The organism is Rhodococcus sp. BL-253-APC-6A1W (assembly GCF_012843405.1).
Lineage (GTDB): Bacteria > Actinomycetota > Actinomycetes > Mycobacteriales > Mycobacteriaceae > Rhodococcus.
This window is the reverse complement of record NZ_JABAFB010000002.1, coordinates 1-57,671: the sequence shown is the minus strand read 5'-3', so window position 1 is coordinate 57,671 and position 57,671 is coordinate 1. Positions and strand designations below refer to the sequence as shown.

Below are 57,671 nucleotides of genomic sequence, written 5' to 3'. Positions count from 1 at the left end.
TGACTGCCGTAGCGCCCCAGCCAGTCCCAGAGTTAGCGGTAGCGAGGCCATACCCGCCGCGGCAGGGACCCAAGGGTTCGTTCATCTACAAGATGATCACGACAACAGACCCCAAGATGCTTGGGCTCATGTACCTGGTCACCTCGTTCGCGTACTTCCTCATCGGTGGCCTGATGGCCCTGCTGATGCGTACAGAGCTCGCGGTTCCCGGTCTTCAGTTCTTGTCGAACGAACAGTTCAACCAGCTGTTCACCATGCACGGCACGATCATGCTGCTGATGTATGCGACGCCCGTGGTGTTCGCCTTCGCGAACTACATCCTGCCGTTGCAGATCGGCGCGCCCGACGTGGCGTTCCCGCGTCTGAACGCGTTCAGCTACTGGCTGTACCTGTTCGGCGCGACGATCGTCATGCTCGGCTTCGTGACCCCCGGTGGTGCCGCCGACTTCGGCTGGACCGCGTACACCCCGCTCACCAGTGAGCTGCATTCCCCGGGTGTCGGCGCGGACTTCTGGATTCTCGGTCTCGGTGTCATGGGCCTGGGCACCATCCTCGGCGCGGTCAACTTCATCACCACCGTCGTGTGCATGCGCGCTCCCGGTATGACGATGTTCCGGATGCCGATCTTCACGTGGAACATCCTGATCACCGCCCTGCTGATCCTGCTCGTGTTCCCGCTGCTGACCGCTGCGTTCTTCGGGCTGTTCGTCGACCGTCATCTCGGTGGCCACATCTACGACCCGGCTACCGGCGGTGTGCTCCTCTGGCAGCACCTGTTCTGGTTCTTCGGTCACCCCGAGGTGTACGTCATCGCGCTGCCGTTCTTCGGCATCGTCTCGGAGATCTTCCCGGTCTTCAGCCGTAAGCCGATCTTCGGTTACACCGGCCTGGTCTACGCGACGATCGCCATCGCGGCGCTGTCGATCGCGGTGTGGGCGCACCACATGTACGCCACCGGCGCCGTGCTGCTTCCGTACTTCTCGTTCATGACGTTCCTGATCGCCGTCCCGACGGGCGTGAAGTTCTTCAACTGGATCGGCACGCTGTGGAAGGGGCAATTGACCTTCGAGACACCGATGTTGTTCTCGGTCGGCTTCATCATCACGTTCCTCTTCGGTGGCCTGACCGGCGTCATCCTCGCGAGCCCGCCGCTCGACTTCCACCTGCACGACTCGTACTTCGTCGTGGCGCACTTCCACTACGTGCTCTTCGGCACCATCGTGTTCGCCACGTACGCCGGCATCTACTTCTGGTTCCCGAAGATGACGGGCCGCATGCTCGACGAGGGTCTCGGCAAGTGGCACTTCTGGCTGACCTTCGTGGGCTTCCACACCACCTTCCTGGTGCAGCACTGGCTCGGTAACGAGGGCATGCCGCGTCGCTACGCGGACTACCTGCCGTCGGACGGGTTCACCACGCTCAACACGATCTCGACCATCGGTGCGTTCGTGCTCGGTGCTTCGACCCTGCCGTTCCTGTGGAACGTGTTCAAGAGCTACCGTTACGGCCAGGTCGTCACGGTCGACGACCCGTGGGGCTTCGGTAACTCGCTCGAGTGGGCCACCTCCTGCCCGCCGCCGCGGCACAACTTCACCGAGTTGCCGCGCATCCGGTCGGAGCGCCCCGCGTTCGAACTGCACTACCCGCACATGGTCGAGAAGATGCGCGCCGAGGCGCACGTCGGACCGGGTAGCCACAAGCACAGCGTGAACGTGCTCGAAGGCGCCGACCGTACCCCCGGCGACGTCCCGCGCTCCTGATCGACCCGCTCTACGCACCGAAGCCCCGCCCGTCTCCACGGGCGGGGCTTCGGCCGTTCCGGGCCCGTACCCCGACGCGGAGCCGACCGCTCGAACTGCGACAATGGATAGGCACGTGCTGCGTCCGCACGTGCCTCGACGACAATGATCGGAGACGTTGTGGCGTCTGACAGCACGGTGCTCGTGACCGTGACCGGACCGGACCATCCCGGCGTGACCTCGGAGCTGTTCGCAGCGCTGACGAGGTATGACGTCGACCTGCTCGACGTCGAGCAGGTCGTGATCCGCGGGCAGTTGACGCTCGGCGTCCTCGTGGTCTGCCCCCGCGATGTCGAGGCGTTGCAGGACGAGGTCTCGTCGGCCATGGCCGCCATCGGCATGCGCGCCGAAGTGCAGATCGGCGTGGCGCCCGGCAGCGGCCACCCGGTGTCCACCCACGCCGTCGTCGTGCTGGGCAGCCCGTTGAGTGCGCGCGCGTTGCGGTCGGTGGGACGCACGCTTGCCGCACAGGGCGCCAACATCGACTCCATCCGCGGCATCGCCGACTATCCCGTCACCGGACTGGAACTGATGGTCACCGCACCGGACACCGATTCGGATGCCGACTCCCGTTTGCGCAAGGCCCTCGCGGAACTCGCCGCCGGTATCGACGTGGACATCGCGGTGGAACGCGCCGGTCTCGCCCGTCGCGCGAAGCGTCTGATCGTCTTCGACGTGGACTCGACTCTGGTGCAGGGCGAGGTCATCGAGATGCTCGCTGCGCACGCGGGCGTCGAGGACAAGGTCCGCGAAGTCACCGAAGCCGCGATGCGGGGCGAGATCGATTTCGCGCAGTCGCTCGAACAACGCGTCGCCACACTCGCCGGCCTGCCCGCCAGTGTCATCGACGAAGTCGCCGATCAGATCGAACTCACCCCCGGCGCGCGCACCACCATCCGGACGCTGCGTCGGCTCGGGTTCCGCTGCGGCGTCGTCTCGGGCGGTTTCCGCCAGGTCATCGAAGGCCTCGCTCACGACCTCGAACTCGACTTCGTGCGCGCGAACACTCTCGAAATCGTCGACGGAAGGCTCACGGGCCGCGTTGTCGGCGACATCGTCGACCGTGCCGCAAAGGCGCACGCGCTCCGGGAATTCGCCGCCGAGGCGGGTGTGCCCATCGAGCAGACCGTGGCCGTCGGCGACGGTGCCAACGACATCGACATGCTCGGTGCCGCAGGGCTGGGTATCGCGTTCAACGCGAAGCCCGCGCTGCGCGAGGTCGCCGACACCGCGTTGTCCTACCCGTATCTGGACGCCGTGCTCTTCGTCCTCGGTGTCACGCGGGACGAGGTGGAAGCCGCCGACCGGGTCGACGGAACGTTGCGACGGGTACCGCTCGATCGTGGTGCCTGAACCCCATCCGATCTTCACCGACCCCGGGTTCGCGCAGCGGCACGCCGTGCTCGCCCGGGGTTACGGAGACCGGCCCGACCCGGACGACCCGGCGTCGGTGCTGGCGATGCCGATCGTTCTCCACATCCCGAAATCCGACCCGCCCGACCGGAGTTCGCTGCTCGAGGCCGCCGCAATCGCCACCGTCACACTGTGCCTGGATCCGCGGGTCGGGCCGGGCCCGGACGGAGAGCCCGGACCGTGGCAGGAACCGTTCCTCGCGTGGAACGACGCCCGGATCCGCAAGGTCAGCCGTCGTGCCCGCGGCGCGCAATGGCGTGCCGCGCAGGAGGTCCCCGGTGTCACCGTCGACCACGCCGGCGCCCAGGCGCGGGCACTGGTCCCCGGTCCGGTAGGAGCCCTCGACCCGAGGATCTCCCGGTTGCAGATCGGCGGCACCGATGTCCCGCCCGACAGTCCGCCCTCCCCGCCCGCCGGTGTTCCGGTGCTGTGGGTCGACGGAACTCTCGGTATGACGGTGGGCAAGGCCGCCGCACAGGTCGGTCACGCCTCGATGCTGCTCGCCGGCGCGATGCCGCTCGAGTCCGCGCGCCAGTGGGCGGCCGCGGGTTATCCCTGTGCCGTCCGTGAGGCGACCCCCGCGCGATGGCGCGAACTGCTCGCGCACGTCGAGAACGGATCTGCCGTCGCGGTGAAGGACGCCGGGTTCACCGAAGTCGCGCCCGGGTCGGTCACCGTCGTCGCACTGGCAGAGTGACCGTCGCGACGACAGCGACGCCGCACCGCGTCATCCCGGCGTGGACCCGTGGTGGTCGGAGCCGGAGTGCGTTGGGTCCGTGGGTATTTCGTCTCGCAGTGCGGTTCGGAACACCAGTACGGCCGGACCGGGCAGCGTAAACTCGGTGCCCACCGGGTGAGGCGCATCGTCGACGGGTGAGCCGTCGACAGTGCTCGAGTCGAAGACACACATGATGTCGCCGCGATACCACTCCGGCCCACCCAGCGTCAGGGTCGCGGCGCCCCCGGCGTGCAGGACGAACAGACCACTGCTGTCGGGGAGCCGTATCCCCGCGCGGGTGGTGGTGCCCAGCCCCGATCCGTCGACCCACCCTTGAAGGGTGCGGCGGCTCTCGTCGTGCCAGCCCGCGTAGTCGAGTTCGGTGCCGTCGATCCCGAACCACACCAGGTCGGGGTGGCCGTCGGTCCTCGCCCGCCCGTCGAAGAACCGTCGCCGCCGTAGCACCGGCACGACGTTCCGGAGCCGGAGAAGCCCGCGCACGTACGCGAGCCGGTCGAGGTCGGCGTCTTCCCAGTCCAACGGCCACGCGTCGGGTACCGGTACATCCTCCGGAACGCAGTACGCGTTGTTGTTGCCGTGCTGGGTGTGACCGAGTTCGTCCCCTGCGAGCAGCATCGGTGTCCCGGTCGAGAGCAGCAGCGTCGCGAGCAGCGCGCGGACGTGCCGGTCGCGCGCGGCGACGATCTCCACGTCGTCGGTGGGACCTTCCACCCCGTGGTCGACCGATTCGTTGTGGTCGGAGCCGTCGCGGCCGTCCTCACCGTTCGCCTCGTTGCGCTTGTGCCGGTACGACACGAGGTCGGTGAGCGTGAATCCGTCGTGCGCGGTGATGTAGTTGACCGACATCGCGGGCTGCCGCTGATCCCGCCGGAACAGATCCTCCGAGCCGGTGAGCCTCGAGGCGAGTTCGCGCACACCCGAGTGCCCCGCCCAGAAGCGGCGCGCCGTGTCGCGGTACTTGTCGTTCCATTCGGCCCACTGCACACCGAAGCGTCCCAACTGGTAACCGTGCCCGGTCGCGTCCCACGGCTCGGCGATGAGTTTGAGGTCGGTGAGCACCGGGTCGGTGGTGATCGCGGTGAGCAGAGCCCCGCGCGGGTCGAACGCACCACCGCGCGGCCGCGCCAGCGCGCTCGCGAGGTCGAACCGGAACCCGTCCACACCCATCTCCTGCGCCCAGTACCGCAGGCTGTCGCACACCATCCGGACGGCGATGGGGGAGGAACCGTCGATCGTGTTGCCGCAGCCGGTGAGGTCGATGTCGTGACCGTGGTGGTCGAGCAGGTAGTAACCGGGCGCGTCGAGGCCGCGCCACGACAGGTTCGGTCCCGCCACCGACCATTCGCACGTGTGGTTGTAGACGACATCGAGAACGACTTCGAGTCCGGCGCTGTGCAGCGCGCGGACCATCGTGCGGAACTCGGCGATCTCCTCACCCGGTGTCGCGGCGTAGGCGGGGTGCGGAGCGAAGTACGACGCGGTCGAATACCCCCAGTGATTGCGCATCCCGCGCGCCCGGACCGGGGGTTCGGTGAGAAAAGCCTGGACCGGCAGGAGTTCGACGGTGGTCACTCCGAGCTGCACGAGATGGTCGATCACCGCCGGGTGGCAGAGCCCGAGGTAGGTGCCGCGCAGATGCGGGGGTACCTGCGGATGGTGCGCGGTGTACGAACCCACGTGCAGTTCGTAGACGACGGTGTTCTCCCACGGTATGTCCGGCCGCTGCGGGGTGTCGGCGTCGGAGGCCGTCACCACCGACAGCGGCGTGTGCCCGAGTGAGTCCACAGTCGACATCGCGTCGAACGGTCCGCCGTCGTACGCCAGCAGCCTGGCTGCGTCACCCATCTCGCCCGTGATCTGTCGTCCCCACGGATCGAGAAGGATCTTGTGCGGATTGGTGCGCAGGCCGTGGCGCGGATCCCACCGCCCGTGCGCGCGATAGCCGTACCGTTGCCCCGCGCCGACACCGGGGACCACGCCGTGCCACACGCCGTAGGTGAAATCGGGGAGGTCGATGCGCTGTTCGTGCCCGTCCTCGCCGACGAGACACACCTGGACGCGGTCGCTGTGCGGGGCGTGCACGGCGAACCGGGTACCGGAACCGACAACCGTCGCGCCGAGGGGGAACGGCGACCGGTCGTGCAGGGCGGCGGACGGGACGGATTCCGAGGAGGGTGACGACACAGGGATGATCCTGCCGCGTGTCGCGCCCGGACGTAAGACAAGATGGACGCGTGGCACAACCTGATCCCGATTTGCTCATCGAATTCGAAGACGTTCTGGTGCGGCGTGGAGGCAACGTCCTCGTCGGACCCGTGACCTGGAAGGTGGAACTCGACGAACGCTGGGTGGTGCTCGGCCCCAACGGCGCAGGCAAGACGACGCTGCTGCGCATCGCGGCGGCCGAGACGTTCCCCACGTCCGGAACGGCACACGTGCTCGGCGAAACGTTCGGCCGGACCGACCTGTCCGAACTGCGGACCCGCATCGGCCTGTCGTCGGCGGCGCTCGCGAACCGCGTGCCGTTCGACGAGAAAGTCCTCGATCTGGTGATCTCCGCCGGATACGGCGTACTCGGCCGATGGCGCGAGCGCTACGACGACATGGACACCGAGCGCGCGATCGAGATGCTCGAGAGCCTCGGCGCCGAACACCTCGCCGACCGCTCGTACGGAACGCTGTCGGAGGGCGAGCGCAAACGCGTGCTCATCGCCCGCGCGCTCATGACCGATCCCGAACTGCTGCTGCTCGACGAACCCGCGGCCGGCCTGGACCTGGGTGGCCGCGAGGAACTCGTCGCGCGGCTCGGCGTGCTGGCCGCCGACCCGGATGCCCCGGCCACCGTCCTCATCACGCACCACGTCGAGGAGATCCCGCCCGGTTTCACCCACGCGCTGCTCCTCAAGGAGGGCACGGTCGTCGCGCAGGGTCTGCTCGACGACGTCATCACCGGGGAGAACCTCAGCGAAGCGTTCAGCCAGGCCATCACGCTGGAACAGGCGGACGGCCGGTTCTTCGCACGCCGAACCCGGGAGCCGGGACGCCACCGTCGCGGGTGACACGACGGGCGCCCGGCATGGCGTGCGTCACGTGATCCGATAGTTTGAGGCCATGTCCCACGATCGCTCGGTGAGCTCCTTCGACCCCGCCGCGGTGCCGATCCGCGGTGCGTCCACGGTGATGCTGGTACGCGACTCCGCACGGGGAGTGGAGGTGTTCCTCCAACAGCGCGTGGTCGGCATGGACTTCGCCGGAGGGATGACCGTGTTCCCCGGCGGCGGGGTCGATCCGTCCGATACCGACGCGTCGGTGCGGTGGTCCGGTCCGGACGTCGCATGGTGGGCGGAGCGGTTCGCCACCGACGAGGCGACAGCGCGCGCACTGGTACTGGCGGCCGTGCGGGAAACGTTCGAGGAATGCGGTGTCCTGCTGGCCGGACCGGACCCCGACACGCTCGTCGCCGACACTGCCGTCTACGCCGGTGCGCGCCGCAAGCTCGAGGCCCGCGACCTGTCCTTCGGCGATTTTCTCGCGCGGGAAGGACTCGTGCTGCGCGCCGACCTGCTGCGCCCCTGGGCCAACTGGATCACGCCCCTGGGCGAGCGACGCCGGTACGACACCCGCTTCTTCGTCGCCGCCGCACCCGACGGACAACGCGCGGACGGGGAGACGAGCGAGGCCGACGAGGTGCGCTGGCGGACCGCCGCGGAAGAACTCGAGTACTGGCGGTCGGGACGGTGCGTGCTGCTTCCCCCGACCTGGACTCAGTTGACGGACCTGGCGCGATACCGGACGGTCGCGGAGATCATAGCCGCGGAAGTGACCGTCGAACCGGTCCTTCCCGTCATGAGCAAGCGGGACGGAATGATCCACATCTCGTTCGACGGCGAGGACGGCTACTACGCGGTCGGGTCGCATCCGTGGGCCCAGCGCGCCGACCTCTAGGCTTCGTGCATGCCTGAATTCGTGACGCTCGAGGTTTCCGACGGTATCGGCACCATCCGACTCGACCGGCCGCCGATGAACGCGCTCAACCGGCAACTCCAGGAGGAGCTTCGGGAGGCCGCGCGGGAAGCGTCGGTGCGGGACGACGTGAAGTCGGTGATCGTGTACGGCGGGGAGAAGGTGTTCGCCGCCGGCGCCGACATCAAGGAACTCGCCGAGATCGACTTCGTCCGGATGAGCCGGATCGTGGGCGATCTGCAATCCGCGCTGGGCTCGATCGCCGACATTCCGAAGCCGACCGTCGCCGCGATCACCGGCTACGCGCTCGGCGGTGGCCTCGAACTCGCCCTCGGCGCCGACAGGCGCATCATCGGGGACAACGTGAAGCTGGGCACGCCCGAGGTCCTGCTCGGCGTGATCCCCGGTGGTGGCGGCACACAGCGCCTCGCCCGCCTGGTGGGGCCGTCGAAAGCCAAGGACATCGTGTACACCGGCCGGTTCGTCGGGGCGGACGAGGCTCTGGCGATGGGTCTCGTGGACGAGGTCGTGGCACCGGACGACGTGTACGAGGCGGCCCGCCGGTGGGCCGCGCAGTTCACCACGGCGGCGTCGCGTGCGCTTGCGGCAGCCAAGGCTGCGATCGACCAGGGCCTCGAGACCGATCTCGTGACCGGCCTCGCCATCGAACAGCACCTGTTCGCGTCGCTGTTCGCCACGAAGGATCGCACCATCGGCATGGAGTCGTTCCTCGCCGACGGACCCGGAAAAGCCGATTTCGTCGGCGAATAGTTCGCCCAACCGCAAAATTGCCCCCGACTTACCGATGGGTAGGATCACCGCCATGACTGCAAGCAGGCCCGACGGGGTCGACCCCGCGCCGAACCCGCACGCCACTGCCGAACAGGTCGCGGCAGCGATGGAAGACACCAAGCTCGCTCAGGTGCTCTACCACGACTGGGAAGCCGAGACGTACGACGACAAGTGGTCGATCTCGTACGACGAACGCTGCATCGACTACGCGAAGGGACGGTTCGTCGCCGCCGCCGGAGAGCAGCCCCTGCCCTACGAGCGGGCGCTCGAGTTGGGCTGCGGCACCGGCTTCTTCCTGCTCAACCTCATGCAGGGTGGGGTGGCGAAGAGCGGTTCGGTCACCGACCTGTCGCCGGGCATGGTCAAGGTGGCGCTGCGCAACGCCGAGCATCTCGGCCTCGACGTCGACGGCCGTGTCGCCGATGCCGAAACCATTCCGTACGAGGACGACACGTTCGACCTCGTCGTCGGACACGCAGTGCTGCACCACATTCCCGATGTCGAGCAGTCCCTGCGTGAGGTGCTGCGCATCCTCAAGCCGGGTGGCCGATTCGTGTTCGCCGGTGAGCCGAGCACAGTCGGCAACTTCTACGCGCGCTGGCTCGGGCGCATCACGTGGGAGGCCACGACCACCGTCACGAAGCTGCCGTTCCTCAGCGACTGGCGCCGCCCGCAGACCGAACTCGACGAGTCGTCGCGCGCCGCGGCACTCGAGGCCGTCGTCGATCTGCACACCTTCGACCCCTCCGATCTCGAGAAGATCGCCCGGTCGGCCGGCGCGGTGAACGTCAAGGCCTCGAGCGAGGAGTTCGCCGCCGCACTGCTCGGCTGGCCCGTTCGCACGTTCGAAGCCGCAGTTCCGCCCGAGAAGCTGGGCTGGAACTGGGCCAAGTTCGCCTTCGGCGGCTGGAAGTCGCTCAGCTGGGTCGACGAGAATGTGCTCAAGCACGTTGTCCCGCGCAGCTTCTTCTACAACGTGATGATCACCGGTGTGAAGCCGGGCAAGTAATTGGGATACGAGTTCACGCTCGACGACGTCCGGTACCTGACCTCCGATACCGGCGCGGCAGCGCTCGCACGTGTCGGCGAGCGTGAACTGTCGACGCGTACGCGCCTTGCCGATATCGGCTGGGTGCGTACGCACTTCGGCGACCGTACCGCGGTGCTCGTGGAGACGGTGTTGTTGCGCCGCAAGGCGGACGCGAAGATTCCCGGTGCCGCGCGCTGGATCCTCACCGACGATGCAGTGCAGCAGTCGACGCCCGCAACCGTGGCGGCGCATCGAGCGCGACGGCTTGCCGGCCGCCGGGTCCACGACGTCACCTGCTCGATCGGCACCGAACTCGCCGAACTCGTCGGTGTCGCGGAGACGGTGGTGGGCAGCGACCTCGACGAAGTGCGCCTCGCCATGGCCGCGCACAACGTCCCCGAGGCATATCTCCTCCGTGCGGACGCGCTGACGCCGGTGACACGCGGCACGACCGTCGTCGCGGACCCTGCGCGTCGCGCCGGCGGCCGCAGGACCCACGACCCGGCGGCGCTGCAACCGCCGTTGCCCGACCTTCTCGGGGTGTATGCAGGACGCGATCTGGCCGTGAAGTGCGCGCCGGGTCTGGACTTCGACTCCCTCGACTGGGACGGCGAGGTCGAGGTGGTGTCGCTGGACGGCGGCGTGCGTGAAGCATGCCTGTACTCCCCGGGACTCACCCACGGCGGTGTTCGACGCCGCGCGTCGGTACTCCGTTCGGACGGAACCGGTTTCGAGGTCACCGACACGATGCCGGACGAGATTCCCGAGCGTGCACCGGGGGAATGGATCGTCGATCCGGACGGTGCGATCGTGCGGTCCGGACTGGTGCGTCACTACGCGGCCGCACACGGGCTGTGGCAACTCGATCCACGTATCGCCTACCTCACCGGCGATACGTTGCCCGACGGGGTGCGTGGATTCCGCGTCCTCGAACAGTTCAAATACACGGAGAAGGCGCTGAAACAGGCACTGTCCCGGTTCGATTGCGGGATCGCCGAGATCCTGGTGCGCGGGCTCGACATCGATCCCGCGGTGCTGCGTCCCCGGCTCAAATTGAAGGGCTCACGCTCGCTGAGCGTGGTGCTGACCCGCATCGGCCGCACGCCCGAGGCCTTCGTGTGCGCAGCGTCCCGTTAGCCTGCACGGACCGTGTGGGGCAGCGCTCCGAGAATCGCCGCGGGGCTGCCCGCCGGCAGGAGGGGTAGCCGGACGTTCGGAGTCGAAATCCTGCCCTGGGCGTGGAGCACGGCCTTGATGACGGTGGGGTTCGGCCCTGCGGTCAGCGCGCACGCGGTCTCCACGAGTCGGTTCCCGAGGGCCCTCGCCTGCGACAGGAATCCGCCGTCCCACAACCGGAACAGTTCGACGAACTCGCGCGTGCAGACGTTCGCGGTCGCCAGGATCGCTCCCGCGGCACCCATCGCGAGGAGCGGGGAAACCAGCGCGTCGTCTCCTGCGAGGACCGAGAACGACGTGGGGGCCACTGCGACCAGTCGCGCGGTGTCGGTGTCCACCGAGCCGACTGCCTGTTTGATGCCGGCAATCTGCGGATGCTGCGACAGTCGCTCGACGGACTCCCAGCCCAGGTGCTGACCGGTGCGGTACGGAACGTTGTAGAGAATCAGGGGGAGCGGACTGCGTGCGGCGATGTATTCGAAGTGCGCCACCACCCCTGCCTCGGACGGGCGTGTGTAGTACGGGACCACCACCATTGCGGCTGTGGCGTCGCCCTCCGCATGCAGTTCCTCGAGGGTGCGCGCGGTGCCGGCCGTGTCGTTCGAACCTGCGCCGACGATCAGGGGCACGCCGTGCTCGCGGCACGCCGTGCTGCAGATCCGCACGACCTCTCGACGTTCCAGAGGGGTCAGGGTGGCCGCCTCCGCGGTTGTTCCCAACGCCACGATGCCGGCTGCGCCTTCTTCGATCACGCCGTGGGCGAGACGTTCGAGGTCGGTCGCGGCGATCTCGCCGGTGTCTGTGAACGGGGTGACGAGCGGGACGAAGATGCCCGACGGATGGAATGTCATGCACCCACTTTTACCGTCGCAATTCACAAGATCCAGTTACTCTTCGTGACGGAACTCGTAAGCTGAACCGATGCTCGACGTTCGCAAGCTCAGGCTTCTCCGTGAACTCGCCCATCGAGGCACGATCGCTGCCGTCGCCGAGGCGCTTTCGTACACGCCGTCGGCGGTGTCGCAACAGATCTCGGCGCTCGAACGCGAGGCCGGCCGCCCCCTCCTGGTGCGCACGGGTCGTCGGGTGAGGCTGACCCCGGCGGCTCTCATCCTCGTCGAGCACACCGAGGCGGTTCTGGCGGAACTGGAACGAGCAGAAACCGCGCTCGCGACGAGTGGGCCGGGGCCGTCGGGGTCGGTTCGCCTCGGGGCCTTTCCGACCGCGCTACGGACGGTTGTGCTCCCCGCCCTGTCGGAACTCCGCCGTGCGGAGCAGGGCCCGGAAGTGACGGTGACGGAGGTCGATCCCGCCGATGCGCCGGATCTGCTTCGGGGAGGTCACCTCGACATGGCGCTCGTCCACGAATACGACAACGTGCCGTCCTCCGTCGGGTCGGGCATCGAACTCGAACCGCTGCTCGACGAGGTCATCTATCTGGCCGCGTCCGCAGCGCCGGACGCGGAGGGTTTGGCGGTCGTCCGCAGTCACGCAGACAGCCCTTGGATTGTCGGGAACTCCGGCACGTTGTGTCACACCATGGCGGTGCGCACCTGTCGCTCCCAAGGGTTCGAACCGTGGGTCACCCATCGGGTCGACGACTTCGCCACGGTCCTGCGACTGGTTGCAGCGGGAGCCGGCGTGGCACTGGTGCCACAGCTCGGGGCGATCGATGTTCCGGCAGGGGTGGTGCTCACCGCGCTTCCGGTCGGGAGACGAACCCGAATTGCGTACCGCCGGGGCAGTGGGCACCGGCCGGCGCAGGCTGTCGTGAGCGCCGAATTACGCAGGGCAGCACGATCTTTCGACTGTACCTCGACTGTCGGCTGAGGGAACTGCTTCAGCGGAGTACGACGATGTCACCGTCGTGCGTCGTGGTGACGAACTCGCCGTCGGGGCCCACCGCGGTGCCGACCGGGAATCCTGTTGCCTCCGTGATCGGTTCCTCGTCGATCGAGTGGCCGTCCGAGGTGTCGAACACGAGTGCGGCAAGGCCGTCGGCGCCGCCCACGATCGAGTAACCCAGCCCGTTCGAGGTCACCGCCGGTACGGCGTGCTGCGTGACATCCGTTCGCTGCCACACCATTTCGGCGCCGTCGCCATTGTCCCGCAGTGCGGTCAGGGCGCCCTCGTCTCCGCCGGCGGCAAGCAGCAGCAATCCGTCACCGGTCACTGCCGGGCCGGTCGCGGGGGAGTAGTCGAGTCGATGGCTCCATCGGGGTGTCCCCGTCGTGGAGTCGACGGCCCAGAGGGTGCCGTCGCCGTCGTGGACGTAGACGGTCGCGCCGTCGGCGGACAGCACCGGACTCGTCACGGCGCCGCCCGGCAGGTCGTCGGTGGACCATTCTTCGACCACGGACGCGTTGTCGCCGCTGGTGTACCGCATGGCGACGAGAGACGCGCGGTCGGCACCGGGACGCCACAGGGTCACGAAGATCCGGTCCGTGGCCAGGTCGACTGCGGGAGTGGTGGCGACGGGGCAATCGGGTGATCCGCCGAAGCATGCGGGCAACCCGTGGTCGCTCGCGAGCCTCGGAACGTTCTGGCCGTCGCCGACGGCGGGAATGGGCACGAGGTCGAACAGCGGTGCGACGAGTTGGCCGGTCTGCGGGTTGATGATGTTGACCTGGCCGAAATGCGTGACGACGACCAGTTTTCCGTCGGACGCGAACTGGGCGCTGCGCGGTGTGCCGCTCACCGGGATGCGCCAGCGTCGCTGCCCGTGTTCGTTGAACGAGAACATGCCACCGTCCTCGCCGACGTAGATGTTCGCGTTGCCGTCGGACACGGGGGTCACGGTCGTGGCGCCCGGAGCGAGCCGCGTGCACCACCGTTTGCGGCCGTTGTCGATCTGGAAGGAGAAGAGGTTGCATCCCGCGTCCGTCGAGGCGGTGACTGCGATCTGGCCGTTGCGGGCAACCCCGGCGGGAGAGCCCACCCGGCCTCCCAGCGGGCGGGCCCACGCGGCCGAGAGGTCGTCGAGACCGTCTGCGGTGGCGGTGCTGCTGTTGCGGGCATCCGAATAACGGCCCGGCCAGCCTCCTTCGGAGAGCACATCGCTGGTACCGCCTCCGCCTGCGCACCCGCTCAGTGCGACCGCTGCCGTCGATGCCAGCACTGCGGCCCGCAGGACACCCCGCATCACCCAACTCCTCCCGGGACGAACGTTTCGAGCCGTCAGCGTATCGGGCCGGTGGTTGTACCCCGCGCAGGAGGCGGACCGTAGGCTGCCCCCTATGACGAGCATGTGGGGCGCACCGCTGCGCACGAGGTGGCGCGGTTCCCGTCGCCGGGATCAGGACCAGGCACGATTCCTGACACTGTCATCTCTGCGATGGGTGCTGGCAAACAAGGCATACACGCCGTGGTACCTGGTCCGGTACTACCGCCTGGCGAAGTTCAAGCTGGCGAATCCGCACGTCGTGCTGCGCGGAATGGTGTTTCTCGGGAAGAACGTCGAGATCCACGCGACGCCCGACCTGGCGCGGCTCGAGATCGGCAAGTGGGTGCATATCGGTGACGGCAACGCCATCCGCTGCCACGAAGGTTCGCTGCGAATCGGCGACAAGGTCGTGTTCGGCAAGGACAACGTCGTCAACACCTACCTCGACATCGAGATCGGCGCCTCGACCCTCGTTGCGGACTGGTGCTATATCTGCGATTTCGACCATCGCACGGAGGACATCACCTATCCGATCAAGGACCAGGGCATCATCAAGGGTCCGGTGCGCATCGGGCCGGACACCTGGATCGCCGCCAAGGTGACGGTGTTGCGCAATACCAAGGTGGGTCGCGGCTGTGTGCTCGGCGCGCACGCCGTGGTCAAGGGTGAGATCCCCGATTACAGCATTGCCGTCGGCTCGCCGGCGAAGGTCGTGAAGAATCGGAAGCTGTCGTGGGAGACCGCCGCCGCCGAACGTGCCGCACGGGCCGCAGCGCTCGAGGACATCGCGCGGAAGAAGGCGGGAGAAAAGCCGGCCGACGCACAACCCGGCGTCTGACGACAGCCACAGGAAGATCGGCAGGGGAGGGCTCGAGTGGATTTCGACGAATACCGGCGTCACGACGCCGTGGGGCTCGCAGAACTGGTGGCGGGCGGGCAGGTGACGCCGCACGAACTGCTCGAGACGGCGATCGCCAGGCTCGACGCCGTCGAGCCGACTCTCAATACGGTCGTCTACCGGCTCGACCGAGAGGCTCGTGTGCGGGCCGGCCACCCGTTGGACGGCCCGTTCGCGGGCGTGCCCTTCCTCGTGAAGGACCTCGGGCAGGACATCGCGGGGATCCCCACCGGCAGTGGGTCCCGCGCCCTCGCCCAAGTTCCCGCCGAACGCAACTCGGTGGTCGTCGACCGCTGGCTCGAGGCGGGTCTCGTCGTCTTCGGGAAGACCAACACCCCGGAATTCGGGCTCAAGGGCATCACCGAACCGGAAGCGAACGGTCCCACACGCAACCCGTGGAACCCGGCGTTGACCCCCGGGGGTTCGTCCGGTGGTTCCGCCGCGGCTGTCGCAGCGGGCGTGGTGCCCGTGGCGGGCGCGAGCGACGGCGGCGGCTCGATCCGGATCCCGGCCGCATGCTGCGGTCTCGTCGGTCTCAAGCCCGGGCGCGGAGTCGTGCCGACCGGCCCGCTCGGCAGCGAACCGCTGCACGGGGCGGCAACGAACGGGGCGATCACCCGGAGCATCCGTGACTCCGCGGCTCTCCTGAACGTCATGGCCGGTGCCTATGGGGCGGCGCCCTTCCTGAGCGCGGCTCCACCGCAGTCGTATTCGGCCGCCGCCCGCACCGCCCCCCGGCGCCTGCGGATCGGGTACGCGACCGCGTCCCCGCTCGGGACCGGGGTCGACCCCGAAGCGGTCGCAGCGGTCGACGCCACGGTTGCCCTGCTCGACGGCCTCGGTCACCACGTCGAGCCCGCGACGACCGGCGTCGACGAGCGGCAACTGGCCACGGATTTCCTCACGATGTGGTTCGCGTCGTTGACGGCGGAGGTCGACGAGGTACGGCAACGCACGGGGTCGGGCCCGGACGGATTCGAGTTCGACACCCGCATTCTCGCCGAACTGGGCCGCACCGTGCCCGCTCCGGAGTATCTCGCGGCGCTGGCGCGCTGGGGCGAACACACCACCCGGCTCGCCGCGTTCCACGAGCGTTACGACCTACTGCTCACGCCGACCCTGGCTTATCCTCCGGCGCGGATCGGGGAACTGGCGACTCCGCGCTGGATGAGCACCCTCGGGAACGTGCTCATCGCGACGCGAATGGGCAGGGTGGCCCGCTGGACCGGGCTGGTGGACCGGATGATCGACGAGAACCTCGGACGCACGCCGTACACCCAGCTGGCGAACATCACCGGGCGCCCGGCGATCTCGCTGCCGCTGCACTGGACCGCGGACGACGTACCCCTCGGCGTGCAGTTCGTCGCGCCGCTCGGCGGGGAAGGCCTGCTGCTCGCTCTCGGGGCCGAACTGGAACAGGCTCGCCCGTGGTTCGACCGCGTGCCGGCGCTCGGAGTCGGCTGACTCAGTCCCGGCCGGGCAGCGGGCGCTGCGGGATCACGGGCCGTCCGAGCGGATGCCGTACCCGCCGCTTCGCGCCGATGTAGACCTGGGCCGTCTCCTCGGCGACCTGTCCCCAGTCGAAGTCGTCGGTGAGCCGGGCCCTGGCGGCCCGGGCGCGTTCCTGCGCGGCGGCCGGATCGTCGAGCGTCCTGCGCACCGCCGACGTGAGCGCTGCGACGTCGCCGGGAGGAAACGACAACCCGGTCGTGCCGTCGACGACGGCCTCGCCGAGCCCGCCGGCGGTCGAGGTGACCAACGGTGTTCCCGCAGCGGCAGCTTCGAGCGCGATGATGCCGAACGGTTCGTACCGGCTGGGCAGGACGATGGCGTCGGCGGTGTGCAGTCGATCGAGCAGTTCGGTGTGGTCGAGGTTGCCGAGGAAGGTCACCGAGCGTGCGACACGATGGACGCGCGCCTGTTCGCGCAACCACTCGGACTGGGTGCCGTCGCCGGCGACCATGAGCGTGGTGCCGGGGTGGAAACGCCGAATCCGCGGGAGGGCGGCGATCGCGTCCTGCACGCCCTTTTCGTACTCGAGCCGTCCCACATAGAGAAGCCGGGCCGGCCCGGATCGGGGTGCGCGCTCGCGGTACGACCACGTCGTGATGTCGATACCGTTGCGGATCACCGAGATTCGCGGCAGATCGGGGCCGTACAGTGCTGTCACTTCGTCGTACATCGACGCCGAACACGTGATGAGCGCGTCGGATTCGTGGGCGAGCCACCACTCGACCGAGTGCACCTGGCGGTTGATTCTGCCCGAGAGCCACCCGCTGTGGCGGCCCGCTTCGGTTGCGTGGAGCGTGGAGACAAGCGGCACGTCGAAGTGCTCGGCAAGGGCGATGGCGGGATGCGCGACCAGCCAGTCGTGTGCATGCACGACATCGGGTTGCCACCCCTCGCCGATACCGCCGCGGCTCAGGCCGATCCCCGCGCGCACCATCGCGTGCCCCATCGCGAGTGTCCAGGCGAGCATGTCCTCGCCGAATACGAAGTGGGGGGCGTCCTCCGCGACCGCGACGACGAGCACGCCCTCGGCGATATGGCTGAGTGTGGGATGCGTCGAAGCATCGGTTCCCGTGGGGCGCCGGGACAGCACCACGACTTCGTTCCCCGCTGCGGCAAGTTCCGTGGCGAGATGGTGAACGTGCCGACCGAGCCCACCGACGACGACCGGCGGGTACTCCCACGACACGATCAGGATCTTCATCACTTGCCTCCGTGGCGTCCGGGCAGGCGCCGCGCGTCGAGCCCGGGGAACAGGTTGTCGGCTCGGTTCCAGCCGTCGGCCAACCGTACTGCCGTCGAGTCCCGACCGGAAGCGACCGCCTCGGCGATCTCCCGGAGGGCGTGCGCGTGGGTGTGCGCGCGATCGCGGGCGTACGCGGCCGCGGTGTCCTTGCTGACCATGAACGCCCAGTCGCTCGAGACGGTGAGCAGCGCTTCGCGCAACATCTGGTCGTGCACGCGGTTGCGCAGGACCGGTGCTCCGGGTGCGTGCCCGTCACGGGCCTTGTCGAGTGTGTCGAGCGTGGTCCGGACCACCTCGTCGTTGAGCTGGACGAGGTCGGAGACCTGGTCGCCGGCCCATACCCGCCAGTCCTTGCCCGATCCCCACGAGGAGTTCGCGAGATCGACGGGGCCACCGACGTATCCGCGATCACGGGCGTCGGTGAGCGTGCCCACCTCGATGCCCGCCTCCGGCAGCGCCCGCAGAAGCCGCTCGAGGAACAGCGGGCCCTCGAACCACCAGTGCCCGAACAGTTCGGTGTCGAATGCCGCGACGACGAGTGCGTCCCTGCCGATACGCGCGGACTCGCTCCGGAGGCGGCGGCGGATCGTGTCGACGAAGTCGGCCACGTGGCGGTCGACGGCGAGGGACGCGAGTTCGGGGTCGTAGGGCGCCTTGTCCTCCGACGGCACTGCGCGGCCGGTCACCCGTGAGGGCTTGAGACCCGTGTCGTGACAGTAGGTGTGGAAGTCGCGGTAGGCGGCGTGCCCGGGGTATCCGGACTTCGGCGACCACACGCGGTACGAGACCTGAAGGTCACGGCCGAAACACACGACGTCCGAGTCGAGCACGGTGCGGCCGAGAGTGGTCTCGCCGTGCAGCGCCGGCCCGTCGACCATGAAATGTTCGACACCTGCTGCCGCGTACCCGATTTCCATGCCCGGCGTGAATCCGCACTCGGGGCCCCAGATGCCACGGGGTCGGTGTTGCCACCGGGCGTGCGCGTCGTGCAGGCCTTCGGTGAGGGAGAACTCCCGCATCCGGGGGTCGAGCAGTGGCTGGAACGGGTGCGCGAGCGGACCACCGAGCAGTTCGATCGCGTCGGCGTCGACGAGGTTGCGGAGCACGGGGGAACCGCCGTGGCGCCATCGGGTTTCGAACATCTCGAGCGCGGCTGCTGCCGCACGGTGTTCGCGCGCCCCGAGTGCCTGGTAGGACTCCTCGGCCATGCCGGCGGCCTCGTGGGCGCGCAGTTGCCAGTTGCCGAGCCAGTGGTGCATTCCGGCAAGACAGTGCGGATCGTCGAGCTGGGCGGCCAGGACGGGCGTGATCCCGAGCGTGACCATCCGGCTGTGTCCTTCGTGGGCAAGGCGCGCAAGAACGTCGGTGACCGGGAGATATGTTGCGGCCCAGGACTGATAGAGCCATTCCTCACCGACCGGCCAGCGGCCGTGATGGGCGAGCCACGGCAGGTGGGAGTGCAGGACGAGGGAGAACATTCCCGGTTCTCCGGTCTTCTTCGTACTCACCGCGCGGGATCCTTTACTGCGACGGCAACCAGATCGAGGCTGCTGTCGATGTTTTCGGGGTCGAGGACGAAGTCGTCGACGGTGATGCCCGCGACGTCCTCGGTGAGTTCCGCCGGCCACGGTTCTCCGGCCAGTGCACGCTCGATCTGCGCGTCGATGAACGAGCCGCCGTGCTTGGCGTCGAGCGCGCGGAGCGTCGGGCCGTGGTGCACTCCGGTCATCAGTTCCACCCGGAAACCGGCGCTGTCGAGCAGTTCCGAGAGTTCGGCCGCATCGAGTTCGCGGGTGTGGAACGGATTGAGCGGGGTGTCGCGCCCGGGCGAGAAGGTGATGCGGTTCGGTGTGCTGATCAGCAGTGCGCCGCCCGGGGAGAGGACGCGGTGGCATTCGCGGAGGAACTGTCCCTGGTCCCACAGGTGTTCGATGACCTGGAAGTTCACGACGACGTCGACGGTCTCGTCCGCGAGGGGGAGTTCGGCGAGGTTGCCGTGCCGCATGTCGACGCGCGGGTAGCGGGCGCGGATGTGGGCAACTGCGCTCTCGTCGTAGTCGAGGCCGATGACCCGCGTCGCCACGTCGGCGATCATGTCCGCGCCGTAGCCTTCGCCCGCTCCCGCTTCGAGGACGGTCCGGCTTCGGCAGCGGTCGAGCAGTTGCCGGTAGACCACTTCGTGGCGCCGGAACCAGTAGTTCTCCTCGGCGATGCCGGGTACCGTCCGTTCGCCGGTGAGGGGGAGAGTCTGGGCGTCGTCGGCGCGGCTGTTGGTATCGCTCACCGAGCAGACATTAGTGCCACTGCACTCCGGCTCGGTTCCGGTGGTCCAGATCACAGGTTTGCGCGTCCTTTCGTGCGGCTATGGTGAACCAGGAATTCCGCTAAGTTACCCACGGGTAACTTAGCGTTTGATAATCTATCGCACACGCCGTGCGACAGACACGAGTGCTCGGTTCAGGCAGCGCCTTGCCGACCAAAGGCAGCTACACACAGGAGGTCGACGCAGACCCATGACGAACATCGTCGTTTTGATCAAGCAGGTCCCCGACACGTGGTCCGAGCGCAAGCTCACCGACGGCGACTACACGCTCGACCGTGAAGCCGCCGACGCGGTTCTCGACGAGATCAACGAGCGGGCGGTCGAAGAGGCCCTGCTCATCAAGGAGCGCGACGGCGGCGAGGTGACCGTGCTGACCGCAGGTCCCGACCGCGCGACCGACGCCATCCGCAAGGCGCTGTCGATGGGTGCCGACAAGGCCATCCACCTCAACGATCCCGCGCTGCACGGCTCGGACTCCATCCAGACCGCCTACGCGCTCGCCGCGGCGCTCGGCCAGATCGAGGGCGTCGAGCTCGTCATCGCCGGCAACGAGGCCACCGACGGTCGCGTCGGCGCCGTGCCCGCGATCATCGCGGAGTACCTGGGCCTGCCGCACCTCACGCACCTGCGCAAGCTGACCCTGGCCGACGGCAAGGCCACCGGCGAGCGTGAGACCGACGAGGGCGTCTTCGGCCTCGAGGCACCGCTCCCCGCGATCGTCTCGGTCACCGAGAAGATCAACGAGCCGCGCTTCCCGTCCTTCAAGGGCATCATGGCCGCGAAGAAGAAGGAAGTTCAGACCCTCACCCTGGCGGACATCGGTCTCGATCCCGAGATCTTCGGTGTCGCGAACGCCGCGTCCACCGTCACCGGCGTCACCCCGAAGCCTGCGCGTACCGCCGGCGAGCGTGTCGCCGACGAGGGCGACGGTGGCGACAAGGTCGCTCAGTACCTGGTCGGCAACAAGATCATCTGATCGCGCCCCCGCGACAACACCAGACCTATCTAGGGAGAGAAGCAAGCAATGGCAGAAGTACTCGTGCTCGTCGAGCATGCCGAGGGCGCGCTCAAGAAGATCAGCACCGAACTCATCACCGCCGCTCGCGCGCTGGGTGAGCCGTCGGCAGTCGTGACCGGTTCCGCCGGGACCGCCGACAAGCTCCAGGAGGCGCTCGCCGCCGCCGGTGCCGCGAAGGTCTACGCCGCCGAGTCGGACATCATCGACGGCTACCTCGTGACGCCGAAGGTCGACGTTCTCGCCGCGCTCGTCGAATCCACCAGCCCCGCAGCGGTTCTCACCGCAGCGTCGGTCGAGGGCAAGGAGGTGTCGGGCCGCCTCGCTGCGCGCCTGGGCTCCGGTCTGCTCGTCGACGTCGTCGACGTCAAGAGCGACGGCTCGGCCGTCCACTCGATCTTCGGTGGCGCGTTCACCGTCGATGCCAAGGCCAACGGCGACGTTCCGGTCATCTCGGTTCGCCCGGGTGCGATCGAGGCCAAGCCGGAGGCTGCCGCCGCCACTCGCGTCGACGTCGAGGTTCCGGCCCAGGAAGAGAACGCGGTCAAGATCACCTCGCGTGAGCCCGTCGCCGGTGGCGACCGTCCCGAGCTCACGGAGGCGTCGATCGTCGTCTCCGGTGGTCGTGGTGTCGGCTCGGCCGACAAGTTCTCCGTGGTCGAAGAACTCGCCGATTCGCTCGGCGCAGCGGTGGGCGCATCGCGCGCCGCTGTCGACTCGGGCTACTACCCGGGTCAGTTCCAGGTCGGCCAGACCGGTAAGACGGTCTCGCCGCAGCTGTACATCGCGCTCGGTATCTCCGGAGCGATCCAGCACCGCGCGGGTATGCAGACCTCGAAGACCATCGTCGCGGTCAACAAGGACGAAGAGGCACCGATCTTCGAGATCGCCGACTTCGGCGTCGTGGGCGACCTGTTCAACGTCGCTCCGCAGCTGACCGAGGCTGTCAAGAAGCACAAGGGCTGATTCTCACCCTCAGCAAGAGCGCGGCCCCGTTCCGGAATCCGGAGCGGGGCCGCGCTCGCGCGTGGGCAGTCCCGGTGGGCGAGATGTCCGGCTCGTCCGCACGCCGGAACGTGACCCTTGCCGCATGTGCTCCCGTGGAAGCGGTGAGCGCGACGGGCACCCCGAGCCACCCGCTATCCTGGATCGGTCATGACCTCGCCCGTCACCGGATCCTCCGGTACCCCGAAAACTGTCTACCTCGATCACGCCGCGACCACGCCGATGCTGACCGCGGCGATCGACGCGATGACCGGGGTGTTCGCAACCACCGGCAATGCCTCGTCCCTGCACGGTTCGGGACGCGCGGCACGCCGCAGGATAGAAGAAGCCCGCGAATCGATCGCCGCCGAACTCGGTGCGCGACCCTCCGAAGTGATCTTCGTCTCCGGCGGCACCGAAGGCGACAACCTCGCGGTCAAGGGCATCTACTGGGGCCGGCGCGCCCAGGACCCGCGGCGCCGCCGGATCATCGCGAGCGCCGTGGAACACCACGCCGTGCTCGACGCCGTCGAGTGGCTGGCCGACCACGAGGGTGCCGTGGTGACCTGGCTGCCGGTGGACGCGGTCGGGCGGGTCGAGCCGGCAGTTCTGCGCGAGGCGCTCGCCGCTCATCCGGACGAGGTCGCCCTCGTCACGATCATGTGGGCCAACAACGAAGTCGGCACCGTGATGCCGATCGCCGAACTCGCTGCCGTCGCGGCCGAGTTCGGTGTGCCGATGCACAGCGACGCGGTGCAAGCCGTCGCGCATCTGCCCGTCGATTTCGCGGCGAGCGGGCTGTCGGCGCTCACCCTCGCCGCTCACAAGTTCGGCGGCCCCCAGGGTGTCGGTGCGCTCCTGCTCGGACGCCAGGTGCCCTGCGTTCCGCTCGCGCACGGCGGAGGACACGAACGGGACATCCGGTCGGGGACCCAGGACACCGCGTCGATCGTCGGCATGGCCGCTGCGCTCCGGGAGGTCACCCGCGACCTTCCGGCCCGGACCGCCGAACTCGCCGTCCTGCGCGATCGTCTGGTCGACGGTGTCGAAGCGGTGATCCCCGATGTGATCCTCAACGGACCCCGCGGCGCGGGGCGGCTTCCCAACAATGCGCACATGACGTTCCCCGGCTGTGAGGGGGATTCGCTGCTGATGCTGCTCGATGCGGCCGGGATCGAATGCTCTACCGGGTCGGCGTGCACGGCAGGCGTGGCGCGGCCCAGCCACGTGCTGGTCGCGATGGGATCCGACCCCGCGACCGCCCGCGGGTCGTTGCGATTCTCGTTGGGGCACACCACGACCCGAGACGACATCGATGTACTGATCGACGCTCTGCCGCGCGTGGTGGAGCGGGCACGTGCCGCCGGTATGGCGAGCGCTGGTGGACGAGGAGGTGACCGGAGATGAGGATTCTTGCGGCTATGAGCGGCGGTGTGGACTCGGCGGTTGCCGCGGCCCGCGCTGTCGATGCCGGACACGACGTGGTGGGGGTGCATCTGGCGTTGTCGTCTGCTCCCGGCACCCTGCGCACCGGTTCGCGTGGTTGTTGTTCGAAAGAGGATGCCGGCGATGCCCGCCGCGCCGCCGATATGCTCGGAATCCCTTTCTACATATGGGATTTCGCCGACCGCTTCAAAGAAGACGTGATCGACGACTTCGTGGAGGCCTACGCGGCGGGTCAGACCCCCAATCCGTGCCTGCGGTGCAACGAGAAGATCAAGTTCTCCGCGCTGGCCGACCGCGCGGTGGCCCTGGGCTTCGACGCGGTCGCGACCGGCCACTACGCGCGCTTGCAGGACGGGGTGCTGCGGCGCGCGGTCGACGCCGACAAGGACCAGTCCTACGTATTGGCAGTGCTGACTGCGGAACAGTTGTCGCGGGCGATGTTCCCGATCGGGGACACACCCAAGGACCTGATCCGCGCCGAAGCCGCCGAGCGCGGTCTCGCGGTGGCGAACAAGCCGGACAGCCACGACATCTGCTTCATTCCCTCCGGTGACACCCGGGCCTTCCTCGGCGCGCGCATCGGGGTGCGGCCCGGTGCGGTCGTCGACGACGATTCGGGGGAGGTCCTCGCCGAGCACGAGGGCGTCCACGGCTTCACGATCGGTCAGCGCAAGGGACTCGGGATCTCCGGTCCGGGCGCCGACGGCGGTCCGCGGTACGTCACCGCGATCGAACCCGAGACGGGCACCGTCCGTGTCGGCAGCGCCGAACGCCTCAAGGTCGACTTCATCCATGCGGAGCGTGCGGTATGGACCTCGGGTAGCGCACCCGACGGCCCCGTCGAATGCGTCGTGCAGGTCCGCGCGCACGGCGGGATCGCCCCGGCGGTCGCCGAGGCGGCCGGTTCGGGCATCGAGATCTCTCTGCGGGAACCGCTCACGGGCGTCGCCGCCGGTCAGGCCGCGGTGCTGTACCGGCCGGACCCGGCCGGAGACATCGTTCTCGGCAGCGGCACGATCGCGGTCGCACGGCCCGTAGCCGAGGGCATGTGACGACCGGAGGGCCGGCTCGGGGGATCTGGTCCGGGATCGCCACCGGGGTGGGTTCGTGGCCGGGCACCGACGCGCGCGAAGCGGCGGCTGTGGTGGTCGGGGAACTCGCCGAGCTTCCGCATCTCGTGGAACTTCCGGACAGAGGTCTGGGTTCGGACACGATCGGGCGGGCGAGCGCGCTGCTCGTCGACCTCCATCTCGACGCATCGACCACCGGTTACCGATTGGTGTCCCGACGCGGCACGATCGCCGCGCGCGCCGAAGATCTGCTCCGGCAGGACCTCGACGCGCTCGAGGAAGCGTGGGAACGCGCCGGTGCGGGGCCGGATCGCACGGTCAAGGTGCAGTCGGCCGGTCCGCTGACGCTGGCTGCTCATCTGGAACTCGCCACGGGCCGTCGCGTCCTGCTCGACCGCGGGGCGGTGCGCGAACTGTCCGAGTCGCTGGCGGAGGGAATTGCGCGGCACGCCGCCGAACTGCACCGCAGACTCGGCGTGCAGGTCGTCGTGCAACTCGACGAACCCGCGCTTCCCGATGTCCTCGCCGGGACATTGGAGGGCAGAACGATCCTCGAGACGGTTCCGGCATGGCCCGAACCCGAGGCGCTCGACGTCCTGGATACGACGATCCGCGGCACCGGACTGTCCGTCGCGGTGCACTGCTGCGCCGGCAGCCTGCCTGCCGACCTGTTGCGCCGCAGCGCGGCAGAGGCCGTCGCGTTCGATCTCACGAGGGTGTCGCGGGCCGATCTGGACGGCATCGGTGAACTGTTCGATTCCGGTACCGCGCTCGTCCTCGGGCTGGTTCCGACCACCGCTCCCAACCCCGTGCCCAGCTGGCGGGAGCAGGCGGCACCTGCCGTGGAACTCTTCGACCGTCTCGGCTTCCCCCGTACCGCATTGCGGTCGGTGTCCGTGGCCCCGACGTGCGGGCTTGCCTCGGCGGACCCGCACTGGGCGCGGCAGGCACTGAAGTCGGCGCGCGACATCTCGGCAGCGCTCTCGGAGGACCCCGAGACGCTCTGACGGAAGGGGTCCGGCCGACACCGCCGGACCCGGTCCGGTGCGATCGGATCGCTGCGGAGTTGTCGGGGTACTCGACTAGTCTTGTGACCTGTGAGTGAACCGACGGACGCGCCTGCCACCGCTCCTCCCGAGGCGCGCGAGCGCTGGCAGGATCTTGCCGAGCAGGTACGGGAGCACCAGTTCCGCTACTACGTGCGCGACGCGCCGATCATCTCCGACGGTCAGTTCGACGCACTGCTCGGCGAACTCCAGGCGCTCGAGGAGCAGTACACGGAGCTGCGCACCCCGGACTCACCGACCCAGCTCGTCGGCGGAGGGTTCGCCACCGATTTCACCGCTGTCAGCCACCTCGAGCCGATGCTCAGCCTCGACAACGTTTTCGACGAGGACGAGCTGCGGGCATGGCTCGCGCGCGCGGAGACCGAGACCGGGACACACCCGGATTACCTGTGCGAGGTGAAGATCGACGGTGTGGCGCTGAGCCTGGTGTACGAGAACGGCCGACTCGTGCGCGCCGCGACCCGCGGCGACGGCCGTACCGGTGAAGACGTCACGCTCAACGCGCGCACGATCGACGAGGTGCCCGAAAAGCTCACCGCCACCGAGGAATACCCGATCCCGACGCTGCTCGAGGTACGGGGCGAGGTGTTCTTCCGTCTCGAAGACTTCCAGAACCTCAACGCCGGTCTCGTCGCCGCCGGAAAACCGCCGTTCGCGAATCCGCGGAACTCGGCGGCAGGGTCGCTGCGACAGAAGAATCCCGCGGTCACCGCGCAGCGCCGGCTGCGCATGTACTGCCACGGGTACGGCCGCATCGAGGGGTTCTCGCCGCGATCGCAGTCGCAGGCGTACGACGCGTTCGCCGCGTGGGGTCTGCCGGTCTCGCCGCACACCCTCCGCGTCCGGGGAGCGGACGCCGTCGTCGAGCGCATGCGGTACTGGGGCGAACACCGTCACGACATCGAGCACGAACTCGACGGCCTGGTCGTGAAGATCGACGACATGGGCCTGCACCGCCGGCTCGGTGCCACCTCGCGTGCCCCGCGCTGGGCGATCGCCTACAAGTACCCGCCCGAGGAAGTGACCACCAGACTGCTCGACATCCGGGTGAGTGTCGGACGCACCGGCCGGGTCACGCCGTTCGCGTACATGGAACCGGTCACCGTCGCCGGATCCACCGTCTCGCTCGCGACGCTGCACAACGCGTCCGAAGTGGTGCGTAAGGGCGTGCTCATCGGCGACACCGTGGTGATCCGGAAAGCCGGCGACGTCATCCCCGAGGTCCTCGGACCCGTCGTCGACCTGCGCGACGGCACGGAACGTGAATTCGTGATGCCGAACGTATGCCCCGAGTGCGGGACCCCACTCGCGCCCGCGAAGGAAGCCGACGTCGACCTGCGTTGCCCGAATTCGCGGAACTGCCCGGCACAGTTGCGCGAACGGGTCTTCCACGTCGCCGGACGCGGTGCGTTCGACATCGAGGCACTGGGATACGAGGCGGCGACGGCCCTGCTCGAAGCGAACGTGATCTCCGACGAGGGCGATCTGTTCTCGCTGACCGAGGACGACCTCCGGAAGGCGCCGTTCTTTCTCACGTCGAAAGGCGCGCTGTCGAAGAACAGCGAGCGTTTGCTGCAGAACCTGGACAATGCGAAAGAACAGCCGCTGTGGCGCGTCCTGGTCGCGCTGTCGATCCGGCACGTCGGTCCCACGGCGGCACGCGCTCTCGCGACGGAGTTCGGCAGCCTGGACCGGATCCGGGCGGCGTCCCTCGAGGAACTCGCCGCCGTCGAAGGCGTGGGTCCCACGATCGCCGCCGCCGTGGTCGAGTGGTTCACGGTGGACTGGCACGCCGCCATCGTCGACAAGTGGGCCGCTGCCGGGGTGCGTATGGAGGACGAACGCGACGAGTCGATCGCACGCACACTCGAGGGTCTGTCCATCGTGGTCACCGGCACGCTCGCGGGGTTCTCGCGCGATCAGGCGAAGGAAGCCATTCTGGCGCGAGGCGGCAAGGCCGCCGGTTCGGTATCGAAGAAGACCGCGTTCGTGGTGGTGGGCGACAACCCCGGCACCAAGGCCGACAAGGCGACCGATCTCGGCGTGCCCGTGATAGACGAGGACGCGTTCAGAATCCTGCTCGACCAGGGCCCCGACGCCGTGCGCGAGGTGGGGTAACGCCCCCGACGGGCATCCACCCGGCGGCGCGCCCGCGTTCGCCTCGTCGGTGCCGGGTGCTCGCTCCTATCTCCTGACACATCTCGGAAAGCGCCTCTCGGTCGCCGTGAACAACGGCATGATCGGAAGAACGTGCTGTTAACGTGTCCTTCGGTGGTCGTCCTGTTGCGAGTCGGATCGGTCCGCGCGACGGGCTCCGAGGCGAAGGCGTTGATGTTCCGACGCCGGAGACGTGGGGTGGAGATGGTCGAAATGTCTGTGACGGACCCCAGGGCGTCGTGGGCGCCGGTTCCGGGAACGCTCGTTTCGGCACGGAGCATCGAACTGGACGGGCCGTGGGGACACGTGTTCGGTCCGCTCGACCTCGATATCGACGAGGGCGGAGTCTCCGTGCTGGCGGCACCGGCCGGGGCGGCACGCACCGCGTTGATGATGGCGTTGTGCGGACGGATGCGCCTGACCGGCGGTTCGCTCACCGTCCTCGGATACGAGGACCAGCCGAGAAAGGTGTTCGCTCATTCCGCGATCGCGTGCATGAACGAACTCGACGAGGTGCCGCCCTCGGTCACCGTGCGCGATCTCGTCACCGAACAGAAGCGGTGGGATTCGCCCTGGTACCGGCTCGTGCCACGGGTCGACGAACGCGGAGTCGCGGACATGTGCGAGGAGGTGTTCGGCGACGTCGAACTCCCGCACCTGCGGGCTTTCATCGACGACCTGCCGGAACTTCAGCAGATGCTGTTGCGTATCGCGGTCGCGAACACCCGGCGCCCGCCGCTGCTGGTGGTCGGGCGGCTCGACCGGATCGCCGACGACGCCGAGCGCGCGGTTCTTCTCGAGAGGCTGATCGCACTGGGCGAGACGCAATCGGTGATCACCGCCGACGTGAATCCGATTCCTCCCGGGGCCGCGGTGCGGACCCTGGTGGACTTGCACGATCTTCTGGGGCCGGGCGACATCGGCGTCATGACCGAGACGGGGTAGCGATGCTGGCTGCGTTTTCGCTGGGGAGCGACATCACACGGTACTTTCGCGGCACGATGCCGCGTGTCGCGCTCGTCACCATCATTCTGATGCCGTTGCTCTACGGCGCGATGTACCTGTGGGCGTTCTGGAATCCGTTCGGTGCGGTCGACAAGATCCCCGCGGCGATCGTCAACAACGACACCGGACGTTCCTCGACCGGCCAACAGGTCGATGCCGGCGATCAAGTCGTCAAATCGCTGCTCGACTCGGGAAAGCTGGATCTGATCGAGGTGCCGGAGAGCGAGGCGACTGCCGGTCTCGCGAGCGGTAAGTACTACTACACCGTGACCATCCCCGAGAACTTCACGGAGGCAGTGGAATCCCCCAGCGGGGACAATCCGGAGAAGGCGAACCTGGTGTTCACCTTCAACGACGCCAACAACTATCTCGCCACGATCATCGCGCAGGACGCCTCCGAACAGGTGCTCAACCAGATCAACGCCACCATCGGCGCGGAGGGCGTCGGACAGATACTCACCGGGCTCGAAAGCGCGGGTTCGGGGCTGAAGAAGGCAGCGGACGGCGCCGGCACACTCGCGAACGGGATCGACACGGCCAAGAGCGGAGCAGACCAGCTCACCTCGGGGTCGCGCGAACTCGCCGACAACCTCGTCACCGCCCGTGACGGATCGGCCCGGCTGGCCACCGGCGCGAACGAACTCGCCACCGCCGTGGACGGCGTCGCCGATCCGCTGCTGGGCTTCCTCAACAGCGGCGCACCGACCGATATTGCCGACCGGGTGACGCAACTGAGGCAATCGCTCATCGCACTGGAAAGCCGGGTGCCCCAGCCGGTGGAGGCCGCGGCGGGGTCGGCGCTGCAAACGGTCGTCGACGTGCTGGGGCAGAGCAACGATCCGCTTGCCCAGCAGGCCCTTGCCGTGCTGGGCCCGCTCGCAGCGCAGCAGGTGCAGACAGACGCAGAGGCGTTGCGCGCGGAGATCGTGCGCTTGCAGGGCGAAGCCCAGGCCGTCGAGTACGAACTGCTCGACCCGAACAGTCCCCTCCAGAGCGGGCTGGCGTTGCTGCAGAGCGGCGATCTGGCGTCGGATGTGGAGCAGTTGCGCAACGGGGTGGACGAATTGAGTTCGGGCGCGGGGACGCTGAATTCCGGGCTGATCGAGCTGACGGACGGGAGTTTCCGGCTCGCCGACGGTGCCGGACAGTTGTCGTCGGGAATGGAGCAGTTGCAGTCGGGCTCGGACGAACTGGCCCAGCAGCTGTCACAGGGCGCTGGCGAGGTGCCGAGCTGGACGGATCAGCAGCGCACCGCGACTGCCGACACCCTGGCCTCGCCGGTGGCGTTGAAGCAGGACTACAACAACCTCGCGTCGACGTTCGGCACCGGGTTCGCTCCCTTCTTCCTCTCATTGGCACTGTTCGTCGGCGGCATCATCACGTGGATGCTCTTGACACCGTTGCAATCCCGTCCGACGGTCGGTGGAGTCGGGCTGTACCGCACCGTCTTCGCGTCGTACTGGCCGGCGCTGCTCGTCGGTATCCTGCAGGCGCTGGTCATGTACGCGGTGGTGCATTTCGGCGTGGGTCTCGACGTCAAGCACCTCGCCGGGACGATCTTGTTCCTGATGCTCATCGCGGCGACCTATCTCGCCATGATCCAAGCGTTCAATGCGGTCTTCGGGACGGCGGTCGGGCGGGTCGTCACCCTCGCATTCCTGATGCTGCAACTGGTCTCGGCAGGCGGCATCTATCCGGTACCCACGACTGCGAAACCGTTCCAGTACATCCATCCCTTCGACCCGATGACCTACACCGTCGAGGGGTTGCGGCAGCTCACGGTCGCCGAACAGGTCGACTCGCGCCTGTGGGTGGCCGTGGCAGTCCTGGTCGGGCTCCTGCTGGTGTCCCTCACCGCAAGCGCCCTGGCGGTGAGGCGAAACCGGCGGTACACCATGCAGCGGCTCTATCCGCCGGTGGAGGTCTGACACTTCGGGCTGTGGGCGCAGGGCCCGGCAACGGAGGGGTCTGGGTAACGCCGGCGAAGGCTAGGCGAGAACGGTACCGATGATGCCCGCGAGATAGCCGATCCGCGCGATCTCCGACGGGCGGAACTCCGGTCCACCGGGCCGGCCCAGCACGAGCACTCGGTCGGGCGCTCCCAGCGGCGCGGCGGCCAGCATCGTGTTCATGTCGCGCCACAGGCCGGGAACCCAGTCCGCTTCGTGGTCGAGCAGCGTCGATTTCGCCAGTGGCATCCACGGAACGTCGGCAAGGTGTGTCTCGGGGGCTCCGGCGCTGCCGGCGATGCGGTAGATGCCGTGTGTACCGATTCCGAGCACCGTCGCCCATCCGACCCGCAGCACACGCGGGGCACCGTCGACGAGAACCTGGAGCCGGTCGTCCCGGGCCGCGGCGACGTGATCGATCAACTCGAGTTCCCGGTGGGTGTCCAGAATGCCCGCGTACGGCCGGATGGAATCGACCGTCACACCGTCGAGCGACTCCGCGGCGGTCAGGAGGGTGTCGGGCAGTTTGCCCGGATCGACATCGACCACGAGATCGTCGATCGCGTAGTCCGTGCCGCGTTCCACGACATCGAGCGAGAGGATGTCCGCTCCGACAGAACCGAGAGCCAAGGCGAGCGCGCCGAGGCTACCGGGACGATCGGGTAGCCGGACACGCAAGAGATATGACACGTACGTCCCTTCCCAGAGGATGCCGGCGCCCCGTACGCCGGCCCGGGATCGCAGTGCACCCCGGTGGGGCACATCTTTCCACCCGCCGCACGCCGATTGTGACCGCCCATCACCGGTTTCGGCGATCCTCACCCGAAAATGCCCGGTCGCGGCCATCCGATTCACAAGAACGCAACAATTCCTTTGTACGAACGAAACAGCGCGACGGCGAACGGGGCGCACGGGGGGTGATCGAACCGACTGCACGACCGTATCGGGCACGCACTACCCTGGACAGGAAGTTCAATTCCCATCGGAAAGGGGCCACCTACGGTGCCTGACATCTCCCGTGACGAGGTCGCGCACCTCGCCCGGTTGTCCCGGCTCGCGCTGACCGACGCCGAACTCGACGAGTTCTCCGGCCAGCTTGATTCGATCCTCAACCATGTCAAGGCGGTGTCGGAGGTGGCCGCGGACGATGTCGCGCCGATGGCGAACCCGAACGCCGTCACCAACGTGACACGGCCGGACGAGGTGATTCCCGGACTGTCGCCCGAGCAGGCGCTGTCGGGTGCACCCCTCGTCGAGGAAGGACGGTTCTCCGTCCCGCAGATCTTGGGGGAGGGCGAATGAGCACCGATTTGACACGGCTCGACGCCGCGACGCTCGCCTCGCGGATCCACGCCGGTGACCTGTCGTCCGTCGAGGTGACCCAGGCGCACCTGGACCGCATCGGAGCGGTCGACGGCGGCTACAACGCGTTTCTGCACGTGGCCGGAGAGCAGGCGCTCGACGCTGCGCGTGAGGTCGACCGCGCCGTGGCCGCAGGCGAGACGCCGGCGTCCTCGCTCGCGGGCGTGCCGATCGCGCTGAAGGACGTGTTCACGACCACCGACATGCCGACGACGTGCGGGTCGAAGATCCTTGAGGGCTGGGTGTCGCCGTACGACGCGACGCTGACCACCAAGCTGCGGCAGGCGGGCGTCCCGATCCTCGGCAAGACGAACATGGACGAGTTCGCCATGGGCTCGTCGACCGAGAACTCCGCGTACGGCCCCACCCGCAACCCGTGGGACACCGATCGCATCCCGGGCGGATCGGGCGGCGGCTCCGCGGCCGCGCTCGCGTCCTACCAGGCGCCCCTCGCGATCGGCACGGACACAGGTGGATCCATCCGCCAGCCCGCCGCGGTGACGGCAACGGTCGGCACCAAGCCCACGTACGGCACCGTGTCCCGGTACGGACTGGTGGCGTGCGCATCGTCGCTCGACCAGGGTGGGCCGTGTGGCCGCACAGTCCTCGATACCGCCTTGCTGCACGAGGTGATCGCCGGTTACGACCCGCGCGACTCCACCTCCGTGAACGCCCCGGTGCGCCCGGTGGTGGACGCTGCCCGTCAGGGTGCATCCGGCGACCTGACCGGTCTGCGGGTGGGTGTGGTCAAGGAACTCCATTCCGACAGCTACAACCCCGGCGTGATCGCCTCGTTCGACGCGGCAGTCGAGACTCTGACCAAGCTCGGCGCCGAGGTGGTCGAGGTCTCGTGCCCGCACTTCGAGTACGCGCTCGCGTCCTACTACCTCATCCTCCCGTCCGAGGTGTCGTCCAACCTCGCTCGCTTCGACGCGATGCGTTACGGCATGCGGGTCGACGACGGCACGATGAGCGCCGATCAGGTGATGGCGGCCACCCGCGCCGCGGGCTTCGGCAAAGAAGTCAAGCGCCGCATCATGATCGGTACCTACGCTCTCTCGTCCGGCTACTACGAGGCCTACTACGGCCAGGCCCTGAAGGTGCGTCGTCTCATCGCGCAGGACTTCGACAAGGCGTACGAGCAGGTCGACGTGCTGGTCTCCCCGACGAGCCCGTTCACTCCGTGGAAGCTGGGCGAGAAGGTCGACGATCCGCTCGCGATGTACCTGTCCGATCTGTGCACGCTGCCGACGAACCTCGCCGGTCACTGCGCGATGTCGGTGCCGTCGGGCTTGTCCGCGGACGACGGGCTTCCGGTCGGCCTGCAGATCATGGCTCCGGCGATGGCAGACGAGCGCCTCTACCGCGTGGGTGCGGCATACGAGGCTGCCCGGGGCCCGATCGTGGCCTGAGCGTCCCCGTGTCGCCGTCGACGACCCGCAGGCTCCCTCCCGGAGCCTGCGGGTCGTTCCGTGTCGCCGCTCGATCACGGAGTGCACTGCGCCTGATCCTGTCCGTACCGGTGACCGTGGCCGGGCGCAGCGTCGAGGGAGGTGAGCAGGTCCACGGTCGTCTGCGCGAAGGTGATCACCGGTAACCACGGCGGGACGGGGGCATCCACCCGCGCATGGGACAGGTCCGGAGGCGACCAGAGCAGCGAAGGCTGCCACCACACCACCGGATCCGAACTGTTCGCCAGGACGGTTCCTCCCGGAGGGCTCATCCCGGCGGGTGGACCCGACAGCACCGTGTCGCACGACCCCGGTTCGGCATCGGGGAACGCCGCGGCGGCACCGGACGCGCCGAGACTCTGCCCGTACACGTGCACCTCGGGGCGGTGGGACGCCGGCATGCCGTCGACGTGGGCGCGCACGGCAGAGGTCAGTGTGCGGGCCGATTCGGCGGCTGCGTCACGATCGGTGAGGAAGGTCATCCAACTCGGGGCGTCCGAGTACTGCTGAGCGACGATCGCGACATCGGTTCCCCAGCGTGCTTCGAAGCCTTCGACGGCGTGCGCGTCCACCCACCCCGACCCCGTGGGTACCGCGAGCACGAGATGCGCGCGGTCGAATCCGCCGGCCCGTTCCAGTTCCCGGACGGCCAGTGCCGCACGCTCCGGGACGTCCGGGGCGGACTCCAGACCCACGTAGGTGCGGACAGCGGATCCGGCGGAGGCGAGGGACACGAAACGCTGCCCCTCACGTCCGAGAGTGTCCCATCCGACGAGGGAATCCTTCGATCCCGCGAGCCCCGCGGCGGACGGAAGAGGCGACAGGGAAGTGGGGTCCGGGGCGCCGGGGGCAGGGGAGAGCAGTGCCGATCCGGCAGCGAACCATGTTGCAAGACAAGCTGTACCGATCGTCACCGCAATTCGTCGTCCTCGCCGGTTCCGCAGGATCGTGCGTACCGCCCGTGCCGAGAAGACGAGGAGCGCGGCGACGATCGATGCCGTGACGAACACGTCGAGCCAATAACGCGGCCCGATCTGTGCCTGTCCCATCGCCTCTCGCAGCGCGTTCTGCCAGTGGTGTGCGCCGGTCCCGGCGATCACGACGGACGCGGCGGCAACGGACGCGGCGAGGTACCGCACCTCGGTCTCGCCGGATACGCGTGCCGGGCGCGGGGCGCGCATTCGCGCGATACCCGCCCGGACCGCCAGTGCCAGCACGACCACCAGTCCGGACACCAGCCCTTGCGTCGACGACGTGCGGGGAAGCAGCGACGGCGCGAGTGAAAACCAGAGTGCGACAGCGATTGTGACACTGGTACCGATCGTCGGTCCCGACGATGCCAGGACGGACCGGACGCGCCCGGCGGTGCCCGGGTGCAACGGCGGGGACCCGGCAGTGTGGTCGCGAGCGAGGATGCTCATCGGCGGGCCGCCCTTCGCACTGCCCACGCGCCCAAGACGACCGGGAGTGCGCCGAGACCTGCCACCATCAGGAACGACGCGGGGGATTCGGAGATCGGGATGCGGTAGCCCTGGCGCCAGGAGTTGAGACGCACGAAGGTCGTGGCGAGATGGGCCGCGGGCATACAGGACGGATCGCTCTGGGCTGCATCGGATTCGCACGTGGCACGCAGGTGACGTGCGAGCATCGCATCCAGCTCGCGGCGTGCGTCGGGACCCAGTTCCTGTCCGCTGTCCCGGGCGAAACGCAACATGTCGTACCCGAGATCGTGGACACGGCACGCGGCGTCGAACGAGCTGGGGAGCGGGACCGGAGACGAGCAGTCCCCGTCGGGGTCCGCGAGGACCTCTGTGGATGTGAACCCGGGCTCGGTCACCGGCGAGTAACCCATCGTGGCGGCGAAGTCCGCAGGAAACGCCGCCATCGCAGCGGCGGTGTCGTCGGTCGCGAGAGCGTGGACGGCCGCAGCGGTGGCCGTGATATCCACGGGGGCGGTGGCCGCGAGCGCGTGCGGCGCTCCGGCCGATGGGGATGGGATACCGGTGGCCGCGGAGGGCGTCGCGCTTACGCACAGCGCCGCCCCTGCGCCCACAATGAGGGCGGCCGCACCCCGGCGGACCAGCAATCGCAATGTCATGGCGGCGACGCTAGGAACGGAACACACCCGCACGGATCACGCGACGGAGCGGTCCGGAGCGAGCGGCCCGTACCGGAGGGTCGCCCGGATCTCACTCTCAGGTATGAGGACAGGCGAGGGGCGCAAAACCTAGCGTGAACGTGTGAAGAAGCGGGAATCGTCGGGAATGCGGTCCACGGGGCGGTTCGTCCGCCGGCACTGGGCATCGATGTGCGTCGTCGCGGTGACGCTCATTCTGTACGCCGTCGCCTGGCCCACCCTGCGCCTGACCCACGAGGTGTCGCCCCAGGTGATGCCGCTGCTGTCCGCGGCGGCGGTGTTCCCGATGTTGCTCGTCTGGGTCCGGCCGCTTCTCGGCTGGGCCCTCACCGCGGCGACGGCGCTCGTCGTCCCGGTCGTCGTCGACCGCGTCGACGGGTTCGACTATCCGTGGCAGGTCGTGCACATCATCGTGATGCTTGTGCTGGTCGCAGCGGTGAGCGTCCGTGAAGACATCCGCGTCGTCCTCGCGGTGTGGCTTGCGACGGTACTGCTCTTCTTCGGATTCGTGCCGGGCAACGACGGCTGGGGCTGGGCCATCGGGATCACCGCCGTCGTCGTGTTCGGATTACTCGTGCGCTGGCTCGTGATCTCCCGTCGGCAACTCGCACACGAGGAGGAGGTCAGCGAACTCGAGCGTGCACGGCGCGCGATCCTCGAAGAGAAGGCGCACATCGCGCGCGACCTGCACGACATCGTCGCCCACCACATGTCGATGATCGTCGTGCAGGCGCAGAGCGCACCGTATCGGCTCCCTACGATGCCAGACGAGGTGCGCGCGGAATTCGACACGATCGGCGCCGCCGCTCGCGAAGCGCTCAACGATGTGCGCGGCCTCCTCGGCGTGCTCCGCAGCGACGGACAACTGCCGGAGAGCGCGCCGCAACCCGGCCTGGACCGGATTGCCGATCTGTTCGAGGCCTCACGGCGTGCCGGGATCCGGCTCGATGCCCGGACGACGGGGGTGCCGGTGGGCGTGACCGACGCCGTGGCGCTGACGATGTATCGCATCCTGCAGGAATCTCTCACCAACAGCGCACGGCACGCGCCCGGCGCGGAAGTAGCGACCTGCCTCGAGTGGGGAAAAGGGACCGTGACGATCTCGGTGACCAACGGCCCCGGAGAACCGGGTGATTCGGCATCGGACCACGGCGGCGGCACCGGCATCCGCGGGATGGCCGAACGCGCTGCGGCCGTCGGGGGAAACCTTGTCGCACACCCGCGACCCGACGGGGGATTCGAGGTGCGGGCACTGCTTCCGACGCTCGCGGCCTAGGCTGGCGGCCGATGATCGAGTTCGAGAGACCCGTCACCGTATTCATCGCCGACGACCAGGCAATGGTGCGACAAGGCTTCGGCGCGTTGCTTGCCGCGCAGCCGGACATCAGTGTTCTCGGCGACGCGCCCGACGGGCGGGCCGCCGTCACCGAGGTAGCGCGGCTGCGACCGGATGTCGTCCTCATGGATGTGCGGATGCCCGAGATGAACGGACTCGACGCGGCCCGGCTCATCCTGTCCGACACGCGCGAACCCCGTTCACGCGTGCTGATGCTGACCACGTTCGATCTCGACGACTACGTGTACGAGGCGCTCGGGATGGGGGCGAGCGGGTTCCTGCTCAAGGACGCACCGGCCGACGAGTTGGTCCGTGCCGTGCGGGTCGTGGCGAAGGGGGAGGCACTGCTCGCGCCGACCGTCACGCGCCGGCTGATCGCCGACGTCACCCGGCGTCGCCCCTCACGGCGTCGGCGTGACGACACACTCGGCGTCCTGACCCCTCGCGAACTCGAAGTCCTCGAACTGATCGCGCACGGATTGTCGAACACCGAGATCGCCGAGCGTCTGTTCGTCGCCGAGCAGACCGTCAAAACCCACGTCGGCAAGGTTCTGGGCAAGCTTCACCTGCGCGACCGTGCGCAGGCGGTGGTGATCGCCTACGAATCGGGGCTGGTGACTCCGGGTTAGGGCTGCCCTGCCGCGGCGTAACGGGCAGGATGGCAGGGCGGAACGAAGTCCATTCGACGGAGGTATGCATGACGACGATCGGGATTCTTACGAGCGGCGGGGACTGCCCGGGCCTCAACGCTGTCATCCGCGGCGCGGTCCTGAAAGGCACGGAAGTCCACGGCCAGGAGTTCGTCGGTTTCCTCGACGGTTGGCGGGGACTCGTCGAAGGCGACGCGATTCCGTTGGATCGCAGCAGAGTTCGTGGTCTGGCCCAGCAGGGCGGCACCATTCTGGGTACCAGCCGGTTCGGCCCCTATCAGGGCCCGCAGGGCGGTGCGCAGAACATTCAGGCCACTCTCGACCGGCTCGGGGTGGACGCAGTCGTCGCCATCGGGGGTGAGGGCACGGCGGCGGCGTCGAAACGCCTGTTCGAGGACGGGATCAAGATCGTCGGTGTTCCCAAGACGATCGACAACGACCTCAGCCACACCGACTACACCTTCGGGTTCGATACCGCCGTGGAGATTGCCACCGTGGCGATCGACCGGCTGCGTACGACCGGCAATTCCCACAAACGGTGCATGGTCCTCGAGGTGATGGGCCGGCATGCAGGATGGATTGCCCTGCATTCGGGTACCGCCGGTGGCGCCCACGCCATCCTGATCCCGGAACACCCCGAGAGCCTCGAGCAGATCTGCGAATGGGTGCTCAGCGTCCGCAACCGCGGACGTGCGCCGATGGTGGTCGTCGCGGAGGGATTCAAGTTCCCGGATATGGACGAGGCGTATTCGACCAAGGGACTCGACGGGTTCGATCGCCCCCGGCTCGGCGGTATCGGCGAGGTGCTCGCGCCCCTGATCGAGGAGCGCACCGGCATCGAAACCCGCGCCACCGTGCTCGGACACATCCAGCGCGGTGGTGTTCCGACCGCGTTCGACCGGGTGCTCGCAACCCGCCTCGGTATGGCGGTGACCGATCTCGTCGCCGACGAGGAATGGGGACACATGGTCGCGCTGCACGGCACCGAGATCGCCCGGGTCGGGTTCGACGAATCGCTTGCCGACCCCAAGTTCGTGCCCGAGTCGCGCTATCAGGAAATGCGCGTTCTCTTCGGCTGAGGCCGCGTGGGGTGGCCGGGTACGAGCCCGCGCCGCCCCGTTCGGGGGGCGGTCTAAAATCAGGTGCATGACTGCCTCTGTGTCTGCCGACCTGCTTGCCTACGACGACGTGCTCGCGAAGTTCGAGCCCGTGATGGGCATGGAGGTGCACGTCGAATTGCACACCGCCACCAAGATGTTCTGCGGGTGCCCGACGGGGTTCGGCGCCGAGCCCAATACCCAGGTGTGCCCCGTGTGCCTCGGTCTCCCGGGCGCACTGCCGGTGGTGAACCAGGCGGCGGTCGAGTCGGCGATCCGGATCGGTCTGGCCCTGAACTGCTCGATCACCCCGTGGGGCCGGTTCGCGCGCAAGAACTACTTCTACCCGGATCAGCCGAAGAACTACCAGATCTCGCAGTACGACGAGCCCATCGCCACCGACGGCTACCTCGACGTGGTGCTCGACGACGGCAGCACCTGGCGCGTGGACATCGAACGCGCGCACATGGAGGAGGACACCGGCAAGTCGTTGCACGTGGGCGGCGCCACCGGCCGGATCCACGGTGCGAGCCACTCGCTGCTCGACTACAACCGTGCGGGAGTGCCCCTCGTCGAGATCGTCACCAAGCCGATCGTCGGTGCCGGAGAACGCGCGCCCGAGGTGGCACGCGCCTACGTGACCGCCCTGCGCGACCTGCTCCGCGCGCTCGACGTGTCGGATGTGCGCATGGACCAGGGATCGATGCGGTGCGACGCGAACATCTCGCTCATGCCGATCGGCGCGAAGGAGTTCGGTACCCGTACCGAGACGAAGAACGTCAACTCGCTCAAGTCGGTCGAGGTGGCCGTGCGCTACGAGATGCGCCGTCAAGCCGCAGTGCTCCTCTCCGGCGGTGAGGTGATCCAGGAAACCCGGCACTTCCAGGAGGCCGACGGCACCACATCCCCGGGTCGCCGCAAGGAAACCGCGGAGGACTACCGGTACTTCCCGGAGCCGGACCTCGAACCGGTCGCACCCGACGCCGCGTGGGTCGAAGAACTGCGCGGCACGCTCCCGGAGCTGCCGTGGTTGCGTCGGGCCCGCATCCAAGCCGAATGGGGTGTCTCGGACGAGGTGATGCGCGACCTGGTCAACGCCGGCGCCCTCGATCTGGTCATCGCCACCACCGAGGCGGGTGCGCCCGCCGACGCGGCGCGATCCTGGTGGGTGTCGTACCTGACGCAGCAGGCCAACACGCGCGGAGTCGAACTGGCCGATCTTCCGATCAGTCCGAAGCAGGTCGCGCAGGTCATTGCGCTCATCGACAGCGGCAAGCTCAACAACAAGGTCGCCCGCCAGGTCGTCGATCACGTGCTCGCGGGTGAAGGCGATCCCGAGCAGATCCTCGAGGCGCATCCCGAACTCGTCGTGGTGCGTGACGACAGCAAGCTGCAGGCTGCCGTCGACGAGGCGCTCGCCGCGAACCCGGATATCGCCGAGAAGATCCGCTCCGGCAAGGTCCAGGCCGCGGGCAAGATCGTCGGCGACGTCATGAAGGCGACACGCGGACAGGCCGACCCCGCCCGCGTCAAGGAACTCGTTATCGCTGCCTGTAGCTGACGTCCTGCTGAACACCACCGCGGCCGAGCCCGTTCCGGGCCGGCCGCGGTGGTGTCTGCACGAACGTTTCCCGGACCGCAGTCTCTGCCCGGGCGGGCCGGACCTCAGTCGAAGCCGCCGCCGCCCGCGGGGAACTGGATGCGCACGACGCGGTCGTCGTTCGGTCCGGGTTCACCGCCGGACTTGTTGACCGTCGAGATCCAGAGCAGACCGTCCGGGGACGACGCCGCCCCGCGAAGCAGGCCGTAGCGATCCTGAACGGTGAGGACCGGCGCGGCGGTGACCGCACCCGATCCCGGATCGATCGCCACCACGGCGACCGCTTTCCCGCCGGTCAGCGCTACCGCGATACCGTCCGGCGACGCGGCGCATCCCGCCACGCCGGGCCGCTCGGGCCAAGTCCATGCCGGGCCCGCACCGACGGAGCCGTCCGCGCCGATGCGCTGGAGACGATCTTCGAGTTCGGTCCGGTCCGTCACCCACAGATTGCCGCCCGGGTCGCGGCACACGTCACCGGCCGTGCCGATGCCCGAGAGCACCACGGTGGGCACCGGTGCGGTGCCCGGCGCCGGAAGCGGAAACTCGAGCAGTTTCCCGGCCAGAGAAGCGGGATCGGTTGCCGCGGAGCCGTTTCCCGCATTTCCGGTGAGGACGACCATCTCCGTGGGGGACGTGAATTCGATGGCGCCACCGTTTCCCGTCGCGCCGCGGGGTATGCCGGTCAGCACATCCTTCGGGGTGTCGCCGGCCGCGACCCGCACGACCCGGTTGTCGGTGGGGGTGGTGATGTAGGCGTAGAGCAACCGGTCTTCGTCGAAGGTGGGGGACAGCGCCACATCGAGCAGGCCGCCGTCACCCGAAGCGTCGACGGGGACGGTGGCGATTTCCACGGGCTCGGTGTCGGGCGCGACCTGGAGGATTCGTCCGGTCCGTCGTTCCGTCACGAGTGCGGCACCACCGCCGGGCAGGGTCACCAGCCCGCCGGTCGTGTCGAGACAGGTCGCGACCACTGCCGGATCGGGATCTTCACACGGCCCCGGGGGCACGGCGGAGGCGTTCGGCGTCGTCGTGGTCGTCGTGGGGTCCTGCGGCCCGAAACCGGGACCGGAATCGAAGGTCGGTTCGGGGGTGAACGGTGTCGATGCCGCATCGTCGAACCTCGCGCAGGACGACAGCGCGAGAACCCCGACGGCCAGTGCCACCGCCGCCGTCCGAACACCGCGCGAACCTGTCGACTGCCTGCCCCACGTCATAGCGCAAACGTTACCGGCACGCCGCGTGTCGCCTCCGGATGCCGGGTGCTCGGGCGCCCGGAGTCCTACCCTGGTGGCGTGACCGACAAGGAAACCGGCCGATCGCCGGAAACAGGATCGAGTCCTTTCGACGAGCCGACACTCCAGATGCGGCGCACTCGTGCCTCCCGGCTGGAGTCCGAGGACGACCTCGACCTCGACGGATCGTCGTTCGGTAGCGGTGCCCACGCGGCGCCCACCGAGCAGATGTACCGGCCCGGCACCGCCGGTGGCTACGTGGCGGATCCCGCGTCCACGACCGTCGAGCAGCATCCGGTCAAGGTTCGACGCGGCACCCTCGATCTCGGGTTGCTGATTCTGCGACTCGCGGTCGGTGGAACCCTGATCGCCCACGGCCTGCAGAAACTGGTCGGGTTGTGGGGCGGGCCCGGACTCGACGGTTTCGAGGAACTGCTGCGCGAGGCCGGATATCAGCAGCCCCGGGTGCTTGCGATCGTCGGCGCGGTCGGCGAGACGGCGGCCGGTGCGCTGCTCGTGCTCGGTCTGCTGACACCTCTTGCCGCGGCGGCGGTGGTCGCGATCATGATCAACGCCGTGTTGTTCAAGCACGACCTCGAGCCGGGCGTGCAGTACTTCGCGTCCGACCGCTCCGGCTTCGAGTACGAGGTTCTCCTCGCCGCAGCGGCGGTGGCGCTCACGCTCACCGGTCCCGGCAGGATCGCGGCCGACGGCCCGCGCAAGTGGGCGACACGTCCCTTCCTCGGATCGTTCGTCGCGTTGCTGCTCGGCGTCGCGGCGGGTGTCTGTCTGTGGCTGTTCGGCCGCTGAGACCACGGAAAACGGCGGGGGCCGCACACATGTGTGCGGCCCCCGCCGTCGTCTCGTTCGTGCCCGTGATCAGGGCACGTAGCGAACCGCGCCCTTGTCGGCGGAGGTGGCCAGCGCGGCATACGCGCGCAGCGCGGTGGTGACTGTGCGCTGACGATCGACCGGCTGCCAGGGCTTCTCCGACGCCTCCATCTTGGCGCGACGGGTGGCGAGTTCCTCGTCGGACACCAGCACCTCGAGCGTGCGGGTCGCGACGTCGATGCGGATCTGGTCACCGGTCTCGACCAGACCGATCGTGCCGCCGGCGGCCGCTTCGGGGGAGATGTGCCCGATCGACAGCCCCGACGTGCCACCGGAGAACCGGCCGTCGGTGATCAGTGCACACACCTTGCCCAGGCCGGCGCCCTTGAGGAAGGCGGTGGGATGCAGCATCTCCTGCATTCCGGGTCCGCCCTTGGGGCCTTCGTAGCGGACGACCATCACGTCGCCGGGCTTGATCCGCTTCTGCAGGATCGCCGAGACCGCTTCCTCCTGGGATTCGACCACGAGCGCAGGCCCCTGGAAGGAGAACAGGTCCTCCTCGATACCCGCGGTCTTGAGGATCGCGCCGTCGAGGGCGACGTTGCCGCGCAGCACGACGAGTCCGCCTTCGACGGTGTACGCATGTTCGACGTCGCGGATGCATCCGCCGGCCGCGTCGGTGTCGAGCGAGGACCACCTGTTGTCGGTGGAGAAGGGCTCGGTGGTGCGCACACCGCCCGGGGCGGCGTGGAACAACTCGAGTGCTTCGTCGGATGCTTTTCCGGAGCGGATGTCCCAGGTGTCGAGCCACTCGTCGAAGCTCTTGGTGTGCACCGTCGACACATCGGTTTCCAGCAGTCCGCCGCGTCGCAATTCGCCGAGCAGTGCGGGGATGCCACCGGCCCGGTGCACGTCCTCCATGTGGTAGTCGGAGTTCGGGGAGACCTTCGACAGGCACGGCACCTTGCGGCTGATGGCGTCGATCGTCTCGAGGTCGAAGTCGACCTCGCCTTCCTGGGCGGCGGCAAGCGTGTGCAGCACCGTGTTGGTCGACCCGCCCATCGCGACGTCGAGCGCCATCGCGTTACGGAAGGCGGCGGGAGTGGCGATGTTTCGCGGCAGCACGGACTCGTCGCCGTCGCGGTAGTAGCGCAGCGCCGCCTCGACGACGGTGGTTCCGGCCCGCTCGAACAGTGCGCGTCGTGCGGAGTGCGTCGCCAGGGTCGAGCCGTTGCCCGGGAGGGCAAGGCCCAGTGCTTCGGTGAGGCAGTTCATCGAGTTGGCGGTGAACATGCCCGAGCACGATCCGCAGGTCGGGCACGCGCTGCGCTCGACCTCGTCGAGACCTTCCTCGCTCACCGAGTCGTTGGCCGACGCGGAGATCGCGGTGATGAGGTCGGTGGGTGCCTGTGCGACGCCCCCGACGACGACCGCCTTGCCTGCTTCCATCGGCCCACCGGAGACGAACACGGTCGGGATGTTCAGGCGCATCGCGGCATTGAGCATGCCCGGCGTGATCTTGTCGCAGTTCGAGATGCACACCAGCGCGTCGGCGGTATGTGCGTTGACCATGTATTCCACGGAGTCCGCGATGATTTCGCGGCTCGGCAGCGAGTACAGCATTCCGCCGTGGCCCATCGCGATACCGTCGTCGACCGCGATGGTGTGGAACTCGCGTGCCACGCCGCCGGCTGCCTTGACGGCCTTGGCGACGATCTCGCCGACATCCTTGAGGTGGACGTGGCCGGGAACGAATTGCGTGTACGAGTTCGCGATGGCGACGATCGGCTTGCCGAAGTCGGAATCGGTCAATCCGGTGGCGCGCCACAGTGAGCGCGCGCCGGCTGCATTACGTCCGACGGTGGTGGTGCGTGACCTCAACGGGGGCATGGCTGACTTCCTTGACGGGTTGTGCGCAAGCGGCGGACCGCATCCGGTCGCCGTGGCTGGGGCCTGTTCCGGGTGGCGGCACAGTCGAATTTACTCGTGTGCTATTTCGTCTCGGTATCCGAGTCGGGTTCGCTCACCTCGTCGCGTGTGCCGGATGTCGTGTCGTCCTTCGCCGGTGAGCGTTCGGCAGCGGCCGCTTCGGCTGCGCGCGCGTCGTCGGCGGCTGCGTAGGGGTCGGTGATGCGGCCTCCGCTGGCTTCGGCGAGTTGCGGCAGGCGTCCGAAGGTGACGACCGGCAACGGAACCTCGGAGTCGTCGGTGAGCGTCGCGCGGGCCCAGCCGCGCTTGGGGAAGCGGATGCCCTTCAGGGACTCCCACGGGATCGTCGTGGTGGAGAAGGTCGAGCGAGCGACGACTCCGTCGGGGCCGACGACGGTGCGCACGCGGACCACCCACGCGGCGACGAGGAACGGGATCACGAGGGTCCACGCGAAAGCTTCGGGCCACGCGAGGGCGGGAGAGGCCAGCGCAAGGAACAGAAGCCCGCACGCGAGGAACGACAGGCGCGAAATCTGGATGACCTGCGTCGTCGAATCCGGCATGTGGGATGATGGGGGAGGTGGCACGGGCTGCTGTGAAGATGACACCTCTACATCTTGTCACTGCAGCCGCGGCATCTCACATTCTGGGACAGTAACCACACCAAGTTGACTGTCTCCCCACCACGCGCCTACCGTCAAGCGCGTGAATCAGAATGGGTTGCTCGTAATCGGCCGGCGCGTCGTCGCCTGAGCCGCATTCTGCAACTCGCCCACGACGCGCCACCCTCGTACAGCACAACGCTGACGAGGGTTTTTTGTTGCCCGGAGCCAGAATCAGAGGAATTGCAGTGAGCGCACCAACCGCACGGCCTCATCCCTCGCCGCGGAAGCCGGGGGCCGGAACCCCAGCCGCCGCCGCTGCCGCGGCGCAGCCCGCCACCCGACGCCAGGTCGCGCCCGAGCGCGTCACCGGCGCACAGTCGGTAGTCCGAGCCCTCGAAGAGCTCGACGTGGATACGGTCTTCGGCATTCCCGGCGGCGCGATCCTCCCTGTCTACGACCCCATTTTCGATTCGAAGCGGGTGCGGCACGTCCTCGTCCGGCACGAGCAGGGCGCGGGCCACGCTGCCACCGGATACGCGCAGGCGACCGGCAAGGTCGGCGTGTGCATGGCGACGTCCGGACCCGGCGCGACCAACCTCGTCACACCGCTCGCGGACGCGCAGATGGACTCCGTGCCGCTCGTCGCGATCACCGGGCAGGTCGGGCGCCCCCTCATCGGTACGGATGCATTCCAGGAAGCCGACATCTCCGGCATCACGATGCCCATCACCAAGCACAACTTCCTGGTCACCGACGGCGCCGACATCCCTCGCGTGCTCGCGGAGGCGTTCTACCTCGCGTCGTCGGGTCGACCCGGTGCGGTCCTCGTCGACATCCCGAAGGACATCCTGCAGGCCCAGACCACCTTCAGCTGGCCACCGGAGATGCACCTGCCCGGCTACCGGCCCGTCACCAAGCCGCACGGCAAGCAGGTCCGCGAGGCGGCACGTCTGATCGCCGATTCGCGTAAGCCGGTGCTCTACGTCGGTGGCGGCGTCATCAAGGCAGAGGCTTCGGCCGAACTGCTCGAACTCGCCGAACTGACCGGGATTCCGGTCGTCACGACGCTCATGGCGCGCGGTGCGTTCCCCGACACCCACACGCTGCACTGCGGAATGCCCGGCATGCACGGCAATGTCGCGGCCGTGGCGGCGCTGCAGAAGAGCGACCTGCTCATCACTCTCGGCGCCCGCTTCGACGACCGTGTCACCGGTCAGCTCGACTCCTTCGCGCCCGACGCGAAGGTGATCCACGCCGACATCGATCCCGCCGAGATCGGCAAGAACCGTCACGCGCACGTCCCGATCGTCGGTGACTGCAAAGAGGTTCTCGTCGAGCTCATCGAGGCGATGCGCGCGCATCTCGCCACCAACACCACGCTCGACTACACGGCATGGTGGGCGTACCTGGACGACATCCGTCGCACCTACCCGCTGAGCTACGACCGCCCGTCCGACGACTCCCTGTCGCCGCAGTTCGTGATCCAGGCTGTCGGCAAGCTCGCCGGACCGGACGCGATCTACTGCGCGGGCGTGGGGCAGCACCAGATGTGGGCGGCGCAGTTCATCGACTACGAGAAGCCGCGGACGTGGCTCAACTCCGGTGGACTCGGCACGATGGGCTACGCGGTGCCGGCTGCGATGGGCGCCAAGATGGGCCGCCCGGACACCGAGGTGTGGGCCATCGACGGCGACGGCTGCTTCCAGATGACCAACCAGGAACTGGCGACGTGCGCCGTCGAGGGTGTTCCGATCAAGGTTGCCCTGATCAACAACGGCAACCTCGGCATGGTCCGCCAGTGGCAGACGCTGTTCTACGAGCAGCGGTACTCGAACACCGATCTGTCCACGCATTCGCTGCGTATCCCGGACTTCGTGAAGCTCGCCGAGGCGCTCGGTTGCGTCGGTATCCGGGTCGAACGGGAAGAGGACGTCGAGCCTGCGATCCGTCGCGCCCAGGAGATCAACGATCGCCCGGTCGTCATCGACTTCATCGTCGGCAAGGACGCCCAGGTGTGGCCGATGGTCGCCGCCGGTACCGGTAACGACGAGATCATGGCCGCCCGGGACATCCGTCCCTTGTTCGACGAGGACACTGCCGCGGACGACGCCACCGTCGTCGACGCGGTCATCGAACGTGATCAAGCACGCGGCCGTCAGGCTGCAGCCGAGGAGGAAGCCAAGTGAGCACGAGCCACACCCTCAGTGTCCTCGTCGAGGACAAGCCGGGCGTGCTGGCCCGAGTCGCATCGCTGTTCTCGCGGCGCGGCTTCAACATCGAATCGCTTGCGGTCGGTGGCACCGAGATTCCGGAGATCTCGCGTATGACCATCGTCGTCACCGTCGATGCGTTTCCTCTCGAGCAGGTCACCAAGCAGCTCAACAAGCTCGTCAACGTCATCAAGATCGTCGAGCAGGAGGACGAGGCGTCCGTCGCCCGCGAACTTCTGCTCATCAAGGTGCGCGCGGACGCGAGCGTTCGCACCCAGGTCATCGAAACCGTGAATCTCTTCCGCGCCAAGGTGATCGACGTGTCGCCGGAGTCGCTCACGATCGAGGCCACCGGCACCCGGTCCAAGCTGGATGCGCTTCTTCGCATGCTCGAGCCGTACGGGATCCGAGAGATCGTTCAGTCCGGCGTCGTTGCCGTCGGACGCGGTCCCAAGTCCATCACGGCCACCCGTTAGCCTGAACACACCCATTTGCTGAAAGAGGTAGGAACTGTGGCAGTCGAGCTTTTCTACGACGACAATGCCGATCTGTCGATCATCCAGGGCCGCAAGGTCGCTGTGATCGGTTACGGCAGCCAGGGGCACGCACACTCCCTGAGCCTGCGTGATTCCGGTGTCGACGTGCGCATCGGGCTGAAGGAAGGCTCGAAGTCGCGGGCCAAGGCAGAAGAGGCCGGCCTGACCGTCGGTACCCCGGCCGAGGTTTCCGCATGGGCCGACGTCATCATGCTGCTCGCCCCCGACACCGCCCAGGCGTCGATCTTCACGAACGACATCGAGCCGAACCTCGAGGACGGCAACGCGCTGTTCTTCGGGCACGGTCTGAACATCCACTTCGGGCTCATCAAGGCTCCGGAGAACGTCACCGTCGGCATGGTCGCCCCCAAGGGTCCCGGCCACCTGGTGCGTCGTCAGTTCGTCGACGGCAAGGGCGTCCCGGCACTCATCGCGGTCCACCAGGATCCCAAGGGTGAGGGCGAGAGCCTGGCCCTGTCCTACGCGAAGGCGATCGGCGGCACCCGCGCAGGCGTCATCAAGACGACCTTCAAGGAAGAGACCGAGACCGATCTCTTCGGCGAGCAGGCCGTGCTGTGCGGTGGCACCGAGGAACTCGTCAAGACCGGTTTCGACGTCCTCGTCGAGGCGGGCTACTCGCCCGAAATGGCCTACTTCGAGTGCCTCCACGAGCTCAAGCTCATCGTCGACCTCATGTACGAGGGTGGCATCGCCCGCATGAACTACTCGGTGTCCGACACCGCCGAGTTCGGCGGCTACCTCTCGGGTCCGCGCGTCATCGACGCCGGCACCAAGGAGCGCATGAAGGACATCCTCAAGGACATCCAGGACGGCACCTTCGTCAAGCGCCTCGTCGCAAACGTCGAGAACGGCAACAAGGAGCTCGAGGGTCTCCGCAAGGAGAACGCCGAACACGGCATCGAGGTCGTCGGCAAGCAGCTGCGCGACCTGATGAGCTGGGTCGATCGTCCGATCACCGAGACCGCATAGTCTCTCCGTCCTGCTACGGCAGCCCGGCACCTCCTCGAGGTGCCGGGCTGCCGTCGTTCGGGCGTGGGGACGCCGGAACGGCCGTGAGCAATCCGCCGACGGGGGCCGGGTCCACGTCCCATACTTGCCCAATGTCGCTCTCGGCAGCTGTCAGCCGGATTCCCGGCATCGCCACGGCACGCAGGTACCAGCGCGGATGGCTGCGGACCGACATCACTGCGGGTTTGGTGGTCAGCGCACTGCTCGTGCCCACCGGCATGGGATACGCGGCAGCCGCGGGACTGCCTGCCCACATGGGCATGTACGCCACAATCGTGCCGATGCTGGTGTACGCGCTCGTCGGTCCGTCGCGCATCCTCGTGGTCGTTCCGTCTTCCGCCCTGGCACCGCTGATCGCGGCGGCGGTCGTTCCCCTCGCCGCGGCAGGAGATCCCTCCCGCGCCGTGGCGCTAGCCGGTCTGCTCGCCCTGATAGTCGGAATTCTGCTGTTGTTCAGCGGGATTCTGCGCCTCGGATTCATCACAGAACTGCTGTCCAACCCCATCAGGGTCGGATTTCTCAACGCTATCGCTCTGATCGTGATCGCGAGCGAGGTCCCGCACCTACTCGGTGCGAATACCCGGCCGGCCGACCTTTTCACGAACCTCAGGAATGCTGCGGACGCGGTGCGCGGGGGTGCGCTCGGATCGCTCGCCTTCCTCCTCGGCGGCGCTACCCTGATCCTGATCGTGGTGATGCAGGTGCTGTGGCCACGAGCTCCGGGCATCCTCGTCGGGGTCGTCGTGGCCACCGGGGTGACAGCCGCTTTCGGGCTGGGCGACAAACTCGAGACGGTGGGCGCGCTCCCGTCGGGGCTCCCGGGCCCGGCCCTCGGCGGGCTCGCGTGGAGCGACGTCGCGACCCTGCTCGGCCCCGCTGTCGCGATCGCCATCATCGGTTTCGCCGACACCTCCGTCGTGTCCCGCGCTTTCTCGTCCGAGCGCGGTGAGGACGTGAACGGAAGCTCCGAGATGCGGGCGCTCGGCGTCGCGAACCTCGCGGCCGGTGTCACAGGCGGGTTCCCGGTGTGCGGTAGCGGAAGCCGCACGCCTGTCGTCCAACGCGCGGGCGCGCACACACAACTCGCCGGAGTGGTGGGAGCACTGACGGTCCTTGCCTTCCTCCTGCTCGCACCCGGCGCGACGGGCAACCTTCCGCGCTCTGCGCTCAGCGCCGTCGTCATCGTCGCTGCGAGCGCGCAGTTCAAACTCGCCAAGGTCAGGCATCTGTGGCAGGTGGCCAAGATCGAATTCGGTTTGTGTATAGCGGCATCCGTCGCTGTCATCCTCGCGGGCGTGCTGCGAGGCGTACTGATCGCGATCGCGCTGTCGCTGATGGCGTTGGTGATCCAGGCCTGGCGGCCCCACCGTGCCGAACTCGTCGAAGTCCCCGGAATCGCCGGATATCACGACAGCGCTCGCCATCCCGAAGGCCACCGGATCAGAGGTCTCCTCTTGGCACGGTTCGACGCTCCGCTGTTCTTCGCGAACGGCTCGATTCTCACGGGATACGTGCGCGCACTCGTACAGGAGCGATCCGATCGGGTGGAGTGGGTGGTCCTCGTCGCCCAGCCGATCACCGATCTCGACACGACATCGGTCGAAGAGATCGAGCGGCTCGACGAATACTTGTCCCACAACGGAATTCGATTCGTTTTCGCGGCATTGGAGGGTCAGGAGAGGGACAAGCTCCTGTGTATGCAATCGGCGGACCGTTTCCACCGGGAGCGGTTCTATCCCACGACTCGTGCCGCCGTGATCGCCTTCCGGCACCGGCACGACACCGGTATCACGCAGCGGACAATTCGTGCGCGTCCGGACATTTCGCCGACGGGAACCACCGGACGGAGCGCACGGCGGAGGCCGCGCCCGGTGCCGGGCGCCAGGCATCTGCGGCGGCGACGCTGAGGTACCCGCGACCTCTTTCGACCGGATATCGGTCGGGCTCGAGATCTCGTGGCGGACTCCGCCCCGCTCCGGTGTACCCCGGTGGGCGATCCCGGTGGGTCCGTAGTGGGGGCAGGGGCACTAAACTGTGTGCGGTCGCGGGTGAACGCGCGCCTTCCGACAGGCGTCGGCGCCGCCGACCACCCACACATTCACGACACAGGGAGTCCACACGTGAGCCAGAATGGCCGTCCAGTAGTCCTGATCGCCGACAAGCTTGCGCAATCGACCGTCGATGCGCTCGGTGACGGTGTCGAGGTGCGCTGGGTGGACGGCCCGGACCGCCCGGCGCTGCTCGCAGCCGTGCCCGACGCGCATGCGCTGCTCGTCCGGTCCGCAACGACCGTCGACGCAGAGGTTCTCGCCGCCGCGACCAACCTGAAGATCGTCGGCCGCGCAGGTGTGGGTCTCGACAACGTCGACATCGCCGCTGCCACCGAGCGCGGCGTGATGGTCGTCAACGCTCCGACGTCCAACATCCACTCCGCCGCCGAGCACGCTGTCGCGCTGCTCCTCTCGACCGCGCGCCAGATCCCGGCCGCCGACCGCACGCTGCGCGAGAAGACCTGGAAGCGCTCGAGCTTCAACGGCACCGAAATCCTCGGCAAGACCGTCGGCGTCGTCGGCCTCGGCCGGATCGGTCAGCTCTTCGCGCAGCGCCTCGCCGCGTTCGAGACCGACATCATCGCGTACGACCCCTACCTGCCCGCAGCGCGTGCGGCACAGCTCGGGATCGAACTTGTCGACATCGACGAACTCGTCGCGCGGGCCGACTTCATCTCCGTGCACCTGCCCAAGACCAAGGAAACCGCCGGTCTGCTCAACGCGGAGCGTCTTGCCAAGACCAAGGACGGTGTGATCATCGTCAACGCCGCTCGCGGCGGTCTCATCGACGAAGGCGCACTGTACGACGCGCTCGTCTCCGGCAAGGTCCGCGCCGCGGGGCTCGACGTCTTCAACTCCGAGCCGTGCACCGATTCGCCGCTGTTCGATCTCGACAACGTGGTCGTCACCCCCCACCTCGGGGCATCCACCTCCGAGGCCCAGGACCGGGCGGGCACCGACGTCGCGAAGAGCGTGCTGCTCGCACTCGCCGGTGAGTTCGTGCCGGACGCCGTGAACGTCTCCGGTGGCCCGGTCGGCGAAGAGGTCGCGCCGTGGCTGGAACTGGTCCGCAAGCTCGGCCTGCTCGCCGGCACCCTCTCGCCCGAGGCAGTCCAGAACGTCCAGGTCGTCGCGAGCGGCGAACTCTCGTCCGAGAACGTCGAGATCCTCGGACTCGCTGCGCTGCGAGGCCTGTTCTCGGCCAGCAGCGACGAGCCCGTCACCTTCGTCAACGCACCGCAGCTCGCCGAGCAGCGCGGCGTGACCGTCGAGGTCGAGAAGGTCAGCGAGGCGCAGACCCACCGCAGTGCCGTCGAGGTGCGCGCCGTGGCCGCCGACGGTCACGTCACGCAGGTCGCGGGTGCGCTCACCGGCCTGCAGCAGGTCGAGAAGATCGTCAACATCAACGGACGCAGCTTCGACCTGCGTGCCGAGGGCCACAACTTCATCGTGCACTACCAGGATCGCCCGGGTGTCCTCGGAACACTCGGCACCGTTCTCGGTAACGCCGGTATCGACATCCAGGCCGCCGCACTGAGCCAGGATGCCGAAGGCCCGGGCGCGACCGTCATCCTGCGCGTGAACCGCGTCGTGGGTGACGCCGAGGTCGCGCAGATCGTCGAGCAGCTCGACGCACGCGTCGCGCAGGTCGACCTGTCCTGATCGTTTCCGGGGCGTCTACGGGCGCCCTCGGGCCCAGCATCGTCCGGTGGCCGCGACCGTCTCAGCACGGTCGCGGCCACCGTCGCACAGGAAGTGAGCACCAACCCATGAAACTCGCAGTCATCCCCGGTGACGGAATCGGTGTCGAGGTCACAGCCGAGGCGCTGAAGGTGTTGCGCGCCTTGGTCCCGGACCTCGAGACCACCGAATACGACCTCGGCGCAAAGCGATACAACGCCACCGGTGAACTGCTGCCGGACGCGGATCTCGAGGCGATCCGTGAACACGACGCAATCCTGCTCGGCGCCATCGGGGATCCGTCGGTCAAGCCCGGCGTGCTCGAGCGTGGCCTGTTGCTCAACATGCGGTTCGCTCTCGACCACCACGTGAACCTGCGTCCTTCGCGGCTGCATCCGGGTTCGGTGTCGCCGCTCGCGAAGAACCCCGACATCGACTTCGTGGTCGTGCGTGAAGGCACCGAGGGCCCGTACACGGGCAACGGCGGAGCGATCCGGGTCGGCACACCGCACGAGATCGCCACCGAGGTGTCGATCAACACCTGGTTCGGCGCGGAGCGCGTCGTGCGGTACGCGTTCGCGCTGGCGCAGACCCGTCGTAAGCACCTCACGCTCATCCACAAGACCAACGTGCTGTCGAACGCGGGCGCGATCTGGACCCGCGCGATCGAGACCGTGGGCCGCGAGTACCCCGACGTCGAGACCGCCTACTGCCACATCGACGCGGCGACGATCTACATGGTCGACGATCCGTCGCGGTTCGATGTGATCGTCACCGACAATCTGTTCGGCGACATCATCACGGACCTGGCGGGTGCGGTCACCGGCGGTATCGGTTTGGCGGCCAGCGGCAACATCGACGCCTCCGGCACGAATCCGTCGATGTTCGAACCGGTACACGGCTCGGCTCCCGACATCGCGGGCAAGGGCATCGCGGACCCGACGGCGGCGATCTTGTCGACTGCGTTGCTGCTGCGTCATCTCGGGCGCGACGAGGATGCCGCCCGCGTGGAGCAGGCCGTGGAAGCGGATCTCGCGTCGCGGGGATCGGGACCGATCGTCACGACCGAGGTCGGCGACCGTATCGCCGCAGCACTCTGACGCGGTGCTGGTTCCGGTTGCCTCGGTAGCCGGAACCAGCACGCCGGTCAGCTTTTCGGAATCACCGGTGCGGCGGCTGCCGGTGCGACCGCTGCGATCGCGAATGCCGCCGGGAACCCGACCACAGCGATGAGCGCGCCGAACACCGGCCCCACCGCAGCCGCCGCGACGAATTGCCCGGTGTTCTGGACGCCGAGCGCTCGTCCTCCCCAGTACGGCCCCGCGATCTCCGCAACGGCCGTGAACGCCAGCCCGTTCGGGGCCGAGGTCAGCACCGAGGCGACGAGCAGGACGACGACCGCTGCCACCGACCCGGACAGGGATGTCGCGGCCAGTGCGACCATCGCCAGGACCACCGATACGGCGACGAGTCGCATCGGACCCAGTCTGCTGCCCACCCGGTCGGACCAGCTCCCGGCGGCGACACGGCCGAGAGCGGCAAGGATCTGGGCCACCGTGATCAGCAGACCGGCACCGGTTTCGTCCCATGCTCGATCGGTGATCAGCCACACGAGTGAATAGGTCCACACGACGTACTGCGGCACCACCAGCAGGATCGAAGCCGCGTGGATGCGCGCGAGAGTCCACGAACTCCGGTACGGATTCGCGAGCATTCCCGTGCGTTGCGCCTCCGCCCGGTCGGGCCGGGGCGGGTCCAGGATCCCGAGCACGCATGCGAGTGCCGCGATCCCGCAGGCGAGCGCCGGAAAGGCCAGTGCCCAGGCGACGCCGTGGTGCGCGGCGACCGGGGGAATGACGAGTGCTCCCGCTGCGACGCCGAGCGGCACCGACATCTGACGAATTCCCATCGCCAGTCCGCGTTGGCGGGGCGCGAACCACCCGACGACGACGCGCCCGCTCGCGGCGTTCGCGCTGACGGCGCCGGCGCCGGCGAGCACGAGCAGTATGCCCAGCGCGGGAATCGAGGTGGTGAGCGTAGCTGCGGCCGTTGCCGCCGATGCGAGTCCGAGTCCGGCCGTCAACGCGAACCGCTCGCCGAATCGATCCGAGATCGCGCCCCACATGACGAGAGTGAAGACGCCGCCGAACAGCGGTGCGCCCGCAAGGGTTCCGGCCTGCGCGAGCGAGAGGCCCGCCTCGGTATGGAGCGAGGGGATGAGGAACGCCACTCCGTTGACGATCGTGGCTTGCGCCGCCTGTGCCAGCACGCCGACGGCCAGGATGAGCCAGCGCCGTGCCCCGATTTCTCCCGCGTCCATCGTTTCCCACTATCTAGGATAATCATCCCGTATCTTGAAATTGTGGGCTCACTTTATACGGCCGCCGACGCCGCGTCGATCGGAGGTGGCGACCGCCCCGTTAGACTTCCCGCATGCGCCTTGGTCGAATTGCCAGTCCGGACGGTGTCGCTTTCGTCAGCATCGAGGGGGAGGGGGATTCCGCGACCGCGAAGGAGATCGCCGAGCATCCCTTCGGTACACCCACCTTCACCGGGCGTAGCTGGCCGCTCGCCGATGTCCGGTTGCTCGCTCCCATCCTCGCCAGCAAGGTGATTGCCGTCGGCCGCAATTACGCTGCGCACGCCGCGGAATCGGGGAACGAGGTACCCGAGGAGCCGGTGATCTTCCTCAAGCCGAACACCTCGATCGTCGGGCCGGGTGCCCCGATCGTCATTCCTCGCAATGCTTCTGTCGTGCACCACGAGGCCGAGCTGGCCGTCGTGATCGGCAGGCCGTGCAAGGACGTACCGGCGGCGAAGGCGCGTGAGGCGATCCTCGGATACACCGTCGCGAACGACGTCTCGGCCCGCGACCACCAGGCGGCCGACGGACAGTGGACGCGAGCCAAGGGGCACGACACGTTCTGCCCGCTGGGGCCGTGGATCGAGACCGACCTCGACCCCTCGGATCTCGAGATCACGGCGGAGGTCGACGGGCAGCAGCGTCAGCGGAGCCGGACTTCTCTGATGGTCCACGACATTCCGAAGCTCATCGAATGGGTGTCGGCGGTCATGACCCTGCTTCCGGGCGACGTCATTCTCACCGGCACCCCCGAGGGTGTCGGACCGATCGTCCCGGGCGACACCGTTTCCGTCACCGTCGAGAAGATCGGAACACTGACCAATCCGGTCGTCGCCAAGGGTGCCTGACCGGGCGGTCTCCGCTTCCCGGGCGGCGGTCAGGGGATAGCCTGGGAGGGTCTCCCCGTCGATCCTCAACCCTGAGCGAGTCATGACCAGCAGCGAAGTACGTGTCCGTTTCTGTCCGTCCCCGACCGGAACCCCGCACGTGGGTCTCGTGCGTACCGCCCTGTTCAACTGGGCCTTCGCGCGTCACCACGGCGGCACGTTCGTGTTCCGCATCGAAGACACCGACGCTGCCCGGGACAGCGAGGAGTCGTACCAGGCGATCCTCGACGCGTTGCGCTGGCTGGGCCTCGAATGGGACGAGGGCCCGGAGGTCGGCGGACCGTACAAGCCGTACCGCCAGTCGGAGCGTCGTGGACTCCACATCGGCGTCGTGGAGAAACTGCTCGAGGCCGGCGAGGCCTACGAGTCGTTCTCGACCGCGGAGGAAGTCGAGGAGCGCCACAAGGCGGCGGGACGCGACCCCAAGCTCGGCTACGACAATTACGATCGCGACCTGACACCCGAGCAGCGGCAGGCTTTCCTCGACGAGGGACGCAAGGCTGTCGTGCGGCTGCGGATGCCCGACGAGGACCTCACATGGCACGATCTCGTCCGCGGTGAGACGACGTTCAAGGCAGGCAGCGTTCCCGATTTCGCGCTCACCCGCGGTAACGGCATCCCGCTGTACACGCTCGTCAATCCCGTGGACGACGCGCTCATGAAGATCACCCACGTTCTGCGCGGCGAAGACCTGTTGTCGTCCACGCCTCGTCAGCTCGCCCTGTACGCCGCGCTGCAGCGCATCGGGGTAGCCGACTTCACGCCCGAGTTCGGGCACCTTCCGTTCGTCATGGGCCAGGGAAACAAGAAGCTCTCCAAGCGCGATCCCGAGTCCAACCTCTTCCTCCATCGCGACCGCGGTTTCATCCCGGAGGGATTGCTGAACTACCTCGCGCTGCTCGGCTGGGGACTGGCCGACGACCGCGACATCTTCTCTCTCGACGAGATGGTCGCGGCCTTCGATATCGGCAAGGTCAATTCGAACCCGGCGCGGTTCGACCAGAAGAAGGCCGACGCGATCAATGCCGAGCACATCCGGATGCTCGAGCCGGCGGACTTCTCGAACCGTCTGAAGTCGTTCCTCGTCGAGCACGGTCATCTCGCGGCCGACGTGGACGACACGGTGTTCAGGAAGGCCGCCGATCTCGTCCAGACGCGCATCGTGGTGCTCTCCGACGCGTGGGATCTGCTGAAGTTCCTCTTCGTCGACGAATCGGACTTCGTTCTGGACGAGGCGGCTGCCGCGAAGAACCTCAAGGAGGAGGCGGCACCGGTCCTCGACGCCGCGCTCACCGCGTTGGACGGTCTGGGCGACTGGTCCACCGAGGCGATCGAGGAGGCCCTCAAAACGGCCCTCATCGACGATCTCGGACTCAAGCCGCGCAAGGCGTTCGCGCCCGTGCGGGTGGCCGTCACGGGCTCGCACATCAGCCCGCCGCTCTACGAGTCGATGGAGTTGCTCGGACGCGAGCGCACCCTGGACCGCATGCGCGCGGCTCGGGCCGTCGTCGGCTGATCGGCGCCACCACCGATCGGCCGGCACTGACGGGCGCCCCCGTAGCTTCCGCTACGGGGGCGCTTCCGGTTCGAGGCCGATTTACCTACTTTGACCAGGCGATTTGTAGTTGTGCACGGTGATGGTGCTAATCTTTCTCTCGGTTCGGGAACGGAGGCCGGAGCGCAGTGCGCAGGCCGAAGGGACAGTCCATTGGGGTATGGTGTAATTGGCAACACAGCTGATTCTGGTTCAGCCATTCTAGGTTCGAGTCCTGGTACCCCAGCTGCGATGTGGTGGTTTGCCCGCCACGTCTCGGCCAGCTAAGCTGGCTGAGCTTCCCCCGGGAAGCGTAACGAGAAGAAGTTCTCAGGCCCCCGTCGTCTAGCGGCCTAGGACGCCGCCCTCTCACGGCGGTAGCGTGGGTTCGAATCCCATCGGGGGTAC

Annotated in this window: 47 protein-coding genes and 2 tRNA genes (1 of these 49 running past the window's edge); 36 read left to right on the top strand and 13 right to left on the bottom strand. The window is 68.0% G+C overall.

The annotated features are described in order from the left end of the window. The 3 genes from ctaD to HF877_RS02785 form a co-directional block, all read left to right on the top strand. On the top strand, window positions 1-1,760 hold the 3' portion of the coding sequence (gene ctaD, locus HF877_RS02795; RefSeq protein ID WP_169619671.1) for a cytochrome c oxidase subunit I. 1 nt of this gene lie to the left of the window's left edge; only the last 1,760 of its 1,761 coding nucleotides appear in the window; its start codon straddles the left edge of the window (only 2 of its three bases are visible, at window positions 1-2); it ends in the stop codon at window positions 1,758-1,760. 144 nt (window positions 1,761-1,904) lie between these two features. Beyond that, window positions 1,905-3,152 carry a phosphoserine phosphatase SerB gene (gene serB, locus HF877_RS02790; protein ID WP_169619670.1) on the top strand — a complete coding sequence of 416 codons (1,248 nt, stop codon included), beginning with the start codon at window positions 1,905-1,907 and terminating at the stop codon, window positions 3,150-3,152. Next, window positions 3,142-3,909 (top strand): peptidyl-tRNA hydrolase, encoded by a 768-nt coding sequence (locus HF877_RS02785; RefSeq protein WP_346765047.1) that lies wholly within the window; start codon window positions 3,142-3,144, stop codon window positions 3,907-3,909. The genes serB and HF877_RS02785 overlap by 11 nt, the downstream gene beginning before the upstream one ends. 30 nt (window positions 3,910-3,939) lie before the next feature. On the opposite strand, the gene glgX is transcribed toward HF877_RS02785, so the two are convergent. Then, window positions 3,940-6,135, bottom strand: a complete 2,196-nt coding sequence (gene glgX, locus HF877_RS02780) for a glycogen debranching protein GlgX (protein ID WP_169619669.1) — start codon at window positions 6,133-6,135, stop codon at window positions 3,940-3,942. 50 nt (window positions 6,136-6,185) lie between these two features. On the opposite strand from glgX, the gene HF877_RS02775 reads away from it, so the two are divergent. From HF877_RS02775 to HF877_RS02755, 5 genes are read left to right on the top strand one after another with little or no spacing between them, the layout of a single operon-like run. Continuing rightward, entirely contained in the window at window positions 6,186-7,010 is an 825-nt protein-coding gene (locus tag HF877_RS02775) for an ABC transporter ATP-binding protein (RefSeq protein ID WP_169619668.1), read from the top strand. Window positions 7,011-7,062: 52 nt separating this feature from the next. Then, the gene (locus HF877_RS02770) at window positions 7,063-7,896 is read left to right on the top strand and encodes an NUDIX domain-containing protein (protein ID WP_169619667.1); all 834 of its coding nucleotides are present in this window, start codon (window positions 7,063-7,065) and stop codon (window positions 7,894-7,896) included. A 9-nt stretch (window positions 7,897-7,905) separates the two neighbouring features. After that, window positions 7,906-8,685 (top strand): enoyl-CoA hydratase-related protein, encoded by a 780-nt coding sequence (locus HF877_RS02765; protein ID WP_169619666.1) that lies wholly within the window; start codon window positions 7,906-7,908, stop codon window positions 8,683-8,685. Between the two features lie 52 nt (window positions 8,686-8,737). After that, a complete protein-coding gene (locus HF877_RS02760) occupies window positions 8,738-9,715 on the top strand; it encodes a class I SAM-dependent methyltransferase (protein ID WP_169619665.1) in 978 nt (325 codons plus the stop codon). Beyond that, entirely contained in the window at window positions 9,716-10,873 is a 1,158-nt protein-coding gene (locus HF877_RS02755; RefSeq protein ID WP_169619664.1) for a class I SAM-dependent methyltransferase, read from the top strand. On the opposite strand, the gene dapA is transcribed toward HF877_RS02755, so the two are convergent. Beyond that, on the bottom strand, window positions 10,870-11,763 hold the full coding sequence (dapA, locus tag HF877_RS02750; protein WP_169619663.1) for a 4-hydroxy-tetrahydrodipicolinate synthase: 894 nt from the start codon (window positions 11,761-11,763) through the stop codon (window positions 10,870-10,872). The genes HF877_RS02755 and dapA overlap by 4 nt on opposite strands. Before the next feature lie 70 nt (window positions 11,764-11,833). Between dapA and HF877_RS02745 the strand changes: the two genes are divergently transcribed. Beyond that, window positions 11,834-12,742, top strand: coding sequence for a LysR family transcriptional regulator (locus tag HF877_RS02745; protein ID WP_169619662.1), 909 nt, complete (start codon window positions 11,834-11,836; stop codon window positions 12,740-12,742). Between the two features lie 10 nt (window positions 12,743-12,752). On the opposite strand, the gene HF877_RS02740 is transcribed toward HF877_RS02745, so the two are convergent. Then, on the bottom strand, window positions 12,753-14,054 hold the full coding sequence (locus tag HF877_RS02740; RefSeq protein WP_169619661.1) for a PQQ-binding-like beta-propeller repeat protein: 1,302 nt from the start codon (window positions 14,052-14,054) through the stop codon (window positions 12,753-12,755). 94 nt (window positions 14,055-14,148) lie between these two features. Between HF877_RS02740 and HF877_RS02735 the strand changes: the two genes are divergently transcribed. Next, a complete protein-coding gene (locus HF877_RS02735; RefSeq protein ID WP_169619660.1) occupies window positions 14,149-14,913 on the top strand; it encodes an acyltransferase in 765 nt (254 codons plus the stop codon). A gap of 36 nt (window positions 14,914-14,949) precedes the next feature. Then, window positions 14,950-16,437, top strand: coding sequence for an amidase family protein (locus HF877_RS02730; protein WP_169619659.1), 1,488 nt, complete (start codon window positions 14,950-14,952; stop codon window positions 16,435-16,437). Window position 16,438: 1 nt separating this feature from the next. Here the strand turns inward: HF877_RS02730 and HF877_RS02725 are convergent, their stop codons facing one another. The 3 genes from HF877_RS02725 to HF877_RS02715 are packed head-to-tail and all read right to left on the bottom strand — an operon-like array spanning window position 16,439 to window position 20,012. Then, on the bottom strand, window positions 16,439-17,686 hold the full coding sequence (locus HF877_RS02725) for a glycosyltransferase family 4 protein (protein WP_169619658.1): 1,248 nt from the start codon (window positions 17,684-17,686) through the stop codon (window positions 16,439-16,441). Next, window positions 17,686-19,206 (bottom strand): glycoside hydrolase family 57 protein, encoded by a 1,521-nt coding sequence (locus tag HF877_RS02720; RefSeq protein WP_169619983.1) that lies wholly within the window; start codon window positions 19,204-19,206, stop codon window positions 17,686-17,688. The genes HF877_RS02725 and HF877_RS02720 overlap by 1 nt, the downstream gene beginning before the upstream one ends. A 26-nt stretch (window positions 19,207-19,232) precedes the next feature. After that, window positions 19,233-20,012: a class I SAM-dependent methyltransferase gene (locus HF877_RS02715; RefSeq protein WP_296550824.1), complete on the bottom strand. Its 780-nt coding sequence runs from the start codon at window positions 20,010-20,012 to the stop codon at window positions 19,233-19,235. A gap of 229 nt (window positions 20,013-20,241) precedes the next feature. Between HF877_RS02715 and HF877_RS02710 the strand changes: the two genes are divergently transcribed. From HF877_RS02710 to HF877_RS02675, 8 genes are all read left to right on the top strand, one after another. Next, window positions 20,242-21,027 carry an electron transfer flavoprotein subunit beta/FixA family protein gene (locus HF877_RS02710; protein ID WP_169619656.1) on the top strand — a complete coding sequence of 262 codons (786 nt, stop codon included), beginning with the start codon at window positions 20,242-20,244 and terminating at the stop codon, window positions 21,025-21,027. 48 nt (window positions 21,028-21,075) lie between these two features. Next, window positions 21,076-22,032, top strand: a complete 957-nt coding sequence (locus HF877_RS02705) for an electron transfer flavoprotein subunit alpha/FixB family protein (protein WP_169619655.1) — start codon at window positions 21,076-21,078, stop codon at window positions 22,030-22,032. A gap of 189 nt (window positions 22,033-22,221) precedes the next feature. Then, complete coding sequence (locus HF877_RS02700; RefSeq protein ID WP_169619654.1) at window positions 22,222-23,457, top strand: cysteine desulfurase family protein; 1,236 nt, start codon at window positions 22,222-22,224, stop codon at window positions 23,455-23,457. Continuing rightward, entirely contained in the window at window positions 23,454-24,548 is a 1,095-nt protein-coding gene (gene mnmA, locus HF877_RS02695; protein ID WP_169619653.1) for a tRNA 2-thiouridine(34) synthase MnmA, read from the top strand. The genes HF877_RS02700 and mnmA overlap by 4 nt, the downstream gene beginning before the upstream one ends. Then, window positions 24,545-25,573, top strand: a complete 1,029-nt coding sequence (locus HF877_RS02690; RefSeq protein ID WP_346765046.1) for a methionine synthase — start codon at window positions 24,545-24,547, stop codon at window positions 25,571-25,573. The genes mnmA and HF877_RS02690 overlap by 4 nt, the downstream gene beginning before the upstream one ends. A 90-nt stretch (window positions 25,574-25,663) precedes the next feature. After that, window positions 25,664-27,751: an NAD-dependent DNA ligase LigA gene (gene ligA / locus HF877_RS02685; protein WP_169619652.1), complete on the top strand. Its 2,088-nt coding sequence runs from the start codon at window positions 25,664-25,666 to the stop codon at window positions 27,749-27,751. A 252-nt stretch (window positions 27,752-28,003) separates the two neighbouring features. Continuing rightward, window positions 28,004-28,735, top strand: a complete 732-nt coding sequence (locus HF877_RS02680; RefSeq protein WP_240951953.1) for a hypothetical protein — start codon at window positions 28,004-28,006, stop codon at window positions 28,733-28,735. 2 nt (window positions 28,736-28,737) lie between these two features. Next, window positions 28,738-30,723: a YhgE/Pip domain-containing protein gene (locus HF877_RS02675; protein ID WP_169619651.1), complete on the top strand. Its 1,986-nt coding sequence runs from the start codon at window positions 28,738-28,740 to the stop codon at window positions 30,721-30,723. A 60-nt stretch (window positions 30,724-30,783) separates the two neighbouring features. On the opposite strand, the gene HF877_RS02670 is transcribed toward HF877_RS02675, so the two are convergent. Further along, complete coding sequence (locus HF877_RS02670) at window positions 30,784-31,434, bottom strand: amino acid-binding protein (RefSeq protein ID WP_169619650.1); 651 nt, start codon at window positions 31,432-31,434, stop codon at window positions 30,784-30,786. Window positions 31,435-31,746: 312 nt separating this feature from the next. Here HF877_RS02670 and gatC point away from each other — a divergent pair, with 312 nt between their 5' ends. Together gatC and gatA are read left to right on the top strand one after the other, a co-directional pair. Then, on the top strand, window positions 31,747-32,046 hold the full coding sequence (gene gatC, locus HF877_RS02665; RefSeq protein ID WP_169619649.1) for an Asp-tRNA(Asn)/Glu-tRNA(Gln) amidotransferase subunit GatC: 300 nt from the start codon (window positions 31,747-31,749) through the stop codon (window positions 32,044-32,046). Beyond that, entirely contained in the window at window positions 32,043-33,518 is a 1,476-nt protein-coding gene (gatA, locus tag HF877_RS02660) for an Asp-tRNA(Asn)/Glu-tRNA(Gln) amidotransferase subunit GatA (RefSeq protein WP_169619648.1), read from the top strand. The genes gatC and gatA overlap by 4 nt, the downstream gene beginning before the upstream one ends. 74 nt (window positions 33,519-33,592) lie before the next feature. Here gatA and HF877_RS02655 read toward each other — a convergent pair whose 3' ends face one another. Both HF877_RS02655 and HF877_RS21140 read right to left on the bottom strand, forming a co-directional pair. After that, window positions 33,593-34,978 (bottom strand): alpha/beta-hydrolase family protein, encoded by a 1,386-nt coding sequence (locus HF877_RS02655; protein WP_169619647.1) that lies wholly within the window; start codon window positions 34,976-34,978, stop codon window positions 33,593-33,595. After that, the gene (locus HF877_RS21140; RefSeq protein ID WP_206036534.1) at window positions 34,975-35,655 is read right to left on the bottom strand and encodes a hypothetical protein; all 681 of its coding nucleotides are present in this window, start codon (window positions 35,653-35,655) and stop codon (window positions 34,975-34,977) included. The genes HF877_RS02655 and HF877_RS21140 overlap by 4 nt, the downstream gene beginning before the upstream one ends. Before the next feature lie 166 nt (window positions 35,656-35,821). Here HF877_RS21140 and HF877_RS02645 point away from each other — a divergent pair, with 166 nt between their 5' ends. The 4 genes from HF877_RS02645 to gatB all read left to right on the top strand — a co-directional run bounded on the left by HF877_RS02645 (window position 35,822) and on the right by gatB (window position 40,338). Beyond that, complete coding sequence (locus HF877_RS02645; RefSeq protein ID WP_169619980.1) at window positions 35,822-36,970, top strand: histidine kinase; 1,149 nt, start codon at window positions 35,822-35,824, stop codon at window positions 36,968-36,970. Between the two features lie 11 nt (window positions 36,971-36,981). Further along, on the top strand, window positions 36,982-37,659 hold the full coding sequence (locus tag HF877_RS02640; RefSeq protein ID WP_169619646.1) for a response regulator transcription factor: 678 nt from the start codon (window positions 36,982-36,984) through the stop codon (window positions 37,657-37,659). A 68-nt stretch (window positions 37,660-37,727) separates the two neighbouring features. After that, window positions 37,728-38,759, top strand: coding sequence for a 6-phosphofructokinase (locus HF877_RS02635; RefSeq protein ID WP_169619645.1), 1,032 nt, complete (start codon window positions 37,728-37,730; stop codon window positions 38,757-38,759). A gap of 67 nt (window positions 38,760-38,826) precedes the next feature. After that, window positions 38,827-40,338, top strand: a complete 1,512-nt coding sequence (gatB, locus tag HF877_RS02630; protein ID WP_169619644.1) for an Asp-tRNA(Asn)/Glu-tRNA(Gln) amidotransferase subunit GatB — start codon at window positions 38,827-38,829, stop codon at window positions 40,336-40,338. A gap of 104 nt (window positions 40,339-40,442) precedes the next feature. Here the strand turns inward: gatB and HF877_RS02625 are convergent, their stop codons facing one another. Continuing rightward, window positions 40,443-41,591 (bottom strand): PQQ-dependent sugar dehydrogenase, encoded by a 1,149-nt coding sequence (locus tag HF877_RS02625; protein ID WP_169619643.1) that lies wholly within the window; start codon window positions 41,589-41,591, stop codon window positions 40,443-40,445. A 78-nt stretch (window positions 41,592-41,669) separates the two neighbouring features. On the opposite strand from HF877_RS02625, the gene HF877_RS02620 reads away from it, so the two are divergent. Further along, window positions 41,670-42,419, top strand: coding sequence for a DoxX family protein (locus HF877_RS02620; RefSeq protein WP_296550417.1), 750 nt, complete (start codon window positions 41,670-41,672; stop codon window positions 42,417-42,419). Window positions 42,420-42,488: 69 nt separating this feature from the next. On the opposite strand, the gene ilvD is transcribed toward HF877_RS02620, so the two are convergent. Together ilvD and HF877_RS02610 are read right to left on the bottom strand one after the other, a co-directional pair. Next, on the bottom strand, window positions 42,489-44,330 hold the full coding sequence (ilvD, locus tag HF877_RS02615) for a dihydroxy-acid dehydratase (RefSeq protein WP_169619642.1): 1,842 nt from the start codon (window positions 44,328-44,330) through the stop codon (window positions 42,489-42,491). A gap of 101 nt (window positions 44,331-44,431) precedes the next feature. Next, on the bottom strand, window positions 44,432-44,956 hold the full coding sequence (locus HF877_RS02610; protein WP_169619641.1) for a PH domain-containing protein: 525 nt from the start codon (window positions 44,954-44,956) through the stop codon (window positions 44,432-44,434). A 263-nt stretch (window positions 44,957-45,219) separates the two neighbouring features. Between HF877_RS02610 and HF877_RS02605 the strand changes: the two genes are divergently transcribed. The 6 genes from HF877_RS02605 to HF877_RS02580 all read left to right on the top strand — a co-directional run bounded on the left by HF877_RS02605 (window position 45,220) and on the right by HF877_RS02580 (window position 53,580). Beyond that, window positions 45,220-47,160, top strand: a complete 1,941-nt coding sequence (locus HF877_RS02605; RefSeq protein WP_169619640.1) for an acetolactate synthase large subunit — start codon at window positions 45,220-45,222, stop codon at window positions 47,158-47,160. Continuing rightward, a complete protein-coding gene (gene ilvN, locus HF877_RS02600) occupies window positions 47,157-47,660 on the top strand; it encodes an acetolactate synthase small subunit (RefSeq protein ID WP_169619639.1) in 504 nt (167 codons plus the stop codon). The genes HF877_RS02605 and ilvN overlap by 4 nt, the downstream gene beginning before the upstream one ends. A gap of 36 nt (window positions 47,661-47,696) precedes the next feature. Then, a complete protein-coding gene (gene ilvC, locus HF877_RS02595; RefSeq protein WP_169619638.1) occupies window positions 47,697-48,710 on the top strand; it encodes a ketol-acid reductoisomerase in 1,014 nt (337 codons plus the stop codon). 131 nt (window positions 48,711-48,841) lie between these two features. Continuing rightward, on the top strand, window positions 48,842-50,656 hold the full coding sequence (locus HF877_RS02590; RefSeq protein ID WP_169619637.1) for a SulP family inorganic anion transporter: 1,815 nt from the start codon (window positions 48,842-48,844) through the stop codon (window positions 50,654-50,656). A 213-nt stretch (window positions 50,657-50,869) separates the two neighbouring features. Beyond that, window positions 50,870-52,462 (top strand): phosphoglycerate dehydrogenase, encoded by a 1,593-nt coding sequence (serA, locus tag HF877_RS02585; RefSeq protein ID WP_169619636.1) that lies wholly within the window; start codon window positions 50,870-50,872, stop codon window positions 52,460-52,462. Between the two features lie 107 nt (window positions 52,463-52,569). After that, window positions 52,570-53,580, top strand: a complete 1,011-nt coding sequence (locus HF877_RS02580) for a 3-isopropylmalate dehydrogenase (RefSeq protein WP_169619635.1) — start codon at window positions 52,570-52,572, stop codon at window positions 53,578-53,580. Window positions 53,581-53,627: 47 nt separating this feature from the next. Here the strand turns inward: HF877_RS02580 and HF877_RS02575 are convergent, their stop codons facing one another. Next, the gene (locus tag HF877_RS02575) at window positions 53,628-54,800 is read right to left on the bottom strand and encodes an MFS transporter (RefSeq protein ID WP_169619634.1); all 1,173 of its coding nucleotides are present in this window, start codon (window positions 54,798-54,800) and stop codon (window positions 53,628-53,630) included. Window positions 54,801-54,913: 113 nt separating this feature from the next. Here HF877_RS02575 and HF877_RS02570 point away from each other — a divergent pair, with 113 nt between their 5' ends. The 4 genes from HF877_RS02570 to HF877_RS02555 all read left to right on the top strand — a co-directional run bounded on the left by HF877_RS02570 (window position 54,914) and on the right by HF877_RS02555 (window position 57,670). After that, the gene (locus HF877_RS02570; protein ID WP_169619633.1) at window positions 54,914-55,690 is read left to right on the top strand and encodes a fumarylacetoacetate hydrolase family protein; all 777 of its coding nucleotides are present in this window, start codon (window positions 54,914-54,916) and stop codon (window positions 55,688-55,690) included. An 82-nt stretch (window positions 55,691-55,772) separates the two neighbouring features. Beyond that, window positions 55,773-57,245, top strand: a complete 1,473-nt coding sequence (gltX, locus tag HF877_RS02565) for a glutamate--tRNA ligase (protein ID WP_169619632.1) — start codon at window positions 55,773-55,775, stop codon at window positions 57,243-57,245. A gap of 193 nt (window positions 57,246-57,438) precedes the next feature. Beyond that, window positions 57,439-57,510, top strand: a tRNA-Gln gene (locus HF877_RS02560). Window positions 57,511-57,597: 87 nt separating this feature from the next. Continuing rightward, window positions 57,598-57,670: transfer RNA gene (locus HF877_RS02555), tRNA-Glu, on the top strand. The last annotated feature ends 1 nt before the right edge of the window (window position 57,671 follow it).

What these genes read in the sequence shown, in the direction of transcription:
- serB (WP_169619670.1), top strand. Translation starts at nt 1,905, where the DNA reads ATGATCGGAGACGTTGTGGCGTCTGACAGCACGGTGCTCGTGACCGTG.
- HF877_RS02720 (WP_169619983.1), bottom strand. Translation starts at nt 19,206, where the DNA reads ATGTTCTCCCTCGTCCTGCACTCCCACCTGCCGTGGCTCGCCCATCAC.
- gatA (WP_169619648.1), top strand. Translation starts at nt 32,043, where the DNA reads ATGAGCACCGATTTGACACGGCTCGACGCCGCGACGCTCGCCTCGCGG.
- HF877_RS02705 (WP_169619655.1), top strand. Translation starts at nt 21,076, where the DNA reads ATGGCAGAAGTACTCGTGCTCGTCGAGCATGCCGAGGGCGCGCTCAAG.
- HF877_RS02745 (WP_169619662.1), top strand. Translation starts at nt 11,834, where the DNA reads ATGCTCGACGTTCGCAAGCTCAGGCTTCTCCGTGAACTCGCCCATCGA.
- HF877_RS02655 (WP_169619647.1), bottom strand. Translation starts at nt 34,978, where the DNA reads ATGAGCATCCTCGCTCGCGACCACACTGCCGGGTCCCCGCCGTTGCAC.
- HF877_RS02570 (WP_169619633.1), top strand. Translation starts at nt 54,914, where the DNA reads ATGCGCCTTGGTCGAATTGCCAGTCCGGACGGTGTCGCTTTCGTCAGC.
- HF877_RS02700 (WP_169619654.1), top strand. Translation starts at nt 22,222, where the DNA reads ATGACCTCGCCCGTCACCGGATCCTCCGGTACCCCGAAAACTGTCTAC.
- HF877_RS02770 (WP_169619667.1), top strand. Translation starts at nt 7,063, where the DNA reads ATGTCCCACGATCGCTCGGTGAGCTCCTTCGACCCCGCCGCGGTGCCG.
- HF877_RS02575 (WP_169619634.1), bottom strand. Translation starts at nt 54,800, where the DNA reads ATGGACGCGGGAGAAATCGGGGCACGGCGCTGGCTCATCCTGGCCGTC.
- HF877_RS02735 (WP_169619660.1), top strand. Translation starts at nt 14,149, where the DNA reads ATGACGAGCATGTGGGGCGCACCGCTGCGCACGAGGTGGCGCGGTTCC.
- HF877_RS02675 (WP_169619651.1), top strand. Translation starts at nt 28,738, where the DNA reads ATGCTGGCTGCGTTTTCGCTGGGGAGCGACATCACACGGTACTTTCGC.
- HF877_RS02590 (WP_169619637.1), top strand. Translation starts at nt 48,842, where the DNA reads ATGTCGCTCTCGGCAGCTGTCAGCCGGATTCCCGGCATCGCCACGGCA.
- gatB (WP_169619644.1), top strand. Translation starts at nt 38,827, where the DNA reads ATGACTGCCTCTGTGTCTGCCGACCTGCTTGCCTACGACGACGTGCTC.
- HF877_RS02640 (WP_169619646.1), top strand. Translation starts at nt 36,982, where the DNA reads ATGATCGAGTTCGAGAGACCCGTCACCGTATTCATCGCCGACGACCAG.
- HF877_RS21140 (WP_206036534.1), bottom strand. Translation starts at nt 35,655, where the DNA reads ATGACATTGCGATTGCTGGTCCGCCGGGGTGCGGCCGCCCTCATTGTG.
- HF877_RS02710 (WP_169619656.1), top strand. Translation starts at nt 20,242, where the DNA reads ATGACGAACATCGTCGTTTTGATCAAGCAGGTCCCCGACACGTGGTCC.
- HF877_RS02760 (WP_169619665.1), top strand. Translation starts at nt 8,738, where the DNA reads ATGACTGCAAGCAGGCCCGACGGGGTCGACCCCGCGCCGAACCCGCAC.
- mnmA (WP_169619653.1), top strand. Translation starts at nt 23,454, where the DNA reads ATGAGGATTCTTGCGGCTATGAGCGGCGGTGTGGACTCGGCGGTTGCC.
- HF877_RS02680 (WP_240951953.1), top strand. Translation starts at nt 28,004, where the DNA reads ATGTCTGTGACGGACCCCAGGGCGTCGTGGGCGCCGGTTCCGGGAACG.
- HF877_RS02725 (WP_169619658.1), bottom strand. Translation starts at nt 17,686, where the DNA reads ATGAAGATCCTGATCGTGTCGTGGGAGTACCCGCCGGTCGTCGTCGGT.
- HF877_RS02740 (WP_169619661.1), bottom strand. Translation starts at nt 14,054, where the DNA reads ATGCGGGGTGTCCTGCGGGCCGCAGTGCTGGCATCGACGGCAGCGGTC.
- HF877_RS02645 (WP_169619980.1), top strand. Translation starts at nt 35,822, where the DNA reads ATGCGGTCCACGGGGCGGTTCGTCCGCCGGCACTGGGCATCGATGTGC.
- HF877_RS02580 (WP_169619635.1), top strand. Translation starts at nt 52,570, where the DNA reads ATGAAACTCGCAGTCATCCCCGGTGACGGAATCGGTGTCGAGGTCACA.
- gltX (WP_169619632.1), top strand. Translation starts at nt 55,773, where the DNA reads ATGACCAGCAGCGAAGTACGTGTCCGTTTCTGTCCGTCCCCGACCGGA.
- HF877_RS02625 (WP_169619643.1), bottom strand. Translation starts at nt 41,591, where the DNA reads ATGACGTGGGGCAGGCAGTCGACAGGTTCGCGCGGTGTTCGGACGGCG.
- dapA (WP_169619663.1), bottom strand. Translation starts at nt 11,763, where the DNA reads ATGACATTCCATCCGTCGGGCATCTTCGTCCCGCTCGTCACCCCGTTC.
- HF877_RS02765 (WP_169619666.1), top strand. Translation starts at nt 7,906, where the DNA reads ATGCCTGAATTCGTGACGCTCGAGGTTTCCGACGGTATCGGCACCATC.
- HF877_RS02635 (WP_169619645.1), top strand. Translation starts at nt 37,728, where the DNA reads ATGACGACGATCGGGATTCTTACGAGCGGCGGGGACTGCCCGGGCCTC.
- ilvD (WP_169619642.1), bottom strand. Translation starts at nt 44,330, where the DNA reads ATGCCCCCGTTGAGGTCACGCACCACCACCGTCGGACGTAATGCAGCC.